Source organism: Paenibacillus sp. AD87 (assembly GCF_001659845.1).
In the GTDB taxonomy this organism is placed as follows: Bacteria; Bacillota; Bacilli; order Paenibacillales; family Paenibacillaceae; genus Paenibacillus; species Paenibacillus marchantiae.
In genome coordinates this window covers 115,344-173,014 of sequence record NZ_LXQN01000019.1, presented here as the reverse complement: position 1 = coordinate 173,014, position 57,671 = coordinate 115,344, and the positions used below count along the sequence as shown (strand labels likewise).

The 57,671-nt window shown below is 45.7% G+C and carries 52 protein-coding genes, 1 tRNA gene, 3 rRNA genes and 1 riboswitch; of the genes, 32 read left to right on the top strand and 24 right to left on the bottom strand.

Going from position 1 to position 57,671, the window contains the following annotated elements; translation table 11 throughout:
- Nucleotides 1-380: 380 nt before the first annotated feature.
- From gpAD87_RS24535 to rpsF, 4 genes are all read right to left on the bottom strand, one after another.
- Nucleotides 381-974, bottom strand: a complete 594-nt coding sequence (locus tag gpAD87_RS24535; protein ID WP_064641451.1) for a M15 family metallopeptidase — start codon at nucleotides 972-974, stop codon at nucleotides 381-383.
- A 218-nt stretch (nucleotides 975-1,192) separates the two neighbouring features.
- Nucleotides 1,193-1,465: a 30S ribosomal protein S18 gene (rpsR, locus tag gpAD87_RS24530; protein WP_017691433.1), complete on the bottom strand. Its 273-nt coding sequence runs from the start codon at nucleotides 1,463-1,465 to the stop codon at nucleotides 1,193-1,195.
- A gap of 56 nt (nucleotides 1,466-1,521) precedes the next feature.
- Entirely contained in the window at nucleotides 1,522-2,007 is a 486-nt protein-coding gene (ssb, locus tag gpAD87_RS24525; protein ID WP_064641449.1) for a single-stranded DNA-binding protein, read from the bottom strand.
- Nucleotides 2,008-2,055: 48 nt separating this feature from the next.
- Nucleotides 2,056-2,349: a 30S ribosomal protein S6 gene (gene rpsF, locus gpAD87_RS24520; protein ID WP_024629534.1), complete on the bottom strand. Its 294-nt coding sequence runs from the start codon at nucleotides 2,347-2,349 to the stop codon at nucleotides 2,056-2,058.
- 201 nt (nucleotides 2,350-2,550) lie between these two features.
- Here rpsF and gpAD87_RS24515 point away from each other — a divergent pair, with 201 nt between their 5' ends.
- Nucleotides 2,551-2,745: a YjzC family protein gene (locus gpAD87_RS24515; protein WP_053781958.1), complete on the top strand. Its 195-nt coding sequence runs from the start codon at nucleotides 2,551-2,553 to the stop codon at nucleotides 2,743-2,745.
- Nucleotides 2,746-3,163: 418 nt separating this feature from the next.
- Here gpAD87_RS24515 and gpAD87_RS24510 read toward each other — a convergent pair.
- The 4 genes from gpAD87_RS24510 to gpAD87_RS24495 all read right to left on the bottom strand — a co-directional run bounded on the left by gpAD87_RS24510 (nucleotide 3,164) and on the right by gpAD87_RS24495 (nucleotide 4,785).
- A tRNA-Ser gene (locus tag gpAD87_RS24510) sits at nucleotides 3,164-3,254 on the bottom strand.
- A 112-nt stretch (nucleotides 3,255-3,366) separates the two neighbouring features.
- A complete protein-coding gene (locus tag gpAD87_RS24505; protein ID WP_063567381.1) occupies nucleotides 3,367-3,576 on the bottom strand; it encodes a DUF951 domain-containing protein in 210 nt (69 codons plus the stop codon).
- A complete protein-coding gene (locus tag gpAD87_RS24500; protein WP_064641447.1) occupies nucleotides 3,566-4,507 on the bottom strand; it encodes a mechanosensitive ion channel family protein in 942 nt (313 codons plus the stop codon). The genes gpAD87_RS24505 and gpAD87_RS24500 overlap by 11 nt, the downstream gene beginning before the upstream one ends.
- A gap of 14 nt (nucleotides 4,508-4,521) precedes the next feature.
- Nucleotides 4,522-4,785: a DUF3343 domain-containing protein gene (locus gpAD87_RS24495; protein WP_029880815.1), complete on the bottom strand. Its 264-nt coding sequence runs from the start codon at nucleotides 4,783-4,785 to the stop codon at nucleotides 4,522-4,524.
- A gap of 116 nt (nucleotides 4,786-4,901) precedes the next feature.
- Between gpAD87_RS24495 and yyaC the strand changes: the two genes are divergently transcribed.
- A complete protein-coding gene (gene yyaC, locus gpAD87_RS24490; RefSeq protein WP_024629529.1) occupies nucleotides 4,902-5,507 on the top strand; it encodes a spore protease YyaC in 606 nt (201 codons plus the stop codon).
- Here yyaC and gpAD87_RS24485 read toward each other — a convergent pair.
- The 12 genes from gpAD87_RS24485 to rpmH all read right to left on the bottom strand — a co-directional run bounded on the left by gpAD87_RS24485 (nucleotide 5,482) and on the right by rpmH (nucleotide 17,732).
- On the bottom strand, nucleotides 5,482-5,982 hold the full coding sequence (locus gpAD87_RS24485) for a DUF4446 family protein (protein ID WP_064641445.1): 501 nt from the start codon (nucleotides 5,980-5,982) through the stop codon (nucleotides 5,482-5,484). The two genes, yyaC and gpAD87_RS24485, sit on opposite strands and share 26 nt — an antisense overlap.
- A 236-nt stretch (nucleotides 5,983-6,218) precedes the next feature.
- Nucleotides 6,219-7,379, bottom strand: coding sequence for an aminotransferase class V-fold PLP-dependent enzyme (locus gpAD87_RS24480; protein ID WP_064641443.1), 1,161 nt, complete (start codon nucleotides 7,377-7,379; stop codon nucleotides 6,219-6,221).
- Nucleotides 7,380-7,531: 152 nt separating this feature from the next.
- Complete coding sequence (locus gpAD87_RS24475) at nucleotides 7,532-8,380, bottom strand: ParB/RepB/Spo0J family partition protein (protein WP_064641441.1); 849 nt, start codon at nucleotides 8,378-8,380, stop codon at nucleotides 7,532-7,534.
- Nucleotides 8,373-9,134 (bottom strand): ParA family protein, encoded by a 762-nt coding sequence (locus tag gpAD87_RS24470; protein WP_024629525.1) that lies wholly within the window; start codon nucleotides 9,132-9,134, stop codon nucleotides 8,373-8,375. Before gpAD87_RS24470 ends, gpAD87_RS24475 begins: the two co-directional genes overlap by 8 nt.
- Nucleotides 9,135-9,319: 185 nt before the next feature.
- Nucleotides 9,320-10,138, bottom strand: coding sequence for a nucleoid occlusion protein (gene noc / locus gpAD87_RS24465; RefSeq protein WP_064641439.1), 819 nt, complete (start codon nucleotides 10,136-10,138; stop codon nucleotides 9,320-9,322).
- A 750-nt stretch (nucleotides 10,139-10,888) separates the two neighbouring features.
- Nucleotides 10,889-11,611: a 16S rRNA (guanine(527)-N(7))-methyltransferase RsmG gene (gene rsmG / locus gpAD87_RS24460; RefSeq protein ID WP_063567385.1), complete on the bottom strand. Its 723-nt coding sequence runs from the start codon at nucleotides 11,609-11,611 to the stop codon at nucleotides 10,889-10,891.
- Complete coding sequence (gene mnmG / locus gpAD87_RS24455) at nucleotides 11,611-13,500, bottom strand: tRNA uridine-5-carboxymethylaminomethyl(34) synthesis enzyme MnmG (protein WP_064641437.1); 1,890 nt, start codon at nucleotides 13,498-13,500, stop codon at nucleotides 11,611-11,613. Before mnmG ends, rsmG begins: the two co-directional genes overlap by 1 nt.
- Before the next feature lie 224 nt (nucleotides 13,501-13,724).
- Nucleotides 13,725-15,101 (bottom strand): tRNA uridine-5-carboxymethylaminomethyl(34) synthesis GTPase MnmE, encoded by a 1,377-nt coding sequence (gene mnmE / locus gpAD87_RS24450; protein WP_063567387.1) that lies wholly within the window; start codon nucleotides 15,099-15,101, stop codon nucleotides 13,725-13,727.
- A gap of 223 nt (nucleotides 15,102-15,324) precedes the next feature.
- The gene (jag, locus tag gpAD87_RS24445) at nucleotides 15,325-16,026 is read right to left on the bottom strand and encodes an RNA-binding cell elongation regulator Jag/EloR (RefSeq protein WP_063567388.1); all 702 of its coding nucleotides are present in this window, start codon (nucleotides 16,024-16,026) and stop codon (nucleotides 15,325-15,327) included.
- Entirely contained in the window at nucleotides 16,023-16,904 is an 882-nt protein-coding gene (locus tag gpAD87_RS24440) for a YidC/Oxa1 family membrane protein insertase (RefSeq protein WP_063567389.1), read from the bottom strand. The genes jag and gpAD87_RS24440 overlap by 4 nt, the downstream gene beginning before the upstream one ends.
- 74 nt (nucleotides 16,905-16,978) lie before the next feature.
- Entirely contained in the window at nucleotides 16,979-17,329 is a 351-nt protein-coding gene (gene rnpA, locus gpAD87_RS24435; RefSeq protein WP_024629518.1) for a ribonuclease P protein component, read from the bottom strand.
- A gap of 268 nt (nucleotides 17,330-17,597) precedes the next feature.
- Nucleotides 17,598-17,732, bottom strand: a complete 135-nt coding sequence (gene rpmH, locus gpAD87_RS24430) for a 50S ribosomal protein L34 (protein ID WP_024629517.1) — start codon at nucleotides 17,730-17,732, stop codon at nucleotides 17,598-17,600.
- Nucleotides 17,733-18,516: 784 nt separating this feature from the next.
- Here rpmH and gpAD87_RS24425 point away from each other — a divergent pair.
- The 3 genes from gpAD87_RS24425 (at nucleotide 18,517) to gntK (ending at nucleotide 22,441) form a co-directional block, all read left to right on the top strand.
- Nucleotides 18,517-19,191, top strand: coding sequence for a GntR family transcriptional regulator (locus gpAD87_RS24425; RefSeq protein WP_063567390.1), 675 nt, complete (start codon nucleotides 18,517-18,519; stop codon nucleotides 19,189-19,191).
- Between the two features lie 253 nt (nucleotides 19,192-19,444).
- Nucleotides 19,445-20,806: a GntP family permease gene (locus gpAD87_RS24420; protein ID WP_064641435.1), complete on the top strand. Its 1,362-nt coding sequence runs from the start codon at nucleotides 19,445-19,447 to the stop codon at nucleotides 20,804-20,806.
- Nucleotides 20,807-20,905: 99 nt separating this feature from the next.
- Nucleotides 20,906-22,441 (top strand): gluconokinase, encoded by a 1,536-nt coding sequence (gene gntK / locus gpAD87_RS24415; RefSeq protein ID WP_064641981.1) that lies wholly within the window; start codon nucleotides 20,906-20,908, stop codon nucleotides 22,439-22,441.
- Here the strand turns inward: gntK and gpAD87_RS24410 are convergent.
- Entirely contained in the window at nucleotides 22,429-22,626 is a 198-nt protein-coding gene (locus tag gpAD87_RS24410) for a hypothetical protein (RefSeq protein ID WP_064641433.1), read from the bottom strand. The two genes, gntK and gpAD87_RS24410, sit on opposite strands and share 13 nt — an antisense overlap.
- A 590-nt stretch (nucleotides 22,627-23,216) precedes the next feature.
- On the opposite strand from gpAD87_RS24410, the gene dnaA reads away from it, so the two are divergent.
- The 6 genes from dnaA (at nucleotide 23,217) to gyrB (ending at nucleotide 29,648) form a co-directional block, all read left to right on the top strand.
- Complete coding sequence (dnaA, locus tag gpAD87_RS24405; RefSeq protein WP_024629513.1) at nucleotides 23,217-24,563, top strand: chromosomal replication initiator protein DnaA; 1,347 nt, start codon at nucleotides 23,217-23,219, stop codon at nucleotides 24,561-24,563.
- 221 nt (nucleotides 24,564-24,784) lie between these two features.
- Nucleotides 24,785-25,927: a DNA polymerase III subunit beta gene (dnaN, locus tag gpAD87_RS24400; RefSeq protein WP_063567393.1), complete on the top strand. Its 1,143-nt coding sequence runs from the start codon at nucleotides 24,785-24,787 to the stop codon at nucleotides 25,925-25,927.
- Nucleotides 25,928-25,943: 16 nt separating this feature from the next.
- Entirely contained in the window at nucleotides 25,944-26,159 is a 216-nt protein-coding gene (gene yaaA, locus gpAD87_RS24395) for a S4 domain-containing protein YaaA (RefSeq protein ID WP_024629511.1), read from the top strand.
- A 57-nt stretch (nucleotides 26,160-26,216) separates the two neighbouring features.
- Nucleotides 26,217-27,329 (top strand): DNA replication/repair protein RecF, encoded by a 1,113-nt coding sequence (gene recF, locus gpAD87_RS24390; RefSeq protein WP_064641431.1) that lies wholly within the window; start codon nucleotides 26,217-26,219, stop codon nucleotides 27,327-27,329.
- Nucleotides 27,330-27,342: 13 nt separating this feature from the next.
- A complete protein-coding gene (remB, locus tag gpAD87_RS24385) occupies nucleotides 27,343-27,591 on the top strand; it encodes an extracellular matrix regulator RemB (RefSeq protein WP_017691405.1) in 249 nt (82 codons plus the stop codon).
- A gap of 146 nt (nucleotides 27,592-27,737) precedes the next feature.
- Nucleotides 27,738-29,648 (top strand): DNA topoisomerase (ATP-hydrolyzing) subunit B, encoded by a 1,911-nt coding sequence (gene gyrB, locus gpAD87_RS24380; protein WP_063567395.1) that lies wholly within the window; start codon nucleotides 27,738-27,740, stop codon nucleotides 29,646-29,648.
- Between the two features lie 88 nt (nucleotides 29,649-29,736).
- Here gyrB and gpAD87_RS24375 read toward each other — a convergent pair whose 3' ends face one another.
- On the bottom strand, nucleotides 29,737-30,663 hold the full coding sequence (locus tag gpAD87_RS24375; protein WP_064641429.1) for a YheC/YheD family protein: 927 nt from the start codon (nucleotides 30,661-30,663) through the stop codon (nucleotides 29,737-29,739).
- 426 nt (nucleotides 30,664-31,089) lie between these two features.
- On the opposite strand from gpAD87_RS24375, the gene gyrA reads away from it, so the two are divergent.
- The 6 genes from gyrA (at nucleotide 31,090) to gpAD87_RS24340 (ending at nucleotide 41,073) form a co-directional block, all read left to right on the top strand.
- Nucleotides 31,090-33,645 carry a DNA gyrase subunit A gene (gene gyrA, locus gpAD87_RS24370; RefSeq protein WP_063567397.1) on the top strand — a complete coding sequence of 852 codons (2,556 nt, stop codon included), beginning with the start codon at nucleotides 31,090-31,092 and terminating at the stop codon, nucleotides 33,643-33,645.
- Between the two features lie 217 nt (nucleotides 33,646-33,862).
- Complete coding sequence (locus tag gpAD87_RS24365) at nucleotides 33,863-34,981, top strand: HD-GYP domain-containing protein (protein ID WP_064641427.1); 1,119 nt, start codon at nucleotides 33,863-33,865, stop codon at nucleotides 34,979-34,981.
- 444 nt (nucleotides 34,982-35,425) lie between these two features.
- A 16S ribosomal RNA gene (locus gpAD87_RS24355) occupies nucleotides 35,426-36,977 on the top strand.
- A gap of 243 nt (nucleotides 36,978-37,220) precedes the next feature.
- Nucleotides 37,221-40,147 (top strand): 23S ribosomal RNA (locus tag gpAD87_RS24350).
- An 80-nt stretch (nucleotides 40,148-40,227) separates the two neighbouring features.
- A 5S ribosomal RNA gene (gene rrf / locus gpAD87_RS24345) occupies nucleotides 40,228-40,344 on the top strand.
- The 16S, 23S and 5S rRNA genes sit together here, the layout of an rRNA operon.
- Before the next feature lie 291 nt (nucleotides 40,345-40,635).
- On the top strand, nucleotides 40,636-41,073 hold the full coding sequence (locus gpAD87_RS24340) for a hypothetical protein (RefSeq protein ID WP_079697642.1): 438 nt from the start codon (nucleotides 40,636-40,638) through the stop codon (nucleotides 41,071-41,073).
- A gap of 653 nt (nucleotides 41,074-41,726) precedes the next feature.
- Here gpAD87_RS24340 and gpAD87_RS24335 read toward each other — a convergent pair.
- On the bottom strand, nucleotides 41,727-42,251 hold the full coding sequence (locus gpAD87_RS24335) for a hypothetical protein (protein ID WP_063568461.1): 525 nt from the start codon (nucleotides 42,249-42,251) through the stop codon (nucleotides 41,727-41,729).
- Nucleotides 42,252-42,847: 596 nt separating this feature from the next.
- Here gpAD87_RS24335 and gpAD87_RS24330 point away from each other — a divergent pair.
- The 12 genes from gpAD87_RS24330 to rsmI all read left to right on the top strand — a co-directional run bounded on the left by gpAD87_RS24330 (nucleotide 42,848) and on the right by rsmI (nucleotide 52,409).
- Nucleotides 42,848-43,033, top strand: coding sequence for a sigma factor G inhibitor Gin (locus gpAD87_RS24330; RefSeq protein WP_024633689.1), 186 nt, complete (start codon nucleotides 42,848-42,850; stop codon nucleotides 43,031-43,033).
- 339 nt (nucleotides 43,034-43,372) lie between these two features.
- Nucleotides 43,373-45,208 (top strand): aminotransferase class I/II-fold pyridoxal phosphate-dependent enzyme, encoded by a 1,836-nt coding sequence (locus tag gpAD87_RS24325; RefSeq protein WP_064641424.1) that lies wholly within the window; start codon nucleotides 43,373-43,375, stop codon nucleotides 45,206-45,208.
- A gap of 94 nt (nucleotides 45,209-45,302) precedes the next feature.
- Nucleotides 45,303-45,731, top strand: a complete 429-nt coding sequence (locus tag gpAD87_RS24320; protein WP_079697640.1) for a CidA/LrgA family protein — start codon at nucleotides 45,303-45,305, stop codon at nucleotides 45,729-45,731.
- Nucleotides 45,701-46,393, top strand: coding sequence for an LrgB family protein (locus tag gpAD87_RS24315; protein WP_064641422.1), 693 nt, complete (start codon nucleotides 45,701-45,703; stop codon nucleotides 46,391-46,393). Before gpAD87_RS24320 ends, gpAD87_RS24315 begins: the two co-directional genes overlap by 31 nt.
- A gap of 229 nt (nucleotides 46,394-46,622) precedes the next feature.
- Nucleotides 46,623-47,270: a dTMP kinase gene (tmk, locus tag gpAD87_RS24310; protein WP_064641420.1), complete on the top strand. Its 648-nt coding sequence runs from the start codon at nucleotides 46,623-46,625 to the stop codon at nucleotides 47,268-47,270.
- A gap of 62 nt (nucleotides 47,271-47,332) precedes the next feature.
- The gene (locus tag gpAD87_RS24305; protein WP_017691391.1) at nucleotides 47,333-47,662 is read left to right on the top strand and encodes a cyclic-di-AMP receptor; all 330 of its coding nucleotides are present in this window, start codon (nucleotides 47,333-47,335) and stop codon (nucleotides 47,660-47,662) included.
- A gap of 260 nt (nucleotides 47,663-47,922) precedes the next feature.
- On the top strand, nucleotides 47,923-48,366 hold the full coding sequence (locus gpAD87_RS24300; RefSeq protein WP_024633694.1) for a YaaR family protein: 444 nt from the start codon (nucleotides 47,923-47,925) through the stop codon (nucleotides 48,364-48,366).
- Between the two features lie 9 nt (nucleotides 48,367-48,375).
- Nucleotides 48,376-49,347 (top strand): DNA polymerase III subunit delta', encoded by a 972-nt coding sequence (gene holB, locus gpAD87_RS24295; protein WP_063567539.1) that lies wholly within the window; start codon nucleotides 48,376-48,378, stop codon nucleotides 49,345-49,347.
- A 117-nt stretch (nucleotides 49,348-49,464) separates the two neighbouring features.
- Nucleotides 49,465-50,265: a PSP1 domain-containing protein gene (locus tag gpAD87_RS24290; protein WP_024633696.1), complete on the top strand. Its 801-nt coding sequence runs from the start codon at nucleotides 49,465-49,467 to the stop codon at nucleotides 50,263-50,265.
- Nucleotides 50,266-50,293: 28 nt separating this feature from the next.
- Nucleotides 50,294-50,662, top strand: coding sequence for a DNA replication initiation control protein YabA (gene yabA / locus gpAD87_RS24285; RefSeq protein ID WP_024633697.1), 369 nt, complete (start codon nucleotides 50,294-50,296; stop codon nucleotides 50,660-50,662).
- Between the two features lie 85 nt (nucleotides 50,663-50,747).
- Nucleotides 50,748-51,527 carry a tRNA1(Val) (adenine(37)-N6)-methyltransferase gene (locus tag gpAD87_RS24280; RefSeq protein WP_064641418.1) on the top strand — a complete coding sequence of 260 codons (780 nt, stop codon included), beginning with the start codon at nucleotides 50,748-50,750 and terminating at the stop codon, nucleotides 51,525-51,527.
- Nucleotides 51,528-52,409: a 16S rRNA (cytidine(1402)-2'-O)-methyltransferase gene (rsmI, locus tag gpAD87_RS24275; protein ID WP_064641416.1), complete on the top strand. Its 882-nt coding sequence runs from the start codon at nucleotides 51,528-51,530 to the stop codon at nucleotides 52,407-52,409. It abuts the gene before it with no gap.
- 291 nt (nucleotides 52,410-52,700) lie between these two features.
- On the opposite strand, the gene gpAD87_RS24270 is transcribed toward rsmI, so the two are convergent.
- Nucleotides 52,701-52,955, bottom strand: a complete 255-nt coding sequence (locus tag gpAD87_RS24270; protein ID WP_024633700.1) for an AbrB/MazE/SpoVT family DNA-binding domain-containing protein — start codon at nucleotides 52,953-52,955, stop codon at nucleotides 52,701-52,703.
- A gap of 316 nt (nucleotides 52,956-53,271) precedes the next feature.
- Here gpAD87_RS24270 and gpAD87_RS24265 point away from each other — a divergent pair, with 316 nt between their 5' ends.
- From gpAD87_RS24265 to gpAD87_RS24255, 3 genes are all read left to right on the top strand, one after another.
- On the top strand, nucleotides 53,272-54,552 hold the full coding sequence (locus gpAD87_RS24265) for an HD domain-containing protein (protein WP_063567542.1): 1,281 nt from the start codon (nucleotides 53,272-53,274) through the stop codon (nucleotides 54,550-54,552).
- A 328-nt stretch (nucleotides 54,553-54,880) separates the two neighbouring features.
- Entirely contained in the window at nucleotides 54,881-55,651 is a 771-nt protein-coding gene (locus tag gpAD87_RS24260) for a TatD family hydrolase (protein WP_197521513.1), read from the top strand.
- Nucleotides 55,652-55,892: 241 nt separating this feature from the next.
- Nucleotides 55,893-56,146, top strand: a riboswitch (cyclic di-AMP (ydaO/yuaA leader).
- 273 nt (nucleotides 56,147-56,419) lie between these two features.
- A complete protein-coding gene (locus gpAD87_RS24255; RefSeq protein WP_064641414.1) occupies nucleotides 56,420-57,604 on the top strand; it encodes a 3D domain-containing protein in 1,185 nt (394 codons plus the stop codon).
- The last annotated feature ends 67 nt before the right edge of the window (nucleotides 57,605-57,671 follow it).

Here is a 57,671-nt window from a genome sequence, read left to right as displayed (position 1 = left end):
TCAATGGTAGAGTTTGAATCTTAAATATACCAATTATCTAAATACATGACATTAGCATTACACAGTATGTGTAGTTAAATGTTATAAATATAGATATAACAAACTATTATGTTAGGTATGAGGGAATTGTAGAGGAAATATTTTGTTTGGAAGTGAAATTGGTTTCTAGCCAAATTTTGTGCTTTTAGAGGTGTGATTTAGATATTACTAAAGGATTGAAGTTAAATTTCTAGTTATTATAGTATAGTTTCATTTAATCGCTTATGTAAAGAACAAATTGTCATCTTTTATCATTTATTTTACAAAAGCAAGCAAAAAGCCCTGCAAAATGCAAGGCTTTTCTAATATTTATACATATAGATGTATATATAATATTGTAATTACTGCGTATCCGGAGGTCTTTTACCACGCTTCAAATCGTTGATGCTTAATCCAAAGTCCATCTGCAAGTGAGGATAATCCGGAAAGTTAGCCCAATCTCCTCCCCACGTAAACCCTAGTTCTTTGGCAAGTTCCACAACTTCCAGCCAATCTGCCTTTCCATTGCCGTTATCATCACGTTCCATATCCCAAACCACATCTCCTTCAGGAGTCCGCAACGCAAAATCAATGGCTAAACCATAGTTGTGATAGGACTCTCCCCCTTTGGCGTTGGTAACGATATTTCCGGCAATGGAGCGTCCTTGATTATAAAGAGCATCTTGTTCATCAATGCTGCGAAAATCATGTGTAATAACGACTTCAATTCCTCGTCTAGCTGCCTTTCGAACCAATATCTTCTCACTTTCCGCGACTACCGGGTGAAGTCCTGTGATCGGCACTGCTTCTTGTACATTGGTTCGTGGCCATATATCATAGGTATCTCCTTTTTGCTGTAACCACACATATATAATGGAAAGCAACAATGTAGCTACGATCCAAAATCGCAGACTACTCTTGCGTCTCTGTTTTACTTTACGTTTGGATGTATTCATGCTCTCTCCTGATGGTGGAATCTTTATTCGTTTATACTCACGCTATCTGATATCAGCAATATAATAGACTCTATTATAAATCATTTACGCTTTAATTGCTTCTATCGCCGCAGCTCTTTGCGAAATCCAATTACCAGGAGAGAACCAACCTTAATTATTTTTAGATGCAAAAAAGCAGTCGACTATAGCCGACTGCTTTGTATCCATACTGAGTAAGACTACTCAGTTGTGTATGGCAGTAATGCGATTTGACGGGAGCGTTTGATGGCAATCGTCAGCATGCGTTGATATTTAGCGCTAGTACCTGTTACACGGCGTGGCAAAATTTTTCCGCGCTCGCTGATAAATTTACGAAGCAAGTCCGTATCTTTATAATCGATGTGAGTAATTTTGTTAGCTGTGAAGAAGCACACTTTACGACGTTTATTACGGCCGCCACGACGTGCCGGTCTTTTATCGTTGTCTCCGCCTTCTCTTTGCTTGAAGCCCATGCTTTTCAGTCCTTTCCTATCATGTAACCCATATCTCATTAGAGTATCGGCTCACGTTAAAATGGCAAATCATCATCCGATATATCAATCGGTTTTCCGTCATCGGAAAAAGGATCCTGATTGTTGCTACGCGAATTATTGTTATTGTTCGCGCGCCCGCCGCCTCCGTAAGAAGGCTCTTCACGCATCGGTTGACCACCGCCGCCACCGTTATTATCACGGTTAGCTGACTCCAAGAAACGGACGTTATCGGCAATGACTTCGGTCACGTATACACGTTTTCCTTCGTTATTCTCGTAATTCCGTACTTGAATGCGTCCTTCGACTGCAGCTAGGCGTCCTTTGCGCAAATAGTTTGCACAAGTCTCAGCAAGCTGTCTCCAGGTTACGACCGGAATGAAATCCGCTTCCTTTTCTCCACCTTGGCTTGTAAACGGTCTGTCCACTGCCAAAGTAAATTGCGTAACTGCTACTCCAGCTGGAGTATAACGCAACTCAGGATCCCGGGTTAACCGGCCGATCAGAATGACACGGTTCAACAATGTAATCCCCTCCTTCAGAGCGTATTGGTGCATTGATCACGAGTTGTCTTAAGCAGACTTAACGTCGTTTGTAATGAGATAACGAATAACTTCGTCAGAAATCTTCATGAGACGCTCAAGTTCAGTAACTACTGCTGGTTCAGCAGTGAAGTGTACCAAAACATAAACACCATCACGGAATTTCTTGATCTCATACGCAAGACGGCGTTTACCCATAACGTCGTGAGCTGTAACTTCACCACCGCCGTTGGAGATGATGCCTTGGAATTTATCGACTGTAGCTTGAACAACTTCTTGCTCAACATCAGGACGAATAATGTACATCACTTCATATTTGCGCATAATTTTCACCTCCTTATGGACTCTGGCCCTCAATCTATGTTGAGAGCAAGGAACGAGCACAAACTCGAACTATATTAATATAACAAATATGATGTCTCAATGCAAGCAAACGTTCCCTCTTCTTAAAACACATGATCATAACTCCAATGGAGCACACTACAGAAGCAACATTGGAATCCATTACGCCGAGGAGGTTTTATCATGGGTGAAAGAACCGAGTTTGAACCAGGAGACAAAGCTCCAAACGATGGTGAGTACACCGAGGTTGGTGAGAAGAGCTTTCATACGGAGATTAATAATCCGAAACGGGTAACCCTCCAAAAGGGAGAAGCTTTCCCTGAAACAAGCAATCAGAATCGCAAGTGGAAAAAGCTTACCAAAGCCCGCGTCCATTAAGCGTAAAGATTTTTTCAGACTGCTGTATATAAAACGTACTAATGCACATAATACAATCAGGCGATGCACGAGAGAGGTGTGGTTCCGTTGGACAACGAAGCCGAACATTCACTGTTGGAGATTCATCACGTAATTTAAGAAGCAAGATGGTTGTGTGTAAGGCCTTTGTCTGAAGCACGAGTATTGCTACTTGCAGTACACCAAGTTTCTGATCGTTACGACCGATTGTTTCCTAACAAACCGAATGCATCGCCGAATGAAGAGCCCTTAGGGGCTCTTTGTTTTTTCAATTAAGGAGAGTTATTAGACAACAAAAAAAATAAGAAGACCTTCCAGCTGGAAGGTCTTCTTGCATGTATAGAACTCAACACACGTTGAGTAAGTTGTTCAATTACAATTACAAAGCAATATCTATTAGTGGCGGAAAGGGTGGGATTCGAACCCACGCACGCTGTGACACGCCTAACTGATTTCGAGTCAGCCCCCTTGGGCCTCTTGGGTACCTTTCCGCAGCAATAATGATTATAGCATGATCATTTACAGAACGCAATACTTAAGCTATGCCTACATGTAAACGTTATTATGGAGTGCGAAAAGAGTAAACATTAACCGATTTTTTCATTAGGATTCAGACGAATCCTCTGTCGAACGAAGTACCTTTTTCATGTTTTTCTCGAATTTCGCTCTGGGAATTAATACGCTGTGTTTACATCCTACACACTTGATGCGAATATCCATGCCCATCCGGATAATCTCCATCTCATTGCTGCCACATGGATGCTGCTTCTTCATCTGCACAATGTCCCCAAGCTGGAAACTTTTACGCTCCACCAATGCCATCCCCCTCATCCTTCTCCTGAGCTGCTGCTTGCTCTAATGCTGCTTGATTGCTCATCTCATGATACTCCAGTGTTTTCTTCACATCACTCTGGATTTGGCGCTCTACAGATGCCCTGGAGTTTGGCAGGCACTCAGCAACAATGCGAACCACATATTCCGAGGTAGACATCGACTGGATACCAAGCACGTCAGGTACTTTAACGATGTTTAGATCTCGATCCTCAATCCCAGTCAAAGCTCGTTTTACCAAGTGCACTGACTCGTCCAGGGTCTGTTCACCCTTCATGGGAATGTCCACAACTGCAAGGGAATTAGACATCGAGTAATTAGTTACACTTGCAATCGTACCATTTGGGATGATGTGCACCTCACCCTGCCAGCTAACCAGCTTGGTCGTTCTCAGTCCAATGACCTCAACCGTTCCTTTATAGGTACCTGTTTGAATAACATCGCCTACTGCGAATTGATCCTCCAATATAATGAAGAAACCCGTAATAACATCCTTCACCAATCCTTGGGCACCAAAACCGATAGCCAGTCCAAGTACTCCCGCACTCGCTAACAATGGTCCAACTTTCACGTTGATCTCAGATAACAGTAACAGAATCATAATGAAATTACATGTTATGGAGGTCGCATTTTTCATCAATTCTCCCACCGTTATAAATCTCCGTGGATTGACGCGAATCTTACCTTCCTGCTTGCGTGCCATCGTGCGATCTATAATACGTGATACAATCTTAATCACAATACGCGTAATAATGAAAATAATAACTATGCGGATTGAGCTAAACAGAATGTTAAACCACATGTCCGCGTCGGCGACTTTATCCCATAATTGGTCTGTCCAGCTTATAGCACTTTTTACAACGTCCTTGGGAGACTCATTGTCTGTCGTCGTAGCAAACTTAAATGGCAACATAGATCAAACCTCCTCTACATGGGTATGTTATCATAGCTGTCAGCGGTTTTGAAATAGAGGCCACGGATCTCCACAAATTCGTTACGAATGATTTGTTTCACTCTCTCCAGATCTTCTTTTGGAAACTGAATACATAGAGCACAGCCCGCTGTGATCTCTTTTGGGGTAGGAAATAAGTCGATCTCAATCTCGGCAAACTCCAGCAGCATTTCTGCCCGCAGCGCCTGCTGGGTGGAATCAAAAGCAATCAGCATCCAATCATCTATCCACTCGTCCATGTCCGGCTCCTTTCGCGATACATTCATCCCTTTGAAAAAGCTTGTCCCCACGAAGTATAAAACGTTCTATCCTTCCATATACTGTTACTACTATTCCAAGGGAAAGGATAGATCCTATGAATCCCATTTCGCATTCCTTCTCATCTCAAGACATGGCCAGCCTAAAAATCCCACATACAGATCCAGGCATTCACTCAGCCATCATTCATCGTTTAATGTTTCATCTCTATAAAGCCCATTCTTTGCAAAATGTAGTTGTCGTCTGTATCGGTACAGATCGCTCTACCGGGGACTGCCTTGGCCCGCTCGTCGGCTCGTCGCTTGCCAAGTGGGACAGCCCTCTATTCCATCTCTATGGCACATTAGATGAACCCGTACATGCAATGAACCTACAGGACACCCTTCACAAAATACACACCACACATCACAACCCTTATGTGATCGGTATTGATGCCTGTCTCGGACAGTCCTCGAGTGTTGGATGTATCCAGGTCGTGAATGGACCGCTCAAACCAGGAGCGGGTGTAAATAAAGAATTACCGCCGGTCGGCGATATCCATCTTACAGGTATCGTTAACGTCGGCGGCTTTATGGAATACTTTGTTTTGCAGAACACACGTCTCAGTCTCGTCATGCGCATGTCCGAGATTATATCCAGCAGTCTCTACTCCGCCATTCGCGAATGGCATACCCGTTCTACTCTGCTTGCTGTGCCAGAGTAATGGCTTCCTTTTCCTCAGGGGAAAGAGTATACGTGGACTCTCCCCCTTTAAGAGGTTTAGCATATACATAGGACCCGTCTCGATTATAGATACCAGTGAGTACCATACCATCCTGGCTATCGTTAACCATCGCCATGGAGAAACTCAGATCACTGCCAAGCTCCCCATAAGCGTTGTACCGTTTCACGCCTACTTTACCCTGGATGCGGGTCAGCTTCTGCATGATAGTCTTTAACTGATCCGTTTGCAGTGTATGCTCATCCTCAATGCTGTCCATCTGAATTTTCAGATTGATTAACAGCGACTCCAGATCTTCGACTCCACTGCCAGCCATCATGGCCTCATATTTCCGTTTAAACTTCCGTAGCTTTGCGCCTTGAGCAATACTTATGATAAGCAAAATCACCAAAAGTAATGCCATGCCGCCAATAATCCATATCAGCTGTTCCAGAATCAGCTCATTTAATTCAGCCATGTAGTGCAACTACCCCTCTGTTGGTTTGTTCAGGTTAACGTTTGTAGCTTCAAACGTACTCCACATCATCGATCCATTCAGCCAAGTAAAGCCATCCAACGCACTAATTTAACCCTCAAGCTTACCCTTATTTATTCACCAGATAACCCCTACGGTTAATCACTCGTTTTGGCTTCTTGCCTCTTTTGCTTTTTGCTTATTCAAGCGATTCAAATTCACATTTCATTAGGGTTGCTTCATACAGATTTGGATGCTGTTAATTCGATAACTGCTTCGATCAACGCATCGACATCTTCTCTTGATGTACTATATCCCACGCTCGCTCTGACAGCCCCACTTGCCGTTGTGCCAGCCGACTCATGAGCAAGTGGTGTGCAATGAAAACCTGAACGCACAGCAATGCCATAATTCCGGTCTAATTGAAAAGCGAGTTGAGCCGAATCATATCCTTCAACAGTAAAGGATAACAATCCGGTGCGCGGCTGTCCAATTTCAGGACCTAGCATTCGAATCCCCTGTACTGATGATAACCCATCCATCATATGCTGAGTCAAATCCCACTCCTGTTTATATATGAATTCAGGCGTCAGTTCAAGCACATGCTGCACTCCGGCTGCTAGACCTGCTATACCCACGGTATTCGGCGTACCTGCCTCATAGCGATCAGGACGAACAAGTGGCTGCTCAATCGCCTCGGATTGGCTTCCTGTCCCTCCGTGAAGCAATGGTTGCACATCCAGCTCAGGAGCGATGTACAGCCCACCCGTTCCCTGCGGTCCCAACAGTCCTTTATGCCCGGGAAAGGCAAGCATATCGATGCCAAGCTGCTTCACATCCACAGGGATAATTCCAGCACTTTGAGCAGCGTCAACAAGCAAAGCCACCTGGTGTTTTTGACACATCAGTGCAATTTCACCAATGGGCAGAATACTCCCCAGCAGGTTCGAACTATGCGTGCAGACAACCAATCTTGTATTGGAACGAAACAAGCGTGCGAATTCGACCAGATCGATCTCCCCGGCTGCATTAACAGGCACATAATCAACCTCTACATTACGAGATCTGCGCATGTACTCCAAGGGCCGTCTTACTGAATTATGTTCAGCCATCGTAGCAATGGCGTGATCGCCTTCTCTTAACCACCCTTGAATAGCTAGATTCAAAGCTTCTGTGGTATTAGAACCCAGTGCAATATCATTGGCATTACGAACACCCAAAAGAGTGGATAACGCTTTTCTGGCACCAAATACAACTCTGCTCGCCTGTACAGCCATCCGATGACTTCCTCTGCCTGGGTTGGCCCCTGCCACATCCAGAGCCTGCATCATGGCTTCCCCGACAGCAGGTGGCTTAGGCCAAGATGTCGCTGCATGATCCAGATAGATAACTCCCTCCACCTCATGACCACCCCTGTCCCTAATTGATCGTTCTGTTTGGATGAAAAATCCCCTATAAACAAACAATGACATATCGTTTCTCCATGGTACAGAGGCGATATGTCATCACATGAAAAAGCCCCGCATGTTGTTCATCGATCATGGAGTCATGACTATTGTTGCAACAGTTCCAACAGTCGCTCCAGATCTTGTTTGCTGTAGTAGTTGAGCTCAATTTTGCCTTTATCTTTGTTATGCTTAATTTTCACCGTTGTTTTGAACCGTTCACGTAAAGACTCTTCCAATGTATCAATAAATGGATCTTTTTTCTTTAACTTGGATTTGGCTTTCGCTTCACCCGTTTTGGAACGATCCAATTGTTGAACAGCTTCTTCCAGTTCACGTACACTCCACTGCTGATCAATAGTTTGTTTTGCCAGCTGCTTCACAAGGCTTTCATCCTTAACACCGACGATAGCACGTGCATGCCCCATTGACAATGTTCCACGTGAAACATGATCCTTCACTTCTTCCGGCAATGATAACAAACGTAGGAAGTTAGCGATGTGAGAACGTGACTTACCCACTTTTACGGAGAGCTCTTCTTGGGTTAATCCAAACTGGTCCATCAACCCCTGATAAGCAACTGCAACTTCCATCGCATTCAGATTTTCCCGCTGCAGGTTCTCGATTAAAGCAATCTCCATAACCTGCTGATCACTGAAATTACGAACTACGGCAGGCACAGTGGCATTACCGCAATATTGGGAAGCTCTGAAACGACGTTCACCAGCAATGATCTCATAACCTCTCAAAACAGGTCGTACAATAATAGGTTGTATAACACCATGTTGACGGATTGATTCAGCGAGTTCATGTATCGCATCCTCATCAAATACTTTACGAGGTTGGTAAGGGTTTGCCCGCAGTTGACTAATCGGGATTTCTACGACTTTATCATCGTCATTAATTGAAAGCGAAGGAATGAGGGCATCAAGACCTTTTCCAAGCCGCTTACTCATAAGAAATCACTTCCTTTGCGAGCTCTAAATAAACTTCAGCCCCTCGGGATCGAGGATCATACGTAATGATAGACTGACCATGAGAAGGTGCCTCACTAAGCCGCACATTGCGCGGAATAATGGTCTGATACACCTTTTGTTGAAAATACTTCTTCACTTCTTCAATCACTTGAATACCCAGATTCGTACGAGCATCAAACATCGTAAGCAATACCCCTTCAATTTGCAGGGATGTATTCAGATGTTTCTGCACCAAACGAACCGTGTTGAGCAATTGGCTCAACCCTTCGAGCGCATAATACTCACACTGAATCGGAATGATCACCGAATCGGAAGCTGTCAACGAATTGATCGTTAACATGCCGAGGGAGGGTGGACAATCGATCAGTATGTAATCATAGTTTTTTTTCACCATGGCGAGTGATTTTTTCAGGCGAACTTCCCGTGATATCGTGGATACCAGTTCAATCTCGGCTCCGGCAAGCTGAATCGTTGCAGGTATGATATGAAGGCCTTCAATCTGAGTTTCCACAATCGCTTCCTGAGGGGGAACTTCATTAATGATGACATCATATATACAATTGGCCACATCTGCTTTGTTGATTCCGACTCCACTGGTTGTATTCCCCTGGGGGTCAATATCGACAAGCAATACCCTTTTCCCGAGCGAAGCCAGTCCTGCACCCAAGTTAACAGATGTCGTCGTTTTCCCCACACCGCCCTTTTGATTTGCTACGGCCATAATCTTAGACAATTACTTCACCTCAAATAAAATAGGAGTCTTTTCTTGTAGGTTGTGAGCTACAGTTAACAAATAGCAGGTGGCTATCATCCACACAAACATCAACTACCGTTTCTTCATGGTGCTATTCTACGTTGTTCATGCCACTCTCAACTTTATAGACAGAAAAAGCGGCCCATTGCCGCCTTAAGCTTCAATTATTTGCGTTTCGGGATATGGATAACGATCTCGTAATGGTCCTCATGGTCCGCTTCCTTGGTTTTGATGTCTAGACCGGAGCCCGATACCATATCAATGGATTGACGAATCGTATTAAGTGCAAGTCTAACGTCCTTAGTGAATGAGACACGTTTGGATTTTTTGATCTTCGAGGATTCCTTGTAAAAGGCAACCCGCGCTTCCGTTTGTTTTACATTCAACTCTTTATCAATAATTTCGCCGAGCAATTTCATTTGCAACTCTTCCGTATCCAATGAAAGCAAAGCTCTGGCATGACGCTCCGAAATCTTACGTTCCATCAGCGCTGTCTTAATGCCATCTGGAAGCTGTAACAACCGGATTTTGTTGGCGATTGTCGACTGGCTTTTGCCTAATCGCTGCGCAAGACTTTCCTGTGTAAGTTGGTGCAGATCAATCAATTTCTGATAAGCAACAGCCTCTTCAATGGAAGTGAGTCCCTCACGCTGCAAGTTCTCGATCAATGCGATGGACGCTGCCTGAGAGTCGTTGAATTCACGTACAATGGCCGGGATATGATCCAAACCAAGTTTTCGAACTGCACGCCAGCGACGTTCCCCGGCGATAATCTCATATGATCCATTTCGTACGCGGACGACAATCGGTTGTATAACTCCATGTGTCTTGATCGTCTGCAACAACTCATCAATTTTATCATCATCAAAAATAGTACGGGGTTGATATGGGCTGCTCACAATTTCATTGACCGGAATTTGTTTAATCTCATCTCCGTTATTGCGCTCCGCCAAACCAAACAACTTCGAAAATTGTTCTTTCATTCCGTATATTACCACCTAGTTTCGTAATAGCTCCCGCAAGGTGCAGGTGCTTCTTATTCAATATGCGACCTGTTCAAATGCTGTCGTTCTTCGAATAAGTTTTGCCTTCCATGACGCTTTCTGTAACCTATACATTAATGCTCAAAAAATCTATCTATACACATAATCTATGATCTCTGTAATCCAGGACCGGATACTTCTATTCTATCATCTTTTCTTCCATAATCCTATGTTTACCTATTCTTTAAACTCTCCTAATTTTCCTGCTTTTTCTTCATGAACATTAGCTATATGACTGCTTGTACACAATAAGATATAGAGAATCTCTGTTGACAGGACCTGCTCATAGTAGCTACATAATGTACTTTTTTGATACCATGTGAGAATGGTTTTTCACAAGACTAACTCGGTGGCAGGAAAACCTCTTTCTTACGTATCTCCCTATTCTATAGCTACTACTATTACCTATGCTCTACCTCTATCCATAGGTCAATGACCTTCATTCAAGAATAGCTGTAACAAGAAAAATGGTTATTCATAAAAAAACTTCTATGCCTAAATTAATATTATCGATTTCACTTTTCTCTTCTCAATGTAATCGGAGCTATCTGTACCTAGATAAAAAATCAAAAAAACAAAAAGAGGATGTTTCACGTGAAACATCCTCTTTACTCTTATTCTAAGTTCTCCATTAAATAAATGAAGAATGATCATCATACCTTTTTAATACATACGATGTTGCGCCAAGAACTATACCAAAGGTGTTTTTAATGGTGTCCCTGGTTTACGCGGATATTTAAAAGGTGTCTTATCAAACTTCTGAATCAGAATGATATGACGTGCCGATTCTTCAACAGGCAGCTGGAACGGATGAACTGCTTTTACCCGTCCTTTCAGCTGATTAAAGCTGAATTCAGCTTCCTTCATTTCTTCGCGCGGGTCTCCACCCTTCATTGCAGCGAATAATCCACTTTTGCGAACAAATGGCAGACAGAATTCGTTAAGCACAGCTAGCTTAGCAACTGCACGCGCAGTAACAAGGTCATAACTGTCACGATATCCTTCTTTGCGTCCAAGTTCCTCCGCACGACCATGAATCAATTCTACATCGGTCAAGCCGAGCGTATCTACAAGATGCTGCAGAAAGCCAATACGTTTATTTAGCGAGTCAATGATCGTCAGCTTAATATGCGGGAAACAAATTTTAAGAGGTAGTCCTGGGAAACCTGCCCCTGAACCAATATCTGCGAGTTTGTTTACCTTAGACATATCTGTATAAAACGCCAGCGATACCGAATCATAGAAATGCTTTGTATATACTTGTTCACGTTCGGTAATCCCGGTTAAATTCATCTTTTCATTCCAAGCTACCAGCTCCTGAAAATACAACTCGAATTGCTCCAATTGGCGTTCATCTAGCTCCAGTCCATGTTTCTTCAGGCGCCGTTGTAGCTGCTGTTGAATATCGTCCATTATTGTCCCCTTGCTGCGGTTACACGGTTATAATGCTCCAGGTAAACCAGCAGAATGGAGATATCCGCAGGAGTAACCCCGGCAATACGGGACGCCTGCCCTATCGAGATTGGACGAATCTTAGCGAGCTTCTGCTTTGCTTCCATAGCAAGGCCATGAATTTCGTCATATATAATCGTGTCCGGAATTTTTTTCTTCTCCATTTTTTGCAAACGTTCCACGTGGATCAATTGTTTATCAATATAACCTGCATATTTAATTTGAATTTCTACTTGCTCTTTCATGTCAGCAGTCAGTTCCACCTCAGAAGGTGAGATCTGCTCAATCCAGTCATACCCGATCTCTGGGCGGCGCATCAATGTAAGAAGTGTGCTGCCATCCTGAATCGGTGTGGAACCAATCTCTTCCAGCTTCGAATTTACTTCGACAGGGCGAACTTTAGCTGCCTTCAGACGAGCCACTTCCTGCTCAACTTTTGCCTTTTTGTCCAGGAATTTAGCGTAACGCTCATCAGGAATCAACCCAATATCGTGGCCAATTTCCGTCAAACGCATATCGGCATTATCATGACGAAGCAACAAACGGTATTCTGCACGGGAAGTCAGCAGACGATAAGGTTCATTCGTACCTTTTGTTACGAGATCATCAATCAGTACACCAATGTACCCTTGGGAGCGATCCAGTACGACAGGCTCTTTATCCTGTACTTTACGTGCAGCGTTGATACCGGCCATTACGCCTTGTCCTGCCGCTTCTTCGTACCCGGAGGTACCATTAATCTGCCCTGCTGTGAACAGACCTGGCAGACGTTTCGTTTCAAGTGAAGGCCACAGTTGTGTAGGCACCATCGCATCATATTCAATAGCGTAGCCGTTACGCATCATTTCTACTTTTTCCATGCCCGGAATTGAGCGAAGGACCGCCAATTGAACATCTTCTGGCAGACTGGTAGATAGACCTTGTACATAGTATTCCGATGTGTTTTTGCCTTCTGGCTCCAGGAAAATCTGATGCTTCGGCTTGTCGCTGAAACGCACAATTTTATCCTCAATCGAAGGGCAATAACGCGGTCCGGTACCTTCAATAACGCCTGAGAACATAGGTGCACGGTGGAGATTATCGTTAATAATCTGGTGTGTTTCCACAGACGTATACGTCAACCAGCAAGGCAGCTGCTCATTATCGGAAGATTCCGTTTCATAAGAAAAGAACTTCGGTTTATCATCACCTGGCTGAATTTCCGTTTTGCTAAAATCAATCGTATCCTTATGCACACGCGGTGGTGTACCTGTTTTAAAACGAACCAGGTCAAAACCAAGCTCACGCAGATGTTCGGATAACTTAAGGGAAGGCTGTTGATTATTCGGGCCACTCTCGTACATCAACTCACCCATGATTACTTTACCACGCAGATACGTACCTGTTGTCAATACAACGGCTTTGGCACGATACTCTGTACCCGTCTGAGTAACCACACCTACACACTGTCCGTCTTCAACGACCAGGCGATCAACCATGCCTTGGCGCATCGTCAGGTTGCGTTCATTCTCCATCGTTTCTTTCATCGTATGCTGATAAGAGAACTTATCGGCCTGAGCACGAAGCGCATGCACAGCAGGTCCTTTACCTGTGTTGAGCATTCGCATCTGAATAAAGGTCTTATCGATGTTCCGTCCCATCTCTCCACCAAGTGCATCAATCTCACGTACCACATGTCCTTTTGCCGGTCCCCCAATAGATGGGTTACAAGGCATGAAGGCCACCATATCCAGATTGATGGTAATCATCAGTGTTTTCGAACCCATACGGGCTGCAGCTAGTGCCGATTCCACACCAGCATGTCCTGCCCCTACGACGATTACATCATAACTTCCGCCATCAAAAGCCATTCCAGTTTACCTCCTTTTTGCCGCCGCACGCCTAAATTCATGCAAACGATCTATTTTCTGTAAAAATCATGATGAAACACGCTCCGCACTCTAAGGAATGCATTTCGATCTATATTAAGCCATCAAGTCTATAGGTACTTCAGACATATTCGCGGATTCTTTGACCACCCACAGATGGACTTTATTATCATACTACTTTTCAGAGCCGGTATGTTTGTCAGGTGTTATTTTCCGAGGCAGAATTGAGAGAAAATTTGATCAATCAACGCATCATGCGCTGTATCGCCCACGATCTCACCCAGTTGCTCCCATGCCAGACGAACATCAATCTGGATCATATCAATAGGAATCAGCTGCTCTGCTGCTTCATAGGCATCAATGAGCGACTGCTTCGCTTTTTTGAGCAAAGCAATATGACGCACATTGCTGACATAGGTCAGGTCGGCCGACTCCAGCTTGCCACTGAAGAACAACGTCGAGATGGCATCCTCCAATCGGTCCACGCCCAGATCATCTTTCACCGACATCGGAACAAGCCGTTCCTCAGGGATGTAACGAAGCAGCACTTCGCGGTCCGCCTGCGGCGCTAAGTCCATTTTATTCATAATAATAATTGATTGTCTACCGCGGATTTGTTCCAATAATTCAATCTCGTCCTGATGTAGTGGCTCGGCAGCATTGATAACCATTAATAACAGATCCGCCTCATTCACAGCAGAGCGAGAACGCTCCACCCCGATTCTTTCCACGACATCCATCGTTTCCCGAATACCTGCCGTATCGAGCAGTTTGAGCGGTATATTGTTAATCGTAACAAACTCCTCAATGACGTCACGCGTTGTACCTGGAATGTCCGTTACAATTGCCCGGTTGTCCTGTGCCAACGTATTGAGTAATGAAGATTTCCCTACGTTTGGCCGGCCTACGATAGCTGTTGTGATTCCTTCACGCAGTATCTTTCCTTGCTCTGCTGTTACCAGCAATTTATCGATTTCAGTCATCACCTGACTGGATTTTTCTTTAATAAATTCAGAGGTTAGTGACTCTACATCATGCTCAGGATAATCGATATTTACTTCGATGTGAGCAAGTGTCTCCACCAGCGTGTATCTTAGTTCGCGCAGCTTGGACGACAATTTGCCCTCTACTTGCTTGAGTGCAACGGAGAACGCCCGATCGGATTTGGAACGAATGAGATCCATAACCCCTTCCGCCTGGGATAGATCAATCCGTCCATTGAGAAAAGCACGCTTTGTGAACTCGCCGGGTTCAGCGAGACGAATATCGAGCTGCAACAACAGATCCATTACGCGCTTAACCGAAACCACTCCGCCATGAGCGCTAATCTCCACGACATCCTCTGTTGTGAAAGAACGTGGCGCACGCATCACCGTAACCAATACTTCCTCGATCTTCTCACCAGTCCCCGGATCTATAATATGACCGTAATGAACCGTGTGGGATGCTGCCTGTGTTAGTGGGGTTTTGCTGCGAAAAATCTTCTCCGTCTCCGACACCGCATCCGGGCCGCTCACCCGGATTACAGCGATACCCGCTTCTCCGACCGCTGTTGATATCGCTGTAATCGTATCACTAATCATCGTTATCTCTCCTTGCTCTATTTTAAAATTGCGCCCCTCGGGACGCTATATTAATTTCAATATATAGTTCAGTTGTTCAGTTGCAAAACGCTTCTTTTCACATTATTCATATCTTGATATGGCTCTAAATGAAATAGCTCTTCCGTTTTGGAAAAGTACTTCTGTACGAAAAAAGCAATGGCTTCTGCACCGGGCAGGAAGCCATTGCGTCTTCAATTTCGTGTTATTTCGTCGTAATGACTACGCGCCGATTGGGCTCCTCGCCCTTGCTGTATGTCTTAATCTGCGAGTGATTTTGCAATTTCGCATGAATGACTTTGCGTTCGAGTGGCGGCATTGGCTCCAGCACAACTTCCTTGCCAGTGCGAATGGCCTGTCCAGCCAGACGTTCAGCCAGATCCTCCAGCGTCTTGCGTCGACGTTGACGGAAATTCTCTGCATCGAGTACGATGCGAACGAAGCTTTCCGAATAACGATTTGCTACAATGTTCGTCAAATATTGAAGGGCATCCAGCGTCTGTCCACGTCTGCCAATAATCATGCCCAGGTCTTCACCGGCAATATTGAAGATATGTCCATCACGCTGTTTTTTGATATGCACTTCAACATCCAGTCCCATACCTGCTGCCACTTCTTTTAAGAAAGCAGCCGCTTCCTCATAGGGATTTTTAGCAGCCACACCCTCAAGTGTTGCTTCAACCTGAGGTATATGTGCGGCCGGCTTGATCGGTTGTAAAACAGGTTCAGGCACAGGCAGAAGTTTCACTTCCACTTTAGCGGCCTTAACCCCGATCAAACCCAGGAATCCTTTTGACGGCTGCTCTAACACTTGTATCTCGACCTTGTCCCGGCTCACGCCAAGCTCAGCCAATCCTTGGTTTACAGCATCTTCAACGGTTTTTCCTGACGCAATGACTTTGGTCATTTCGATTTTTTGGCCCCTTTCGAACCTTTTCCAGAGACAGTTGCCTTGCCACCGTTTTTGCGTTTAGCTCCATTTCCATTTTTGGAAGAGCTGCTCTGCTTCACGTTGACCTCAGCCACGACTTTATCATTATTCCGGTAAAGGAAATAGTTTTGCACGATCGTGTAGATGTTACTGTAGAACCAGTACAGTGGCAATGCAGCCGGGAACTGATACGACATGACGAAGATCAATATCGGGTACACCCACAGCATGAATTGCATCGGTCCAACCTGTTGTGCAGGGTTCATGCGCATCATCATCCACGTTTGAACGAATGTAGTGATGGCAGCCAGCACTGGCAAAATAAACAGGTGATCCGGCGCTCCGAGTTGAAGCCACAAGAAATCATGTGTTCTCAGACTCGAGTTTCCGTAAATTGAGTTATAAAGTGCGATGTAAATCGGCATCTGAATCAGAAGTGGTAGGCAACCCGCCATCGGATTAACTTTGTTCTCCTGAAACAACTTCATTGTTTCTTGCTGAACTTTCTCAGGTGTATCTTTATACTTGGCTTGAATTTCTTTCAACTGCGGCTGAATAGCTTGCATCGCCTTGGAGCTGCGAACCTGCTTCATTGTCAGCGGCAAGATTAACGTCCGTACAATTAACACCATCACAAGGACGGCCAGTCCATATTCACCGTTAAACCAGTTGGCAAATGTGTCGAGCGCCAGTGAGAACCAATAAATAACATTGCTTTGCCAGAATGATCCGTTTTTTAGATCTTCCGTAGTAACTCCGGCTCCTTGTGGAGTACATCCGGCGAGTACAGTGACCATTGCAATGACTGCAATGAGGAGAATCCACTTCCCCTTTGATGTCTTCAATCGCGACACTTCATAACCCCTCTCTTAACCATTCCATTCCACCGTAAATCATACCATAATTAGGAGGACAAATAAACCGAAGCTTACCGCTTGCCCGACTTCAAAAGAGAGCCCTTGCGCATCGCATGCAGCAGGCTTTTTTCCATATCCTTATAGGACATGTCCAATGCACCTTTTCTGACGATAAAAATCAGATCCATCTGCGTGACAATCTCTTTCTCATGATGACGTACAATTTCCTTAATCATGCGTCTCATCCGGTTGCGTACGACAGCGTTTCCGATTTTCTTGCTGCAGGATACACCTACTCGGAATTGTTCTGTATCTTTACGACGACAGCCATACACTACAAACTGATGATTGGCAAACGATTTCCCATACCGGTATACGCGGCTAAAGTCCGCCCGGTTTCGTAAACGCAGTCTTTTATACACGGCGCTTCTCCTTGCTGTTTTCCACCAACATTATTGACGAAGGCCTCATTACTGATTTAGTATAGGCTTTCTTGAATAACGATAAACCGTCTTGGCGGCAACTTCATTATATAAGGAACGTTTTCGAAAAAACGGACATCTCATTCATTGAACATAAATGTGTACTTATGCTTTTGCGCAGCCAATTCAGACCTGACCTTTACCAGCATCCAGTCTGAAATGACCTATTTAAGAAAAAAAAGACCACCTCGGTGGTCTTCACATGCATTTAAGCACTCAGGACTTTACGGCCTTTAAGGCGACGTGCAGCCAGAACTTTACGTCCGTTGCTCGTGCTCATTCTTTTCCGGAAACCATGAACTTTTTTACGTTTGCTAACGTTCGGTTTGAATGTAGGTCTCAATGTATTGCACCTCCTCACAAGGAAATACTTATGTGATGAATCACTTTCATCTTCACAGAAAACACCTTTATATATTTAACCATGAACACCTGGAAAAGTCAACTGCGTGCCTCTTGCCTCCTTTCTCCTTTTAATGCCTATTCCACCCTACCTAAACGGCCATGGATTCGTACTCGTGTTTACAACCTTTTTAAAGCATCATTTAGAAGCTCAAAAAAGTTATCCCCAGTTCCGATTCATTCATCAAAAATCAGTTTTTACGGTTATCCACACCCCTCAAACCCCTTAATTCCTTCTTTAATTACCATTTCAAGTTATTCACATGTGGATAAGGAATATTTATCGATGACAGACTGTTTCATTAGCTCTGCTTTTGGTTAATATTCCTACGTTTCTGAAGAACTTCAGTGAAGCAGCAATCCATTAGATAACCAATATTTTTTGGCTTTTAAAATGACATACTTTAAATTTAATGTATCCGCTTTATTCTATGGTTTACAAGTTTTCGAGAAAGGTGTAGGATAAAAAAAATCACATCTTGTATACAAGTATACTTATGGGAAGCACATTACCGATCCAAACTCATTTATAAGGAAGATAATTATTCCTCTAGCTCTTTGAAAAATCCATTTGAAGCAATATGACGTTCCTAAATTCAGCATACGCACAGAGCATACAGCCATTTATTCTCGTTATAAGGATTGGTGTAAAACGCTCAATCAGCAAAATAGTTGTGCTATGATCAGTATTGAACTGATTACTTATAATAGGAGCGTTAGCCATTATGCTGTTTCCTTCATCCTGGCTTCAGGGAGCTTCCCGCGGGGAAGCCATTGCCTGCGAATTAAGACTACGGATCATTAGCGGAACCCTTCGTCCTGGCGAAATTTTGTCAGAAAATCGGATCGCCGCTGATTTTGACAGCAGTCGATCACCTGTACGTGAAGCGTTAAGAACACTGTCGAATGAAGGGCTCATTCGGTTGGAGCGTATGGGCGTGGTTGTCATTGGATTGAAAATTAAAGATGTCGAGGAATTATATGACGTGCGTTTCCTGATTGAAAGTTTTGTGCAGCAGCGACTTGCAGGGGATGTACCAGAACAATTGATTACCCAGTTAAGTAATGTGATAGACAAAATGGACTTGGCTGGACGTCACCAAGATGCGGTTGAATTTGCGTATCAGGATCTTACCTTTCACGAGACTATTATCGAAGCCGCCCAGCATTCGCGTATTTTACATCTATGGAAAAGCATTCGTTATGTTGTCATGACGGTTATGCTGCTCACCACCCGCAGGGTTTTTATTCAGGGCGAGCAGAAAGTAAGCGCTGTAATTGGTAAACATCGTTTGCTTATTGAAGCACTTGAATCGGGTGATAAAACACGTATTCAATCTGGAGTCCGCACGTATTTCCAGGATTCAGGCAAGACGTTGCACGAAAGCTTTGATTCCTAATGACATGTAATGGAGAATTTCATTCATTCATCACTTCATGGAATATCTGTGCAGGGGTTCGCAATCATATCCGTTGTGAATGATTGCCCTCCAACTTGTCGACAAGTATACAAAATGCGATTTGTTTCAATTTTTTGGGGCATATTAAGAGGGATTAAGCCGCCCGCGCTACATGAATTCTAAACTGTCTTCCCTCCTCCTGATCATGGATCAGTTGTAAGCGTTATATATCAGAAAAAAAGGAGCATACCTCATGAGCACTCTTTTTGGGCTATCCCATAATGCAACGTTATTGGTCTGGACATTAATTGCGATTGTATTCCTGATCGTGTTGATCTCCAAATATAAATGGAATCCTTTCATTACCCTTTTAATATCTGCATTAATGCTTGGTTTACTTACAGGCATGAAACCCGCGGACGTAATTACTTCCATTACGGGAGGACTTGGCGGCACACTCGGAACGATTGCCATCGTCATCGGCCTTGGTACCATGCTTGGTAAGATGATGGCTGAATCCGGCGGAGCCGAGCGTATTGCTACCACACTGGTAGATCGTTTCGGTGTGAAACGTGTGCACTGGGCGATGATGATTGTTGGATTTATTGTCGGTATTCCAGTTTTCTTCGAAGTCGGCGTTATTCTACTGATTCCGATCATTTTCACCGTTGCACGTAAAACCAATATGTCGCTGCTGCAGATCGGTATTCCGATTTTGGCAGGTCTCTCTACTGTACATGGTCTGGTTCCACCTCACCCGGCTCCCATGATTGCCATCGAAGCGTACAGCGCCGATTTGGGTAAGACGATCTTGTACTCCCTTATTGTAGGTATTCCGACTGCTATTATCGCTGGACCTCTGTTTGGTAAATTTATCGGTAAAAGAATACATACCGAACCACCTGCAGAGCTGGCTGAACAATTCGCTACGAAAAAAAGTAACAACTTGCCCGGTTTCGGCATAACCTTGTTTACCATTTTGCTGCCGGTCATTTTGATGCTCATTGGCTCCATCGCCAATATCGTAGATCCTGACGCCACAAGCGGATTTACCGTATTCTGTGAATTTATCGGCCATGAAATTATAGCCCTGCTGATCTCCGTCGTGTTCGCCCTCTTTTCACTCGGATTCTCACGCGGGTTCAACAAACATGACATCTCCCGCTTCACCAGTGAATGTCTTGCGCCTACGGCGACCATCATTCTCATCATTGGCGGTGGCGGTGCGTTCAAACAGGTGTTGATTAATAGTGGTGTAGGTAATGCCATTGCTGAGGTCGCCACACATGCCAATATTAATGTGATCCTGTTCGCCTGGCTTGTAGCCGCACTCATTCGGGTTGCTACCGGTTCAGCAACTGTGGCAATGACGACAGCCGCTGGTATTGTAGCTCCGGTCCTTGCACTAACGCCTGGTGCCAATATAGAGCTGGTCGTACTCGCTACCGGTGCAGGTTCACTTGTACTTTCTCATGTGAACGACGCAGGCTTCTGGATGATCAAAGAATTTTTCAATATGAGTGTCTCTCAGACGCTGAAGACGTGGACCGTTATGGAAACACTATTATCTGTTGTTGGACTGATCTTTATTTTGCTGCTGAGTACAGTCGTATAAATTGACTACCTATATAGAAGAAGAAAATAAATCCACACCATTAGAGTTTTAATTTTATGGGTTCAAAAGAAAGAAGGTTTATGTAAAGTGAACAACTATATGATTGGTATGGATATCGGTACAACCAGTACCAAATCCGTACTCTTTACGGAACAGGGTGAAGTTGTAAGCACGTCGACTCAGGAATATCCTTTATACACCCCAGCTCCGGATGTCGCTGAGCAGGATCCAGAACAAATTGTTCAAGCTGCCCTTCGCTCCGTACGTGGCGTGATGGAGCAAAGTGGCGTAGCTGCGGAACAAATTATGTTCGTGTCCTGCAGCTCTGCCATGCACAGTGTTATTGCGATGGGACAAGATGGTATGCCCCTCACTCGCTGCATCACTTGGGCTGACAACCGGAGCGCCGCCTGGGCCGCCAAACTGCAAGAGAACGGAATCGGGCATCGTATCTATTTGCGAACAGGTACACCGATCCACCCCATGTCGCCACTGACCAAATTAATGTGGCTGCGCCATGATGAACCTGAACTTTTTCAACGTACCGCCAAATTTATCTCTATCAAAGAATATTTGTTCTTGCGTCTGTTCGGTCAATATGTCGTGGATCACTCCATCGCATCCTGTACCGGTCTGCTCAATCTGGAACAACTGGATTGGGATGCCGAAGCACTTGAGGTTGCAGGCATTACACCTGACCATCTATCGCAGCTCGTACCGACCACACATACTATAGAGGGAATGGATCGTACATGGGCTGAAAAAATGGCTCTCTCCCCCTCTACTCCCTTCGTCATCGGTGCAAGTGACGGGGTATTATCCAATCTCGGTGTGAACGCCATTGAGCCTGGCGTTGTTGCAGCAACGATCGGCACCAGCGGCGCGATTCGCACCGTCGTTGACCGTCCTGTTACCGATCCAAAAGGTAGAACGTTCTGTTATGCCCTCACCGAGAATCTTTGGGTTATCGGCGGACCTGTGAATAACGGTGGCATGCTTTTCCGCTGGGTAAGGGACGAATTCGCTGCCTCAGAAGTGGAAACAGCCAAACGGCTCGGCATCAATTCCTATGATGTTCTCACCAAGATTGCTGAACGCGTCAGCCCCGGTTCGGAAGGGCTTCTATTCCATCCGTACCTTTCAGGGGAACGCGCCCCTTTATGGAATCCGGACGCCCGAGGTTCCTTCTTTGGTTTGACCCTTCACCACCAGAAAGAGCATATGATCCGTTCCGTTTTGGAAGGGGTTATTTTCAATCTATATACGGTACTGCTGGCCATGGAAGAACAGATCGGACAACCTACCTCCATTCAGGCAACGGGTGGTTTCGCTCGTTCCCCGCTCTGGCGTCAGATGATGTCCGATATATTCAACCAGGAAGTCATTGTGCCCGAGAGCTTCGAAAGTTCCTGTCTGGGGGCCGTCGTGCTCGGTCTTTATGCTACAGGGCGAATTCAGTCGCTTCATGCTGTTTCATCTATGGTAGGTACAACGCACAAGCATACCCCTATCAAAGAACATGCATCGATCTACCAGGAGCTGCTCCCCATCTTTATTCGCATTTCGCGAAAATTGGAAGAAGAATATGCAGATATCGCGGAATTCCAACGTAAATTTTCTGCTCATAACGAATAAATCATCCCTTTATAACCACCAACCAAAAAGAGGTTGTTCTCTTTGACCACCATTCCGGTCTTAAAGAACAACCTCTTTTTGGCATAAAACAAATCTGCTGCAATGAAATCACATCCATCTCCAAGGTTTGCGCGCATATCCATCCTACCTCTTTTAGGAATAAATGCTACGTTCAGTTCATACAAATCAGTAAACGCTCCTTCCGTTCAACAGGCCCTCTTCTTGATCTCCTCTGCCTTTAATTTTGTCGTTTCCTCAATTCCTCTCTTCGAAAAAGGAAAACGGGCATGAAGAGTCACTCTCCTGAAAATCCCCAAAACGGTCATTTTCACTTTACGGTTATCCACAGAGAGGTTATTCACAAACAGAGAATACTTTTACACACAATTCAGCATCATTTGACGAATAACCTGTGTATAAAATAATTTGGGTTTTTGGGTCATCTTGTCGAAAGTTAAACAATTTATAAACAATATATTGTGTTGTGATTAAAAATTATACACAAGTTATTGAATTTGTGGATAAAATCACGTGATACATTGAAATGCCGGGCTTCTTTTGCTATGATTGTATTACTTTTGGATGTGAATATGTGATCTGACCCATAATATTATCAACAGCCTGTGGATAAAGTTGTGAACAATTTTCCGTTGTTCATTCTTTTTTTGTTTTCGACCTGCGGGGGTTTGGGGATAAATTCAACAATATATCTCGTATTTCGACACTGCATCATGGCTTAAGCCACACTTGGAACATGTAAAAGGAGTGACAGTCTGTGGACAGCCATACTTCTGATTTATGGCAGCAAATTTTATCAATCATACAAAACAAGCTCAGCAAACCCAGCTTTGACACTTGGTTCAAAGCAACCAAAGCTACCAAGCTGAATGATCGTTCGATCGTCATATCCGCACCAACCACGTTTGCCGTCGAATGGCTGGAGAGCCGTTACACCAAACTGGTCGGATCGACGGTATATGAGCTGCTTGGCAAACAGGTCGATGTGAAATTTGTCATCGAGGAGAACAAGCCTGCTGAACCGGACCCTCAACTGCCAGCGCCAACGCCTACAGTTGTTCAGGAAGAAGCGGTACTCAGCATGCTCAATCCGAAATATACATTCGATACATTTGTCATTGGGCCGGGCAACCGTTTTGCCCACGCCGCATCGCTGGCGGTCGCTGAAGCGCCCGCCAAAGCATACAATCCTCTGTTTCTTTATGGAGGGGTAGGTCTCGGCAAAACTCACTTGATGCATGCGATCGGACATTACGTCCTGGAGCATGATCCGGGCAGCAAAGTTGTTTATTTGTCATCTGAGAAATTCACGAACGAATTCATTAACTCGATCCGTGACAACCGCGGGGAGAGCTTCCGTAACAAATACCGTAGTGTCGATATTCTGCTCATTGATGATATTCAGTTCTTGGCTGGAAAAGAATCGACGCAAGAGGAATTTTTCCATACGTTTAATGCGCTGCATGAGGAACGGAAACAGATCATCATCTCCAGCGACAGACCGCCGAAGGAAATTCCGACCCTAGAAGAACGGCTTCGTTCCCGTTTTGAATGGGGGTTAATTACGGATATCCAGCCTCCTGATCTGGAGACACGGATTGCTATTTTGCGTAAAAAAGCTCGTGCGGAAAACCTCGATATTCCGAATGAGGCGATGATGTACATCGCCAACCAGATTGATACCAATATTCGTGAACTGGAAGGGGCCCTGATTCGGGTTGTTGCCTATTCTTCGCTGACTAATCAAGATGTAACCACTCATCTAGCAGCTGAAGCACTGAAGGATATTATTCCTTCCAGTCGTCCGAAAATGATCACTATTCACGACATCCAACAAAAGGTCGGCGAGTATTACAGCCTTAAGCTTGAAGATTTCAAAGCACGGAAACGGACCAAGGCCGTTGCGTTCCCAAGACAGATTGCTATGTATCTCTCTCGTGAACTTACAGACTTTTCTCTGCCCAAAATCGGTGAAGCATTTGGAGGGCGAGATCATACCACCGTCATCCATGCGCACGAAAAGATCTCCCAGGCGATTAAAGTCGATCAGGATCTCTATAAAGTTATCAACAACTTAACCGAAAAAATTAAGAATCCAACCTGAATAAGTCCCAAGCCTGTGCACAACGTATACACATGTGGATAGGCTTGGGCTTATGGGTTTATACCCACTTATCCACATATTCAGTGCCCCTATTACTATTATTACTATAAAGATCTAAAAGATATCATCTCCAAATAAGCAATTTCGAAGCTCAGCCTTCGGCCTTTTGAAAAACACATTTCAACACCTCTACACCCAAAAAACCCGCTAGGAGTGAAACCATGAAAATCAGCATAATGAAAAGCTACTTGAACGAATCCATCCAGCAAGTATCCAAAGCCATCTCAAGCCGTACGACGATCCCAATTCTGAGCGGTATCAAATTCGACGTTAATCATCAAGGTGTGACGTTGACAGCAAGCGACACCGATATTTCAATTCAATCCTTCATCCCGCTTGAAGATGGTGATAAAAGTGTTGTTCAGGTGGAACAACCTGGTAGTGTTGTACTGCCAGCCAAGTTTTTTGTCGAGATCATCAAAAAGCTGCCTTCCCAAGAAGTGCACATGGAGGTAAAAGAGAACTTCAACACCTTTATCTCCGCAGGAGCTACCGAAATTCAACTGGTTGGTCTTGATCCAGAAGAATTCCCAGTATTGCCAAGCATCGAAGAGAACCAAACCGTCTCCATTCCAGGAGATTTGCTCAAAAATATGATTAAACAAACCGTATTCTCCATTTCCACACATGAAACTACGCCGATTTTGACAGGTGTACTCTGGAGTTTGGGTGACAATGAACTGAAATTTGTGGCAACTGACCGTCACCGTCTTGCTACTCGTTCAGCAATGCTGGATAATGCAGAAGGTGTGAGATTCAACAATGTGGTGATCTCGGGTAAAACGCTGAACGAACTCAGCAAAATCGTGCCGGATCAAAATACACTTGTGGATATCGTTGTCGCTGACAACCAGGTTTTGTTCAAAATCGACCGTGTTCTGTTCTATTCGCGTATTTTGGACGGAACTTATCCGGATACTTCTAGAATTATTCCGACTTCGTACAAAACAGAACTCGTTTTGGATACAAAAAAATTAAGTGAATCTATCGACCGGGCTTATTTGCTGTCGCGTGAAGAAAAAACAAACATTGTGCGGATGCAAACGATGGAATCCGGATCAATCGAAATTTCTTCAAGTTCTTCCGAGCTGGGAAAAGTAAGAGAAGAGATCGAACCTGCCGACTTTAACGGCGAACCACTGAAAATCTCGTTCAACTCCAAATATATGCTGGATGTGCTGAAAGTGGTGGAGAGTGAGCAGCTGATGATCGCTTTCACTGGTGTCATGAGCCCTATCATCCTGAAACCGCTGGACGACAGTCACAGCTTGTACGTCATATTGCCTTACCGGACGACCAACTAACGAGAGGAAGATCATAGTGAACCAAGTAGCGATTCGTACGGAATATATTAAGCTTGATCAATTTTTGAAACTGGCCGACTGCATCCCAACCGGAGGTATGGCCAAAGCATTGCTTCAGGATGGGCTTGTACGTGTGAATAAAGAGCCTGAGGAACGCCGGGGACGCAAGTTATACCCTGGGGATATCGTTGAGGTGGACGGAGAAGGTTCGTTCGAAGTTGTCGCACAATAAGAAGACCAGTTAGATCCTGCTGCCTCCTGACGGACGGGATAAAAGGGAGGATACCGCGTGTTTGTAAACAGCATAGATCTGCAGCAATTCCGCAATTATGAACATCTGAGACTAGATTCTTTTGGTCCTGTGAATCTTTTGATCGGGCAAAATGCCCAAGGCAAGACCAATATTGCAGAAGCCATTTTTGTGCTTGCACTCACTAAGAGCCACCGTACATCCCGCGACAAGGAACTGATTCGTTTCGGTGAAGAACGTGCCAGGCTTGCAGCAGAGGTCGACAAAAAGTACGGATCGGTCAAGCTCGAGCTATCTTTGTCGCAACAAGGCAAAAAAGCAAAGATCAACGGACTGGAACAGCGAAAGCTGAGTGATTTTGTCGGAGCGCTTAATGTGGTGATGTTTGCACCGGAAGATCTTGAGATTGTCAAAGGCACACCGGGGGTCCGCCGCCGGTTTCTTGACATGGAGATTGGACAGGTGGCTCCAGGCTACCTGTATCATCTGCAGCAATATCAAAAAGTGCTCGTCCAGCGTAACAATTTGCTCAAGCAATTATGGGGGCAGAGCGCTTCAGCCCAGACCATGCTTGAGGTGTGGAATGAACAACTGGTGGAGCATGGTGTTAAAATCGTCAAAAAAAGGAAACAATTCATAAAGAAACTGCAAAAGTGGGCTGAAACAATTCATCAGGGCATCACCGGAGGCGGAGAAGTCCTGCGTCTGGCCTATCTTCCTTCCTTCAGCGAAGCCGCTGAGGAAGATGAAGCTGTCTTAATGGACCAATTTATGATAAAATTATCACAAATGAAAGAGCAGGAGATTCGCCGAGGCACAACGCTTAGTGGGCCGCATCGGGATGACCTGTCCTTTTTCATTAACGATCGGGAAGTACAAACGTATGGCTCGCAGGGGCAGCAGCGCACAACGGCGTTGTCCCTTAAACTTGCGGAAATTGAACTGATTCATGAAGAAATCGGAGAATATCCGGTCCTGCTGCTGGACGATGTACTGTCTGAACTGGATCCTTTTCGTCAGACGCAGCTGATCGAAACGTTCCAGAGCAAGGTGCAAACCTTTATTACGGCTACCGGAATCGAGAGCTTAAACGTTGACAAGCTCAAAGATGCCAGTATTTATCACGTTCATGCCGGACAGGTTGAACGCTAAGGAGTGAGGGCTTATGTACATTCATCTGGGCGGTGAGAAGATTATCCGATCTTCCGAATTGGTCGCTATTTTTGATATATCGATTGAAAAATCCTCAAAAATTTCCAAGCAGTATGTCACGCATGCCGAGCAGGAAAAAACAGTGGAGCATATTGGTGAAGAGGAAGCCAAGTCCATTGTCGTGACCAAAAACATTGTTTACTACTCGCCTATTTCCTCAGCTACGCTCAAGAAGCGAGCTCACATTTTTCCTGATCTCTAGCCTATCGGCGGTACGAGTTATTGTACCTTTTGCTGCTTGTCTTTATTTAGATTGCTTACTGGAATTAAGGGAATATGTTCATTTCAGCATGCATTCTTAGTTAACGCATATTTACGATATTGAATCTATAGAAGTAGGTGAAAGGCATGTCTATGAATCAACCGTCATATGGTGCAGATGAAATTCAGGTACTTGAAGGGCTGGAAGCCGTACGTAAACGTCCGGGGATGTATATTGGTTCCACCAGTGCCAAAGGTCTGCATCATCTCGTTTGGGAAGTAGTGGACAATAGTATTGACGAAGCACTCGCAGGTTATTGTGATCATATCGAAGTTACTATTCATGAAGATAACAGCGTCACTGTAGTCGATAACGGGCGGGGGATTCCTGTCGGCGAACATGCCAAAATGAAACGTCCTGCACTTGAGGTTGTAATGACTGTTCTGCATGCAGGCGGTAAATTTGGCGGTGGCGGGTACAAAGTATCCGGAGGTCTTCATGGTGTAGGTGTATCTGTCGTCAATGCTCTATCAGAGAAAGTTGTTGTTACAGTTAAGGTTGACGGCCATGTGTATCAACAGGAATACCGTCGGGGTGTTCCGCAGTATGATCTGAAAACGATCGGTACAACGGAGGAAACGGGAACAACGGTTACGTTCCATCCGGATCCGGAGATTTTCACGGAAACAAGAGTTTATGACTATGAAACTTTGCTGACTCGTATTCGTGAGCTCGCGTTCCTGAACAAGGGAATTGGTATGACTTTAACCGATGAACGTACAGGTGTAACCAACTCTTTTCTGTATGAGGGCGGTATTATCGAGTATGTCTCCTTCCTGAACCAGAAGCGTGAAGCACTGCATGAAAACCCGATTTATGTAGAAGGATCAAGAGACAACATTCAGGTTGAAGTTGCATTGCAATACAATGACAGCTACACCGAGAATATCTACTCGTTTGCCAACAACATCAACACACATGAGGGCGGAACGCACGAATCCGGATTCAAGAGTGCCCTTACCCGGATTATCAATGATTATGCGCGTAAAGCGGGCGTAATCAAAGACAGCACAGGTAATCTGTCCGGGGATGATGTACGTGAAGGTCTGACAGCGATCATCTCGGTCAAGATCCCTGAACCGCAATTTGAGGGACAGACCAAGACGAAGCTGGGTAACAGTGAAGTGCGCGGAATTGTCGAATCCCTGTTTGCTGAGAAGCTGCAGGAGTTCCTGGAAGAGAATCCTTCCGTATCCCGTCGCATTTTGGAAAAAGGACTGCAAGCTGCCCGTGCACGTGAAGCAGCTCGTAAAGCACGTGAACTGACGCGTCGTAAAGGTGCACTCGAAGTCAGCTCTTTGCCAGGTAAATTGGCCGACTGTTCATCCAAGGATGCTTCAATCAGCGAATTGTACATCGTCGAAGGTGACTCCGCCGGTGGATCAGCGAAGCAAGGACGAGATCGTCATTTCCAAGCGATTTTGCCACTGCGTGGTAAGATTCTGAACGTGGAAAAAGCACGTCTTGACCGGATTTTGGGTAATGCGGAGATCAGAGCGATCATTACCGCAATGGGTACAGGAATTGGTGATGATTTCGATATTGCCAAAGCACGTTATCACAAAATCATTTTGATGACGGATGCCGACGTCGATGGCGCTCACATTCGGACATTGCTTCTGACATTCCTTTATCGCTATATGCGCAAAATCATTGAGGCTGGTTATGTATACATTGCCCAACCGCCATTGTTCAAGATTGAGCGCAATAAAGTGATTCGTTATGCTGGTTCCGAGAAGGAACGCGATGAAATTATCGCAACTCTCGGTGAAAATGCGAAATTCAATGTCCAGCGTTATAAAGGTCTCGGTGAGATGAATGCCGGACAATTATGGGAAACGACGATGGACCCTGAGAGCCGGACCATGCTTCAAGTATCGATCGGCGATGCAATGCTGGCCGATGCCATGTTCGACACCCTGATGGGGGATAATGTTGAACCTCGTCGTGACTTTATTCAGGAAAATGCAAAATACGTGAAAAACCTCGACATCTAACGATATTCGAAGAGGCGCCTGCGAGGGCGCCTCTTTTACATTATGGGATTATAGCATAGAGATTTTAGGTTGGACTCTGGAGTGCCTGTTACCGATGTGTGCGGCTTTTGGTAGAGGAGGCCTGGGCTTTGGGAGAGGTACGAGATGTTTTCCCTTTTTTGGAGGGTAATCTGCCGTATGCTCTCGCATAACGCTTGATCTTTCGGTACGTTTCCTTATCAGGCAATAGGCCAAAAGCATAGATACCCGGCAATGTGTTGACTTCAATAATCCATGGCCGTCCATCTTCGTCCAGTGCGATATCGATACCAATCTCTTTGAGTCTTGGAAATGACTTCTGTAGCTGTACCGCTGTATGAATGCCTAAACGATATAGCTCACTGCGTAGTTGCTGGAACCGCTCCTGGTCAAAATGAGGGCGTACCAACTCATTAAAGGTGGCCAATCTTCCGCCGCCATGAATGTTGGTAATGATCTTGCCCGGTGCAGCAACTCTCCCCAGGATACCTGTCGTTTCCCAATTGCGTTGTAGATTTTTCTGCGTCAGTACCCGCAGGTCAAAAGGCAACCCATCATGTTTCATCAGCGGAATGCCTTGCTGAATGATGTAGTCGCGCTTCTGGATACGTTCAGTGAGCGCCAGATCCAGCTCATCGAGGGAATGGAAGTGTCTCTCCTCCGTCCCATATCGAAGTTCATACGTTGTCAGGGGGACTTCAGCAGAGGTCTCGGCACCGATTTCAGCTGTGGAAGGGAAGAGTGGATCAGCAGAGATTTCTGATGTGTTAGCATCGGTAATCGGGTGTGGATTCATACGGATGGTTTTTACCCGCATGACGCCATTGCCGTAGGTTCCCCGATCCGGTTTGATATAGTTTGACTCGAATAATTCAGTCATCCGTTCCAGGGTCTGGCGATTATATTGTCGTGTTACCGGTATATATCCATTCACATTACGGCTGCGTTGTAACACAGCTGTCTTGGTCCATTTGCTGGAGACACGCTGGATGCCCAAGAGCCATCAGTCCTTTCGTGTTTTAATGGGGTTTATAAGAGTGGCAGACGCGGAGAAATCAAAGGACAAGAGATGATTTCAGTGGTATAATAGAGAAATATGGCGTTTTGTGCGGTTTTGTTGCACAGATGTAGTTTGATCGTAGAACGGGAACGGTCTAAGCCTGAATATACACAGTACAATTGCCGCTTTTTCTAGCATTGTATGTGTAAATGGGGAGGAAGGCAGGGCGAACCCCCAGACTCTCTAAAGTTCCCGGAAGAAAGGCTATTGCCCAGCGGACGTTTAATTGTTTACCTTTTGTGAAAGTAATATAATAAAGAGTAGCGTCCTTGTGCGGTTTTAGCCTTGTTAGGCTCTTCACATATAATTAATTTTTGAATGATTGAATGGAATGTTTGTTGAAGGACAAGAAGGAGGTCCAGCATGGCGGAAGAAATGAACTCGCAGGTTAAAGATCGGGATATTGGCGTCGAGATGCGTGAATCGTTTATGGATTATGCGATGAGCATTATTGTGAGCCGTGCCTTACCTGACGTGCGTGACGGATTGAAGCCGGTTCACCGGCGTATTCTGTACGCAATGTCCGAGCTAGGCATGACACCCGATAAACCACATAAAAAATCAGCCAGAATCGTCGGCGAAGTTATCGGTAAGTATCACCCACACGGTGACTCTGCCGTATATGAAACGATGGTACGGATGGCACAGGACTTCTCCCTGCGCTACATGCACGTAGATGGACATGGTAACTTTGGATCGGTGGATGGCGATATGGCAGCAGCCATGCGTTATACGGAAGCCCGGTTGTCCAAGATTGCGATGGAAATGCTCAGAGACATCAACAAGGATACGATTGACTTCCAGCCGAACTATGACGGTGAAGAAAGTGAACCTGTCGTTCTGCCAGCTCGTTTCCCTAACTTGCTTGTCAATGGTGTCGGCGGGATTGCGGTAGGTATGGCGACCAACATTCCTCCTCATAACCTGGGAGAGGTAATCGACGGCGTACAGGCCATGATCAAAAATCCGGATATCACTTCCATGGAATTGATGGATTATATTCAAGGGCCAGACTTTCCAACTTCCGGTTATATTTTGGGACGTTCCGGAATTCGCCAGGCGTATCAAACCGGACGTGGTTCAGTAACGATGCGGGCCAAAACCAACATCGAAGAAAACAACAACAAAGCACGGATTATTGTTACGGAACTTCCTTATCAGGTGAACAAGGCCAGACTCGTTGAGAAAATTGCTGAGTTGGTACGTGATAAAAAGATTGATGGTATTACGGATCTCCGTGATGAGTCTGACCGTAACGGTATGCGGATTGTGATTGAGCTTCGCAGAGACGTGAACCCGGGTGTAGTGCTGAACAACCTGTACAAGCATACAGCGATGCAGTCCACCTTTGGGATTAACATGCTCGCGATTGTAAATAAAGAACCTAAGATTCTGAATCTGCGTGAAGTGTTGTATCACTACTTGCAGCATCAGATTGAGGTTATACGTAGACGTACACAATTCGAACTAAAAAAAGCGGAAGCACGCGCGCACATTCTGGAAGGCTTGCGTATCGCGCTGGATCATATCGACGAAATTATTGCGTTGATCCGTTCATCCAGCAATACAGATGCAGCCAGAGAAGGTCTGATCGAGCGTTTCTCACTCAGTCATGATCAGGCTCAAGCTATCCTCGATATGCGTCTGCAACGCCTGACAGGTCTGGAACGTGAGCGCATCGAAAATGAGTATAACGAACTGATGGTCAAAATTAAGGAATATCGTGAAATTTTGGCCAACGAGCACCTGGTGCTCGAAATTATCAGCACGGAGCTGCAAGAAATCCGTGATCGCTTCAGCGATGATCGTCGTACCGAAATCACTGTAGGTGAAGAGAGCATTCTGGACGAGGATCTGATTCCGCGTGAAGAGGTTATCATCACTATTACCCATACAGGCTATGTGAAACGTCTGCCGGTATCCACATACCGCAGTCAGAAGCGTGGCGGACGTGGGGTTGTGGGAATGGACACCAAAGATACCGACTTTGTTGAGCATCTGTTTGTGACCAACTCTCACAATTACCTCATGTTCTTTACCGACAAAGGTAAAGTGTACCGTCTCAAAGCTTATGAGATTCCAGAGCTTGGACGTACAGCACGGGGAACGCCGATTATCAATCTGATTCAGATCGAGCAGGGTGAATCGGTTAATGCCGTGATTCCAGTTCAGGAATTCGAAAGTGACAAGTATCTGTTCTTTGCTACCCGTCAAGGGGTTGTGAAGAAGACACCACTTGAGGATTACACCAATATTCGTAAAGGCGGTCTGATCGGGATCTCCCTGCGTGATGATGATGCCCTTATTGATGTTAAGCTGACAGACGGACTTCAAGAGATCATTATGGGTACAGCTCACGGGATGTCCATCCGATTCTCGGAAGGAAATGTTCGTTCCATGGGACGGAGTGCAACCGGGGTTAAAGGGATTACACTGGATGAGCAGGATGTCGTAATCGGTATGGACGTTGTTGACCAGGAACTGGATGTTCTGATTGTTACAGCCAAAGGTTACGGTAAACGTACGCCTGTCAGCGATTATCGGATGCAGACTCGTGGCGGTAAAGGGATTAAAACCATTAACGTCACAGATAAGAACGGTGCGGTAGTCAGCCTGAAAATGGTTAAGACAGAAGAAGATCTGATGATCATCACTTCCAGCGGTACGTTAATTCGGATGAGTATGGAAGGCATATCCACTATGGGTCGATACACGCAAGGCGTGAAGCTGATTCATATTCGCGATGAAGATGCCGTAGCTACAGTCAGCCGAATTGACAAGAATGAGGAAGAACCAGATGACGAAGAATTGATTGAAGGTGCAGAAGCTGCTGATTCTGAAGGTTTAGAGTCAACTCTTGATGAGGGCGCGGTTTCCGATGCTGAAGTTGAGGGCGATGATTCAGGTTCTGAAGCATAGAATCAATTTTCTATAACGAAAATCATTTCATGATTACAATGAAATTGGAGGGCTCCCATATGGGGGCCCTTTGTTATTTTCACAGCTACAGGACCATTCTCCTCGAAATCTGGGATGTACAGCCTGATTTTTGAGTAATATAATGGGAATTAACGTGAAAAACCGGGACTATGGTCTTGATATCATTATAGAAGAACGATGAGTGAGGGGAATAAACATGGGATTAATCACCCTGTCTGAAGTCAAACCAGGACTTAAACTGGGAAATGACGTGCAAACGCTTCGTGGCAATGTTCTGTTTCAGAAGGGCAAAGTCATTCTGCCCAAAGATGTGGAAGTACTCAGAGCCTTTATGATTCATCAAGTGGACATCGAGCAAGAAAGAACAGGGACAAGCACTTCAGGTTCTAAGGCTTCGTCGGCCTCTTCAGTCCATGCAGCTAATGAAAAGAACGGAGAGCGGGCAGGGAAAGGCAGCAGCGCAGTCTCAGCACCCGTCTTACCGTCTCTGCATGAAGAGTATGAAAAGATGGTAGGACTGACCAAAAATGCTTTTCTATCCTCCCTGGCGGCTGAATTACCTGTATATGAGTTGCGTACACAGCTGGAAGCATTGTTTGTTCATCTTAAACAGTATAATGTGCTTACCTTCAGTCCACGAGTGATGCAAGAACATGATTATGTGTATCATCATGCCGTCTTGAGTGCCATTACATCTTATCAGTTGGCCCAGTGGATGGATCTTCCATCCAAAGACTGGATGCAGGTAGCTTTTGCAGGATTGTTCCATGATATTGGTAATAACAAAGTGGACCCACAGATCCTCCATAAACCCTCTACGTTAACTGCGTCAGAGCAGGCAGAGATCCGACAGCATACGAAATATGGCTATCAGGTACTGAAACAGGCGAAGGCCATCAATGAGGGAGCTAGACTTGCAGCATTGCAGCATCATGAAAAAGTGGATGGGTCGGGTTACCCGCTGCAGCTCAGCGGCACGCAGATTCATATCTATGCCAAGATTGTAGCTATCGCTGATATCTTCCACGCTATGACTCTGGAGAAGATCTATCGTAAGGCACAGTCACCGTACCTGGTACTTGAACAAATTCAGAGCGAGGCTTTTGGCAAATTGGATCCTGCCATCGTGAATGTATTCGTTCAGCGTTCCACACAGATCCATAACGGTATCCGAGTGAAGCTTAGCAATAATCAAATTGGTGAGATCATATTCTCTGATCGGGATCATCCTACACGGCCGATGGTATCGGTAGAAGGAACAATCATCAATCTGATGCAGCAAAGGCAGCTACATATTCAGGAAGTCATTGGCTAGTTCAATCTTCACTTCATATAGAAGAACAGGGCCTTTCCAATATGGAGAGGCTCTTTTTTATAGAACTTAAAGTAAAAGATAACTTTATTGAAAATAAAGCTTGCGTTCCGAATCTGTACATGGTATATTCTAATTCCGGCCAAGAAAACACAAGAAACACGGTGCGGCAAGCAAATGAAATAAGCTTCGAAAGAAACTTAAAAAAAAAGAGCTTGCAAAGTTGGTTCGGATGTGATAAGATATAAAAGTTGCTGAGGTGAACAACACACGGCAATGAAACAAGTTTGATCTTTGAAAACTGAACAACGAGTGAGTAACGATCTTGCTTGCAAGATCGACGCTGAGAAATCGGTACAAGTCTTCGGACTGTATGATTTCAAAGCAAAACAATGAGATTTTTAATCTCGTCAGTTTCAAAATGAGCTTATCGCTCTTTTCAATACTTTATTGGAGAGTTTGATCCTGGCTCAGGACGAACGCTGGCGGCATGCCTAATACATGCAAGTCGAGCGGACTTGAAGAGAAGCTTGCTTCTCGGATAGTTAGCGGCGGACGGGTGAGTAACACGTAGGCAACCTGCCCTCAAGTTTGGGACAACTACCGGAAACGGTAGCTAATACCGAATAGTTGTTTTCTTCTCCTGAAGAGAACTGGAAAGACGGAGCAATCTGTCACTTGGGGATGGGCCTGCGGCGCATTAGCTAGTTGGTGGGGTAACGGCTCACCAAGGCGACGATGCGTAGCCGACCTGAGAGGGTGATCGGCCACACTGGGACTGAGACACGGCCCAGACTCCTACGGGAGGCAGCAGTAGGGAATCTTCCGCAATGGGCGAAAGCCTGACGGAGCAATGCCGCGTGAGTGATGAAGGTTTTCGGATCGTAAAGCTCTGTTGCCAGGGAAGAACGCTTGGGAGAGTAACTGCTCTCAAGGTGACGGTACCTGAGAAGAAAGCCCCGGCTAACTACGTGCCAGCAGCCGCGGTAATACGTAGGGGGCAAGCGTTGTCCGGAATTATTGGGCGTAAAGCGCGCGCAGGCGGTCATTTAAGTCTGGTGTTTAATCCCGGGGCTCAACCCCGGATCGCACTGGAAACTGGGTGACTTGAGTGCAGAAGAGGAGAGTGGAATTCCACGTGTAGCGGTGAAATGCGTAGATATGTGGAGGAACACCAGTGGCGAAGGCGACTCTCTGGGCTGTAACTGACGCTGAGGCGCGAAAGCGTGGGGAGCAAACAGGATTAGATACCCTGGTAGTCCACGCCGTAAACGATGAGTGCTAGGTGTTAGGGGTTTCGATACCCTTGGTGCCGAAGTTAACACATTAAGCACTCCGCCTGGGGAGTACGGTCGCAAGACTGAAACTCAAAGGAATTGACGGGGACCCGCACAAGCAGTGGAGTATGTGGTTTAATTCGAAGCAACGCGAAGAACCTTACCAGGTCTTGACATCTGAATGACCGGTGCAGAGATGTACCTTTTCTTCGGAACATTCAAGACAGGTGGTGCATGGTTGTCGTCAGCTCGTGTCGTGAGATGTTGGGTTAAGTCCCGCAACGAGCGCAACCCTTGATCTTAGTTGCCAGCACTTCGGGTGGGCACTCTAAGGTGACTGCCGGTGACAAACCGGAGGAAGGTGGGGATGACGTCAAATCATCATGCCCCTTATGACCTGGGCTACACACGTACTACAATGGCCGGTACAACGGGCTGTGAAGCCGCGAGGTGGAACGAATCCTAAAAAGCCGGTCTCAGTTCGGATTGCAGGCTGCAACTCGCCTGCATGAAGTCGGAATTGCTAGTAATCGCGGATCAGCATGCCGCGGTGAATACGTTCCCGGGTCTTGTACACACCGCCCGTCACACCACGAGAGTTTATAACACCCGAAGTCGGTGGGGTAACCGCAAGGAGCCAGCCGCCGAAGGTGGGATAGATGATTGGGGTGAAGTCGTAACAAGGTAGCCGTATCGGAAGGTGCGGCTGGATCACCTCCTTTCTATGGAGAATCGTTTCCCGAGTGGAAACATTCAAATACGCAGCTTAGCTGCAAATACTACTCACTCGTTGCTCAGTTTTGAGAGCTCAAACTCTCAAACAGCTTGCTTTTGCATGGAGCTTGTTCTTTGAAAACTAGATATCGAAACGAAATTTTGCGAATTAGAACATTCCTTTTTAAGCTGAACTTGTGTAAACAAGTTTCAATAAAAACGGTAGATTGCATTTGCTCATTAGAGCAATTGGTTAAGCTACTAAGAGCACACGGAGGATGCCTAGGCGCTAGGAGCCGATGAAGGACGTGGCGAACAACGAAACTGCCTCGGGGAGCTGTAAGCAAGCTTTGATCCGGGGGTGTCCGAATGGGGAAACCCAGCTGGGGTAATTTCCAGTTACTCATAACTGAATACATAGGTTATGTAGAGGCATACCAGGGGAACTGAAACATCTAAGTACCTTGAGGAAGAGAAAACAATAGTGATTCCGTCAGTAGCGGCGAGCGAACGCGGAGAAGCCCAAACCAGAGAGCTTGCTCTTTGGGGTTGTGGGACATCTCACATGGAGTTACAAAGGAACCGGTTAAGCGAAGAGGTCTGGAAAGGCCCGCCAAAGAAGGTAAAAGCCCTGTACTTGAAAGTCTGTTCCCTCCGAGATGTATCCCGAGTAGTGCGGGGCACGTGAAACCCCGTATGAATCCGGCAGGACCATCTGCCAAGGCTAAATACTTCCTAGCGACCGATAGTGAAGCAGTACCGTGAGGGAAAGGTGAAAAGCACCCCGGAAGGGGAGTGAAATAGAACCTGAAACCGTGTGCTTACAAAAAGTCAGAGCCCGTTTTAGGGGTGATGGCGTGCCTTTTGTAGAATGAACCGGCGAGTTACGTTCCCGTGCAAGGTTAAGGTGAAGAGCCGGAGCCGCAGCGAAAGCGAGTCTGAATAGGGCGACTTAGTACGTGGACGTAGACCCGAAACCGGGTGATCTACCCCTGTCCAGGGTGAAGGTGCGGTAACACGCACTGGAGGCCCGAACCCACGCATGTTGAAAAATGCGGGGATGAGGTGGGGGTAGCGGAGAAATTCCAATCGAACTCGGAGATAGCTGGTTCTCCCCGAAATAGCTTTAGGGCTAGCCTCGGAAAACAGAGTCGTGGAGGTAGAGCACTGATTGGGTGCGGGGCCCGCAAGGGTTACCAAGCTCAGTCAAACTCCGAATGCCATAGACTTACTTCCGGGAGTCAGACAGTGAGTGCTAAGATCCATTGTCAAAAGGGAAACAGCCCAGACCATCAGCTAAGGTCCCCAAGTGTGTGTTAAGTGGGAAAGGATGTGGAGTTGCACAGACAACCAGGATGTTGGCTTAGAAGCAGCCACCATTGAAAGAGTGCGTAATAGCTCACTGGTCGAGTGACTCTGCGCCGAAAATGTAACGGGGCTAAACACACCACCGAAGCTATGGCTTGATGCTTTGCATCAGGGGTAGGGGAGCGTTGTATAAGGGTTGAAGGTGTACCGTAAGGAGCGCTGGACATTATACAAGTGAGAATGCCGGTATGAGTAACGAAAAGATCAGTGAGAATCTGATCCGCCGAAAGCCTAAGGGTTCCTGAGGAAGGCTCGTCCGCTCAGGGTAAGTCGGGACCTAAGGCGAGGCCGAAAGGCGTAGTCGAAGGACAACAGGTCGAAATTCCTGTACCACCGTAAGCCGTTATGAGCAATGGGGGGACGCAGCAGGGTAGTGACGCGGACTGATGGATGTCCGTCTAAGCAGTGAGGCTGATGTGTAGGCAAATCCGCACATCGTTAAGGCTGGGCTGTGATGGGGAGCGAAAATTATAGTAGCGAAGGTCATGATCTCACACTGCCAAGAAAAGCCTCTAGCCAGGTGATGGTGCCCGTACCGCAAACCGACACAGGTAGGCGAGAAGAGAATTCTAAGGCGCGCGGAAGAACTCTCGTTAAGGAACTCGGCAAAATGACCCCGTAACTTCGGGAGAAGGGGTGCCCCGGTAGTGTGAATAGCACGAGGGGGCCGCAGTGAAAAGGCCCAAGCGACTGTTTAGCAAAAACACAGGTCTGTGCGAAGCCGTAAGGCGAAGTATACGGGCTGACGCCTGCCCGGTGCTGGAAGGTTAAGGGGAGCGGTTAGGAGCAATCCGAAGCTGTGAACCGAAGCCCCAGTAAACGGCGGCCGTAACTATAACGGTCCTAAGGTAGCGAAATTCCTTGTCAGGTAAATTCTGACCCGCACGAATGGCGTAACGACTTGGGCGCTGTCTCAACGAGAGATCCGGTGAAATTTTAATACCTGTGAAGATGCAGGTTACCCGCGACAAGACGGAAAGACCCCATGGAGCTTTACTGCAGCTTGATATTGAATTTGGGTACGATCTGTACAGGATAGGTGGGAGCCTTTGAAACGTGAGCGCCAGCTTGCGTGGAGGCACCGTTGGGATACCACCCTGATCGTATCTAGGTTCTAACCTGGTACCGTAATCCGGTGCGGGGACAGTGTCAGGTGGGCAGTTTGACTGGGGCGGTCGCCTCCTAAAGAGTAACGGAGGCGCCCAAAGGTTCCCTCAGAATGGTTGGAAATCATTCGAAGAGTGCAAAGGCATAAGGGAGCTTGACTGCGAGACCTACAAGTCGAGCAGGGACGAAAGTCGGGCTTAGTGATCCGGTGGTACCGCATGGAAGGGCCATCGCTCAACGGATAAAAGCTACCCTGGGGATAACAGGCTTATCTCCCCCAAGAGTCCACATCGACGGGGAGGTTTGGCACCTCGATGTCGGCTCATCGCATCCTGGGGCTGAAGTAGGTCCCAAGGGTTGGGCTGTTCGCCCATTAAAGCGGTACGCGAGCTGGGTTCAGAACGTCGTGAGACAGTTCGGTCCCTATCTGTCGTGGGCGTAGGAAATTTGAGAGGAGCTGTCCTTAGTACGAGAGGACCGGGATGGACGTACCGCTGGTGTACCAGTTGTTCCGCCAGGAGCACCGCTGGGTAGCTATGTACGGAAGGGATAAGCGCTGAAAGCATCTAAGCGTGAAGCCCCCCTCAAGATGAGATTTCCCAGTATGTAAGACCCCTTGAAGACGACGAGGTAGATAGGCTGGGGGTGGAAGTGCAGCAATGCATGGAGCTGACCAGTACTAATCGGTCGAGGGCTTATCCAAATATGCAAGTTGTAAATCGCACATTTCGTTTCGGATCTAGTTTTCAGAGAATAAACTCTGAATGTAAGCTATGCTATGCGTTTGGTGGCGATGGCGGAGGGGTTCCACACGTACCCATCCCGAACACGACCGTTAAGCCCTCTAGCGCCGATGGTACTTGGACCGCAGGGTCCTGGGAGAGTAGGACGCCGCCAAGCAAAGAACCACTGCCGATGTTATTCGGTGGTGGTTTTTATTTGTTTATAAGCAAAAATACAGGAATAGCTAGTGTTGGATGGACTGAATTCTGGCTTTGGAAGCTGATATAAATAGAGGGTGGATTGACTTTCAAAAGAGGGTAAATGGAATGCCCTAGAAAGTCTTGAAATGAAGGTAACATTTTTGTTACGGAAAACGCATTCGAAACCAGTATAATAGGACTATGTTAAATATGCTAAAAGTACCTGACCACAGAGCTGGAATGTGCAGCTGTGAAAAGGAGGGTGTGTGTGATAAGTTGGCGAAGACTAGTTCTTCATTCGTTTCTCTTGCTCGGCCTAATAGGCGTGCTTGTAGGATGCGGTGAAGCAGGATCTGCATGGACTTCTTATGAAGGAGCGGTAAACGAGAAGGGTTTCCCGGTTCCTAAAGTGGCGAATAAATCTGACCAGTCTGAAAACAATTCGGATATGGATTATGTTCGATATACGCTATCTGGTATTAGTGAGAGCACTAGTATTCCTGAGGTGTATCTAGACGAGATTAAGAGCTGGGGATGGACAGAAAAGCAAGCCAAGAGTACTTCCAATGACTCAAGTTCCCTACGTGTATTTGCTAAAGAAGGGCATACTGTACATCTAGCTGTACATGATGGTTTCTTCACGGTGATGGTTCCGAAAAGTGAAGCTGCCCAGACGACAGTAAAATCACTTGATGATGATGACTGAATGAGTTGTGTTTTGATGTAATGGTTCGACAATTAACGGTGTAATGGTCCGTATGATAGTAAAGCTCCCGATCTCTGATCGGGAGCTTTTTGTATTTATTTTTTGTCTGTCATGAATCATATTAGATGAGCAATGAATCGTTCGGAGGTTTTCTTTTGGCGGTGACTTAACCAGGAGCTGTAGAGAGGCAGGCTTACAGCACTCACACAGGAGACATGAGGCATAGATAGCAAAGATAGTAGGTGCCTGTAGAGGCTGGTATCAGTCGTCTATAGAGCAAGTAAACATAGAAGAGGGGGGAAAGATACCGAAAGGAGGTCGATTATGAGCCTCCTACGTACTCAATATCAGAAAAGGTATTCAACAAACTAGGGAGTGGCGGAACGGAAATGAATGTACTGTGTTGGGGATAACCAGTTTAGCTATACCCATGCTGTGGATAAGGGGGGAAGGGAGGCAGAATAAATAAAGGTTATCCACTGTGGATAACCTTTAAGGTTTGGAAGCATGACGCAGTAATCAAGGAAGATTGTCATAGGAGTGGTTGCGTCAGTTTGAATAGAAGGTATGGATGAGCTTTAGCGTTTTATGTATTACTGGTTTCAACTATACTTTGCGTTAGGCAAGGTTATAGGTAAAGGATAGAAGAATAATTATTGCAGGTAGTAGGAGACATCTTGTTCATTTAATTTGATAAGCCCGTCCTTTCGTTCGCGTGAAAGAACAAGTACAACATATAGACGTGGTACAAGCAGCCACAGATGCCAGAAAATCAACGATAGGGTGAAGGACAAGGGTGACCATATTAAACAGACGGTAATGATACATAGCCCAATCCAGCTCATATTGAGGTGGACCCGGACGAACATGCGGTAGCTGAAATGTTGGTCTGGAATATAGCCGAACCAAGGCATTTTGAGGTTCCAGCGCCAACGACGTGCATAGGAGGTACGGACCAGCAGTAATATGGTTCTGGCAATGACATAATGAATCCATAGTGTGATCGGTCCTGCCAGGATAAAGTAGAAGAGGCCGGTCCAGGAGAATGCTAACAGATTAAACAAAAGCATAATGACAGGCAAAGACAGATAGCTAAAGATTACGCTGCGGGCAATGGCCTTTTTTTTCAGAAGCCGGTATTGATAAAAGGTTGCTTTATTCTCCGGTTCGGCGATCATACGATTACAAATCCTCCTTCTGGGATCACGTTCATTTGTAATAGGTATTCGTTTTCATAAATAAGGAAATGGATGACGCAGAGTTACATATATGAACCTTGTATGGACTCCAGATTGATGTACAAGATATGGAAGTAGATTAATCATATACAAGTATACCTTTGAACGACCTGGCTGTCAGGTTCTGAATGGTGATGTATTATATATCGGCTGAAAATCCAAGTTTTTTTAAGATTATAGAATATAAGTTTTTCATAGCTGTAGGAGGAGGAGGTAATCACATTAGAAATACAATGAAGTACGGTGATGTTTCTTGTAATGACTGTCCATGCATGGTTTTTCATATAATAGAACAAATTATAGGTCTGTGAGGTTTTAGATACGTTATAAGGTAAGGAGAATGACTAACAAATGCAGGCTGTCTCGCTGAAGTATAGAACGAATGGCATTTTTCTTCTGTTTGTTTTCGGTACAGACACCCATGGAGGGTTAGGCGAATATATATATTTTATAGAAAGAAAGCACTATGAAAAGGTTTAAAATAATAGAAACTGTGCAATACTGATAGTAATACGTAAAACAAGGTGGGATGGTTGATGGAAGGACACGCCGAACACACATGCATTATCTGCGAACAGACCAAAAGAGAAGGCATTTTTATTGTATCTGAATTTATATGTGACGCTTGCGAAGCAGAAATGGTTCATACGGATGCACAGGATGCCAAGTACAATTATTTTATTCATCAGATGAAGCAGATTTGGGTGCAAAAGAACGCATAAAGAACGTTAAAACATATTAGTGAAACATCACATTGACTTGTATCGATGTGCATAGAGGCCCTAGGGGCCTTTTTCTGTTTCTATCAGGTAAATAGGAAGGGGAAAATGGACATGATAAGCACCCATGGGGTGACAGAATATGTTGCTACTGCATCGTTGGAAACGGCGGTTTGCACGGGGACTGGACAATTGCTGATATAATAAAAGGAGGAGTGATTTACCCACACGTTTTGATACAGCAGATCTTAGAAGAGAAACAAGTGTGGAGAGGTCTCGGTAGTTAGAGAGAGTATTGGTACGACCGTATCAAAATTTATGAATGTACAGGATGATTATTCAATGGAACATAAATCAAATACCGCACCTTTATATGAGGCGTTGCTTGCTTATCGTGATTCAGGGCAGCGTTCTTTTCATGTACCTGGGCACAAGAATGGACAAGTCTATCGAGGGTTACTGGAGCAAACGGACCAGCAGCAGTTAGAGGGGGCAGCGGGTGAAATTCACCGTAATGAGGGTGAGGCGAAGGGAAAACAAAGTTGGGGACGGTCAGTAACTGATGGGGAAGAGCGCTTCAGGCAAGCTGAGGGACAAGGGCATAATAATGAGATTCTCGGACTGACGAATAATGGTGGGGATGTAAATGATGGATCTGCAGCAGATGTAGATGTAGTACCGGTGAGTGCGTTTCTGGAGATGATGCGGCTGGATGTAACGGAAATCTCGGGGACGGACGACTTGCATCATCCAGAAGGGGTTATATTGGAGGCGCAGCAGCTGGCAGCTGATTGTTTTGGAGCAGAGGAGAGCTTCTTCCTTGTCGGAGGCAGTACGGCGGGTAATTTGTCTTTGCTGCTTACCATATGTAATGAACCTAATAGTCTTGTACTGGTACAACGTAATGTGCACAAGTCTGTCATTCACGGATTGATGCTGGCAGGCGCAAGGGCTGTATTCCTGGAGCCGTGGGTTGACCCTGCGAGTGGACTTGCGGTGATGCCGTCGCTTGAGACGGTGCAGGCCGCTGTCCAGGCCTATCCTGAGGCAAAGGCAGTACTTGTGACTTTGCCCAATTATTACGGTATGGGCGCTGATCTGAAGCCCATAGCGGAGATGTGCCATGAGGCAGGCATACCGCTGCTCGTGGATGAAGCGCATGGCGCGCATTATGGGCAGCATCCGGAGCTGCCAGCCTCGGCACTGTCTTGCGGAGCAGACGGTGTGGTGCAGTCGACCCACAAGATGCTGTCTGCTTTCACCATGGGAGCCATGCTGCACGTTCAGGGACCAAGGTTAAACCGGTCCCTGCTGCGTCAGCGTTTGGCCATGGTGCAGAGTTCAAGCCCATCATACCCGGTGATGGCTTCGCTTGATCTGGCGCGCCGCCTGCTGCATACGCAGGGCGCGAATGCCTTCACGGCGGGGCTTGCCGCCGTGGACGCCTTTAAGCGCGGCCTTGCGGAGCTGCCGCGCTTTCAGTTGCTGCAGCCGGGGCAGCTGCTGCAGCAAGAGCCGCCAGCCGGGGCGAAGCCGGCCACTGGCGGTAAGTCCGAGGCCGCCGGTGCACCGGGGCGGCCTGAAGCTCTGCCCGCGACGGCGTTGCCTTCAGCCGCGGGATACACCGCTCAGGACCCGTTCAAGGCCGTCATTTATGACGGCACAGGGGTGCTGAGCGGTTATGGGCTGCAGCAGCAGCTGGAAGCATGCGGCTGTGTGCCCGAAATGAGCGACGAAAGATACGTCGTCCTGCTCTTTAGCCTGGGCTCGACGCTGCGCGATGCCGAGCTTTTGTTACAGGCTTTACGCCAAATCGGCCTTGAGCAGGAGCAGGGCCAATCTCTTGGTGAGCAATCACAGCGTTTTACAAAAGATTCTGCAAATTATATTTCCACGTGGAACAATTTTCAAGAAGGAACTCCTTTTTCGGAGCCTATCCCGTTTACGTTGCAGCCGATTATGGAAGAGGATACAACAGAAGTATCCATTGATAAATGTGTAGGTCTTCGCTCTGCGGAGATGGTCATTCCATATCCGCCCGGCATACCTCTTGTGTACGCTGGTGAGCGAATAAGTGCGGCCATGATATCACGTATTAAGCTACTGAGAGATGAAGGAGCCAGGTTCCATGGTGTATCTGATACTTCGCTGCAATCATTGAAAATCATCAGGGAATAATTGAGTTTAGAAGACACGCTTTGGATTTATGCAAAATGCTCAAACAAGTTAAGACATCATTGTTGTCTGGACATAAGAAAGAAGGGAACAAACTTTGGATATTCCGCTAAAAAAATATACGGGAATAGTCCTGCAAGTCATACTGATGTACGGGTTCTATTGGATAGGAAACCTGATTCAGGCTGTATTGCATCTGCCGTTAACAGGAAGTATTGTCGGGATGCTGCTTCTATTCATCGTCATTCAACTGGGATGGATCAGAATAAGTTGGGGCGAAGAAGGATCATCCTGGCTTCAATCGAATTTGCAATTATTGTTTATCCCTCCCACGGTGGGCATTATCAATCATTTTGATTTTTTTAGAGCCAATACGCTGCTGCTTGTTCTGGGGTTAATCATTAGTACATTAATTACTTGTCTGTTGTCTGCGAAAATCAGTGAATGGCTCATGGCGTGGAGATCGACGCATCAAGGCAAGAAGGAGGCGATCTCATGCTCGCATTCATCCTCGGAATCGGAATGATTGCCTTGACCGTGGCTATATATATTCCGGCGACTCATTTATATAGAAGGTTGAAGTGGCCGATCCTTATGCCCGTCTTGACGGCAACGACTGTAATTGTACTGATTCTGATCATTTCTGGTATTAAGCTCGATACGTACATGCTTGGTGGCAAATGGATACAGGAGTTATTGGGGCCGGCTGTAGTTTCCCTGGCATTCCCTTTGGCGAAACACCTTGATGTACTGAAACGGAATATTATCCCGATATTAGGGGGGACCTTGGGTGGAAGCATCGTTGGTATGTCCACAGGGGCCGCCATATCGCTGCTGCTCGGTTATCCGCAAGATATCGTTATCGCATTATTGCCCAAATCCATTACGACACCCGTTGCCATTCAACTGGCTGATCAGGTGGGGGGAAATTCATCCTTCACTTCGTTATTTGTGATGATAGCCGGATTTTCGGGGATATTATTGGGACCCATGATTTTAAAACGGGCCAGAGTAAACAGCAAAAATGCGTATGGGATCGGACTCGGCTCGGCTTCCCACGCATTGGGTATGGCAAGATCCTTTGAGTATGGAGAAAATGCGGTAGCGCTGAGTTCCGTATCGATGATTGTCAGTGCTATTGCCGGCTCTGTCATGCTCCCTCTATGGGTATGGTTGATTTACGGCTGATCAGGCTATGTGCCTTATCGGAAATATTGGAGAATAGCTGACCGTTAACGCGGGATCATGTATAGTATTATAATAAGAAGCTTGTACCAAACTCGAAACAATCTACGGATTGATCATGAACATACACCTCTGGGCGGGCTCATTCATAGTCTGGAGTATGAGAGGATCGAGATTGTAGTTATCGCAGCACAATTAGGAGCAATTATCGATATAGAAAGCAGGGAAGCATATGCAGGGCAGAGGTAAATTCATTACGTTGGAAGGGGGAGAAGGGTCCGGCAAAACAACGATGATCAGTAAGCTAGGTTCTTACTTTGAAGAACAGGGTATACCATATGTAGTTACTCGGGAACCTGGCGGGATTGAAATTGCGGAGAAAATACGTGCCATCATTCTCAATCCTCTTCATACGGCAATGGATGCAAGAACCGAAGCGCTGCTCTATGCAGCTGCACGAAGTCAGCATCTGGCAGAGAAGGTGGAGCCTGCATTGAAGGCAGGGAAGACCGTTATCTGTGACCGATTTGTCGACAGCAGTCTGGCCTATCAAGGATACGCTCGTGGTCTTGGCATAGAGAATGTATGGGCCATCAATCGGTTTGCAATAGGTGAACTGATGCCGGATGTCACACTCTATCTGGACATTGAGCCTGAAGCAGGACTCGCCCGCATTGATGCCCACGATGGACGTGAAGTTAACCGCCTGGATCTCGAAAGTCTGGAGTTCCACCGCAAAGTGCGTGAAGGCTATTTTCTACTGAAGGAACAGTTTCCTGACAGGATCAAAGTCATCGATGCTTCTCAAAAGCAAGATGAGGTCTTAGCAGCAATGATTTTGTCGCTTAAGACAGGGATTTTGAAGGATTTTGACGAGTAATTGTCTAATATATAGACAGGGCATTTCACAAGGTGCTTATTATCTGAAGGAGGTTATGCAGGATGAAACTGATTGTTGCGATTATACAGGATAAAGACAGCAACCGATTATCCAGCGCATTGGTCAAAGCAAATTTTCGGGCTACGAAATTGGCCAGTACCGGTGGATTTTTGAAGGCAGGCAACACGACGTTTATGATCGGTGTCGATGATGGTCAGGTCGAGTCCGTAATGAACGTCATTCGCAGCAGCTGTAAGGTTCGTGAACAGCTCGTGACTCCAGTCACTCCGATGAGCGGAACAACCGACTCTTACCTGCCGCTACCTGTCGAAGTTCAAGTAGGTGGAGCTACCGTGTTTGTTCTTCCGGTAGATCGATTCGAACACTTTTAATGATGTCACTATAAATCCAATTGAGCGTCCTTCTTGTAATCAAGAATCGCGTTCTCTGTCCGGATAAACTTTTCGATCAGGGAAGATTTTATTTCGGACAGAGGTTGACTAACCAACAAATAGATCCATGTGGTGATATTTAACTACTATTATATATAGAGTATGATCTAGCACATAAATAAGGTCTCCTCCACGCACAGGCGCAACGCGCACTGTGCTGATGGGCGATTGGCCTACTAAGGTAGAAAGCAGGCGTTTCCATGAAAATCAATCCTGGATTCCGACCGATGCAGAGTGGACTCAGTTCTTCCGATTCCGGCTCCAAACCGGTTCAATCCAAAAATTTCTCTGATATGATGAATCACCAGGGTGAACGGGCATCACAGGCTGAACTTACCCGCCGATTAAGTGAGATCCAGATGCAGGGTGACCGTTTGTCTCGTTCCATGACCATTCGTGAATTGAAAGCATACAAGCAGCTTGTAAAAAGATTTCTGGAGGAAACGGTCCGTCGTGGTGTGTCTATGAAAGAGACTCGAGGATGGGATCGTCGGGGAAGAGGGAAACGTTACAAGTTAATTGATGAGATTGACTCTGCCTTATTATCTATGGCTGATGAGCTTTTGGAAACAGAGGAAGGCAAGATTACGTTATTACAGCAAGTAGGAGAAATTCGGGGAATGCTTATTAATTTAAGCTTCTGAGGAGGAAGTATGTCCTTTCAACAAATTATGGGTCAGCAGGCAGCCAAGCAGATGTTACAGAGCAGTTTGAGACGTCATGCCATAAGTCATGCCTATTTGTTTAGCGGACCATCTGGCAGTGGACAATTGCAGACGGCGATCACATTTGCCAAAGCAATATTCTGTACAGAGCTTGAAGATGATGCCTGCGGACAGTGTCTTGAATGTCGTAAGGTGGAACATGGAAATCATCCGGATCTAACCATGCTTGCACCGGATGGGAATAACATTAAAATTGATCAAATTCGGGATCTGCAACGTATCTTTTCGTACCGATCAGAGGCGGGACATCCCAAGGTATATATTATTGAGCAGGCCGAGAAAATGACTGTTCAAGCGGCTAACAGCTTGCTTAAGTTTCTGGAAGAACCTCAGGTGCCCGCGGTAGGCATTTTGATTACGGATAATGGACAGGCGATGCTGCCCACCATTCGTTCACGCTCTCAATTGGTTCCTTTCAGTGCTCTGAATCCGGAAGAGATGCTGCAATCGCTGATTGCGGAAGGGCACCCTGCCAATCTGGCTCGCTCTGCCGTCCATTTAGCGTCAGGACTGGAAGCATGTAGAGAAATTCTCCAGCAGAATTGGTTTGCAGAAATTAGAAACGTAATGTTACAATTAGGGAAGGAGTCCCTGGGTAGAGGAAGTACATCATTGATCTCTGCACAGCAGAAGCTTTTTAAAACCGGACTCTCAGAACACCTGGATACGATGCTTAGCCTGTTCCATTTATGGTTCAGGGATATGCTGTATGTCCAGTATGGTAGGCATGAACATATCGTTTTTATAGATCAGTTGGACATGCTGTCTCAGTTGGCCCATACCCGCAGCACCGAGCAGTGGGTTTCCTACATGGATATGGCCGCAGCATGCAGAAAAAAATTGCGTTTCAATGTCAATGGCCAGCTTTGTCTGGAGCAATTTTTGATCGGTTTGGCATAAGACTGGGAGAGGACAGATTTTGTTCCAATCATATGCAAACGGTTATAACTTCGGCGGGTTCCCTAAGAAGACAGGGCTTCAGACGAAGTGGGATTGGCTTACGAGGGGGTTAATTTTTTGTACAGTGTAGTGGGTGTCCGTTTCAAAAAAGCGGGCAAAATTTATTACTTCGATCCCCTGGACCTTCCCATTGAAAAAGAAAACTGCGTTATCGTGGAGACAGCGCGGGGGGTAGAGTACGGTAAGGTTGTCGTTGGCAAGAAAGAAGTAGGCGAGTCTGATGTGGTGTTGCCGCTCAAAAAGGTCATCCGGGTAGCGGGCGAGACAGATGCCCGTGTCGTAGATGAGAACAAGCGTGCAGCAAAAGAAGCATTCGGTACTTGTTTAAATAAAATCAAAGACCACGGCCTCAAAATGAAGCTGGTCGATGTGGAATTTACGTTTGATCGCAATAAAATTATTTTTTATTTTACAGCTGAAGGAAGAGTAGATTTCCGGGAGTTGGTCAAGGATCTGGCAAGCATTTTCCGGACACGGATCGAACTGAGACAGATCGGTGTACGTGATGAAGCAAAGATGCTTGGAGGGATCGGACCTTGCGGCCGAGTATTATGTTGTTCTTCCTGGCTGGGAGACTTTGAGCCGGTATCAATCAAGATGGCTAAAGATCAGAGCCTGTCACTGAATCCGACGAAAATTTCCGGGTTGTGCGGAAGACTCATGTGTTGTCTGAAATTTGAGCATGATAACTATGAAAGTGTGAGAGAAGAATTGCCGGCTGTAGGCAAGTTGGTCGTCACCTCTTTGGGTGAAGGAAAAGTTGTCGGCATCAATGCCGGTAATCGCACAGTCCATGTTCAATTGTTCGACATCAGTAAAGTCAAAGAACTTCCGCTGGATGACGTCGTTATCAAGTAAACCATAAAGGTTGCTTCGGGGTGGAAACTTGGAAAAGAAAAATCTGTTTACGCACATTCATGAAATGGAAACCCAATTGGGTCAGTTGCACAGTGATTTAGGAGAGTTAAAAATGATTGTTAAAGAGCTGCTTGAAGATAATCAACGGCTTACCATCGAGAATGAGCAGTTACGCAAACTGCTGAAGCGTGAGGCCCCGGCAGATTTGCCCATCGCATCGGCGCTCGCACCAGTAGCAAGGCCTGCGGGTCCAGCTACTGGTGAAGATGTTGTAGGTGAAGGGTATGATAATCTGGCTCGGTTGTATCACGAAGGATTCCATATCTGCAATGTCTATTATGGACATTTGCGGACGGAAGGCGATTGTCTGTTCTGTCTGTCTTTTTTGAATAAATGAAGTGGCCGTAGGGATCCCCTACGGTTTTTTTTCAAGGTTAAGAACCTTGTCTGAGACATAGAGTACCGGAGGATGAGAGTATCATATGACAGAAATTTCAGTAAAACTGCAAGATTCGGAGCGAATCGACGATTTGCTCTCTCATGATTTGAAGATTATTCAAAGTGATGAAGTGTTTAGTTTTTCGATGGATGCCGTATTGTTGGCCCGATTTGCTTCAGTACCGAAACGTGGTCGTGTGCTTGATCTGTGTACAGGCAATGGGGTTGTTCCCATTCTGTTGACCACACGAACACAGGCGAGTCTGGAAGGCATTGAAATTCAGCCGCGATTGGCAGATATGGCACGTCGCAGCGTTCAACTGAATGCATTGGAAGAATCCATTACGATCCATGAAGGTGATTTGCGTGAACTCGTGAAAGAAACGGGCCATGCTGTATACGATGCTATAACGGTTAACCCTCCGTATATGCCCTTGAATGGAAGTGACCTCAAGATGAACACTCATCAGGCAATGGCACGCCATGAAATCGGTTGTACGCTGGAGGAAGTCATCCAGGCCTGCAATCGACTGGTGCGCAATGGCGGTAAAGTATCCATGGTTCATCGCCCACAGCGTCTAGGAGAGATCATCTCTCTGATGCGTGAGTACAAACTTGAACCGAAGCGGATTCGGATGGTACATCCCCGTGCTCATTTGGAAGCCAATATGGTGTTGATTGAAGCGCTCAAGGATGGGAAACCGGAGGTACGCATGCTTCCACCACTGATTGTCTACAATGAAGAGGGGAAATACTGCGAAGAAATCATGGACATATATTACGGTGCACAGCATGCAGAATGTACAACGGAAGGAGGACTATAGATGACATTGCATATTCAGAAGAGCTACGCGGAGCAGTCGGGTGATGCCGGTAAACTATATTTGGTAGGAACACCAATCGGTAATCTGGACGATATGACCTTTCGAGCAATTAAAACACTGCAGAGCTGTGACATCATTGCAGCGGAGGATACTCGTCAGACCCGAAAGCTGCTTACCCATTTTGAAATTACACCATCGATGTTGTTCAGTTACCATGAGCATAACAAGGGAGCTAGTGGGCCTGAACTAATACGCTATATAATAGAAGGAAAAAATTTGGCACTCGTCAGTGATGCCGGTCTGCCGGCCATTTCGGACCCTGGTTCCGATCTTGTAAAACTTGCGCTTGAAGCTGGAATTACGGTCATTCCCATCCCTGGAGCCAATGCCGCGTTATCAGCTCTGATCGTATCTGGTTTACCGACGGAGCGTTTCACATTCGGCGGCTTTTTGCCGCGGGAGAAAAAAGACATGCGAAAAGTGATGGAAGCTTTTAATGAGTCCAACGGTACGTTGCTATTTTATGAGTCCCCTCACCGTATTCGCAAAAGTTTGGCTTATCTCGAAGAGATTCTGGGTGATCGGTCGATCGTACTGGCGCGTGAGCTAACGAAACGTCATGAGGAGTTCGCAAGAGGCAGTATCCAAGAGTGCATAGAATGGCTTGAGGAACACCCGCCACTTGGGGAATATTGTTTGCTTGTAGAAGGTATCAGGGAAGAAGAGCGTAAGGCGGAGCGGGAAGCCTGGTGGCAACTGCTGTCCTTGGAGGATCATGTGAGCCACTATGAGAATGAAGGACTTAGTCGTAAAGATGCGATGAAGAAAACTGCAACGGATCGAGGTCTGACGAAACGAGATGTATATAACGCGTTAATCTAATAACGAATCAACAAATACATGCTGGAATAGGGAACATAAACTTAAAGGAACCTTAGATCCAACCTTAATGGAATATGAAAACGAGCAGAGCGGAGAAAAAAATATATTACGAATGTCACCGCTCTTCTTTTTGGGGTTGGACAGACTCTTAGCTCGATTTTTTAGGTAATGAAAACCAATAACAAAGCAAAAAAATACCTTCCAGCGGTGGGGTTCACACCGGGAAGGCGATCAAGGAATATAAAAAGGTTAGAAATAACAATTTAATAAGACCATTATACCTGATATTTCTTATTTTGTCACAGGTGCAGGGATTTCGGAAATACATTCGTTACAAACAATTTTACCTTTGAAATAAGTAACGTTCTCTGCATTGCCACAGAAGATACAAGCTGGTTCGTATTTTTTCAACATGATGCGCTCGCCGTCAACATAGATCTCAAGAGCATCTTTTTCACCAATACCGAGCGTACGGCGCAATTCGATTGGAATAACTACCCGTCCCAGTTCATCCACTTTTCTTACAATACCTGTTGATTTCATCATTATAATCAGTGCTCCTCTCAGCTAACGATCATTGTCATTATTCGACATTATTTTATGTTTTATGATACTCATCATACCAACGATTCCCAAAACAGTCAACCTTAAAATTAGCTTAAAATAAAGGCTGTTTTTGATAAGATTACGAGTGGTAAGGGATTGGAAGCCATTTTTCGTATTTAAACATCAATGTCAGCTTTGTCGATTTGGAAAACGACAAAACTACCTTATTCGACAAGATTCGTCAAAGCGTGTCGAATTCTTGGTGGTATATACTGAAAAGCGACAAATACAAACGATATTTAAAGGAGTGATAGACATGGAACAGCGTTTAACGGAAGAAAAGGTGTTTAAAGATCCGGTACATAATTATATCCATGTGCAAGATCCGATTATATGGCAGTTGATCAACACGCCTGAGTTTCAACGTTTACGCCGAATCCGTCAATTGGGAACATCGTTTCTTACTTTCCATGGTGCAGAGCACAGCCGCTTCTCACATTCCTTGGGTGTCTACGAAATTACACGTAAGATTATTTCCCAATTCGAAAGAAGTCACTATTCAGATTGGCCAAAGGAGGAAAAAACGGTAGCCCTTTGTGCAGCATTGCTCCATGATCTTGGACATGGGCCATTCTCTCACTCTATAGAAGAAGCTTTCGATATGAATCATGAGGATTGGACTTGTCGGATCATTACAGGTGATACCGAAGTAGGGGCGATCTTAAGACGGTATGCTCCTGATTTTCCCGAGAAAGTGGCTTCTGTTATTCAAAAAACGTATGAGCAACCTATTGTTGTTAATTTGGTTACCAGTCCGCTAGATGCGGACCGCATGGATTACTTGCTTCGGGATGCCTACTTTACAGGTGTAAACTATGGGACGATTGACCTTGACCGTATCTTGCGTATGCTGCGTCCATATCACGGACGAATTGTGGTCAAGGAGTCGGGCATGCACGCCGTGGAGGATTACTTGATGTCCAGGTACCAGATGTACTGGCAAATTTACTTTCATCCAGTTACCCGAAGTTCGGAAATTATATTGCGGCAAATATTTAAGCGGGCAAAAAGTCTCATACAGCAAGGTTTCAAATTCCGCTTCATGATTGATCCACTACCCCAGTTATTCGCTGGAGATCTATCGGTGGATGAATATTTACAACTGGACGAAGCTTTGATTCAGACGGCATTTATGCAGTGGCGCAAAGAGGACGATACTGTTCTAAGTGAGTTATGCGAACGATTTATAGATCGCAAATTATATAAGTATGTAGAGATTGAACAGATCGACGTAAACATGATTGAAGAGATTCGGGAAGCCTTCACTGTAGCCGGTCTCAATCCCGAGTATGATCTAGAAATTGATTTTCCAACGGATAATCCGTATGATGTGTTTCGTCCGGATGAATCCACGGACAAGCAGATTTTGCTGCTTGATCGGCAAGACAAGTTACATGAGTTGTCAGAGGTGTCCGACATTGTCCGTTCAATCAGTGGTCTTCATCGCGGAAAACATCATTTGTATTATCCGCAGAATAAGGTGGATGCGATTGTTCATGAATTACCGTCCCATATACGCCCCTATTTCTCCCATTAAATGATGCGCAATGCTGTTCAAGAATCATGATGTAAAAAAGCTTTCGAAAAGAGCTATTTTTCATGATACAGTAATCTGCTTTAATGGAGAGTACATGTAGATCGACATAATTTTGTAATCAAAGTAATTAGAATACAACCCGATTGCCTAAAAATGAGCACATATAGATATGAAGGAACTTGTTCGTTCTACATGTTGTGCTCAACAAACAATGAAAGAAATATAAAAAAAACATGATCCAATTTAGTAATAGTTATGTTCTGGTTAAGACTGCAGGATGGATTAAAAAGAGATAGTCGTTTATTCGACATGAAGGGAGAAATACAGCATGATGTTGTTCGACACACATACACACCTGGATGCACCACAATTCGACGAGGACCGCGAGGAAATGATTCAGCGTGCTGTGGATGCAGGCGTTGGTCGCATGATTAATGTGGGCTTTAACCGGGAGACCATTCCAACCACGATGAAGCTGGCTGAAACCTATGATTTTATATATGCTGCCGTAGGCTGGCACCCAGTGGATGCAATCACAATGCAAGAGGGTGATCTGGAATGGATTGCATCTTTATGCAAGCATGAAAAAGTGGTAGCCATCGGTGAAATTGGTCTAGACTATTACTGGGACACTTCACCGAAAGAGGTTCAACATCGCGTATTACGACAACAGATTGGTCTTGCCCGTGAGTTGAATATGCCGATTGTCATTCACAACCGGGATGCGCATGAAGATATTGTAAAGATTCTGCGTGAAGAGAAAGCTGGAGAAGTAGGCGGTGTCATGCATTCCTTCTCTGGCAGCTGGGAAACGGCGAAAATGTGTCTGGATTTAGGCTTTCATCTTTCCTTCGGAGGGCCAATCACGTTCAAAAATGCAAAGCAACCCAAAGAGGTACTTGAGAAGGTTCCTATGGACCGATTTTTCATCGAAACGGACGCTCCTTATTTAACACCGCACCCTTATCGTGGAAAACGAAATGAGACAGCGCATGTACGTCTGGTTGCAGAAGCAGCTGCGGAAATTAAAGGCATTTCGATAGAGGAAATTGCAGCAATAACGACCAAAAATGCCATGGAACGATTTGGGATTCGTTAAAAGATCGAGCAAAACGGGTGAAAAAGTGAGTTAGGCGGAGTTAATTTGCTTTTTGATCCAAATAAATCAAGAATATTACAATATTTTAACCAAATATTTAGAAAAACGTACTTGAACAACGCTTTACAACATGCATAGAAACAGGATATCATCTTTTCAGTGAATTGTTGTGCGGAAAATTGGACAGATGTTCGGGGGATGAACAAAGGGACACTTTCCGATGAAACAACATTACTTTCATGAATCAGTCTCGCTGAGTCTCCGTTAACGGAGAGCGGGGGAACCAATAGGGCTTAAACATCGGTGATTGCAGCCGATGCGCAACATGCGCTGACCCAAAAGCAGCGTATGAATCTGCGAAGCCGTATTTGATTTCTTCTTTGGGTCTCGGGGTGAATTCAAGGGCGTCCGCCATGAGCGGATGACCGGAGATAGGGCGGCTCTCTTTCGCCCGAACCCGACAGCTAACCTCGCAAGCGGAAAAAGAGAGGCAACCTCGTGCATGAATTTCCGATATTCAGAATCATTCGGAAGCCACGAAAGAGTTCCTCTTAAACTCTTTCTTTGGCTTTTTTGTTTTTGAATAAAAGAAATACTGTCATCATACGGTAAGTATTCAGGAGGATGACATCATGTTGCGAAGATTGATTCATGGTGCAGAACCGGATTATGTTGGTCCGATCTGTGTTCTGTAGAAAATTTGGTATAGTCGCGTCAAAGACATCATGCATTACTTTAGACGGCGAGGCTATGAAGGAGGACGGAGAAGTGGGCACATTCCAACCAGAAGAGACCCATGAGTCACGATCATCCAGTAAGTCTTTCGCGTTGCGGTGGAAGCATGAGAACTTGCGTCAAATGGCATTGATCGCGATTTTCTCAATTGCGCTTACAATCATGATCTTGTTAGTCGTTTACGGTCAGGCCGGGAAACAAATTTCACTGGTTATTGATGGCAAAGCTCAAGCGGTAGAGACTCGTACAGGAATGCTTCAGGAAATGCTGGAGGAGCAGTCAATCACAGTCAGCCCTCACGATCAGGTATCCATGCCCTTGAATGGGGCGATCACAGATGGAGACCGCATCGTTATTGAGCGGGCCGTTCCAGTTAATATTACGGCAGACGGGGACACCAAGACTCTGTATACAACCGATTCATCGGTAAAAGATGCGATTAAAAAATCAGGTATTCAAATTGCAAATGAAGACAAAGTATATCCGGCGCTTGGAACCACTATTGAAGCGGATATGAAAATCCGTGTAGTGCGGGTAACAAAGCGTACGGTGGAAGTGGAACATCCGATTGCTTATAAAGTGATCAAAACGGCTGACCCTAGCTTGTACAAAGGCGACAATCGTGTCGTTGTGAGCGGTAAAGAAGGCACACTTGTACAGCATATTGAAAAAGTGTTTCAGGATGGAGAATTGGTCTCCAAAAAAATGGTGGGTAAATCGGTCGCAACGAATCGCGTCGATAAAGTGATTGCCATTGGTACCAAAGCCAAACCTGTTGTGAAAGAGCCAGTGATTCAGACGGTATCGGCGCAGACTTCCACGACAAAAACAGCAACAACCACGAACTCGAAGAAAACCGCTGCCTCGGGCAGCAAAGTAATTACCGTCTCAGGCAGTTCTTTTAAATATTCAAAAGTCTTGAAAAATGTATCCATGACGGCATACTCTTCTGAAGAGCCTGGTATCGGCACAAAAACAGCTTCAGGTACTCGGGTAACTGAGGGACGTACCATTGCGGTTGATCCCAAAATCATTCCGATTGGCTGGTGGGTGTATATCGAGGGCCTTGGCTTCCGTCGCGCGGAAGACACAGGTGGTGCCATTAAAGGCAACAAAATTGATGTGTATTATGATAGTGTGAAGCATGCCCTGAACTTCGGACGGAAGAAAGGCAAGACGGTATATGTGATTGGTCCGGTGAAGCCGGAAGCGAACTAAAATCGTTTTACTTTGAAATGGGAATGCTATAAAATATAAGCATGAATGATTCATGCGGAATATGCGG

Coding starts and splice junctions, on each gene's coding strand:
- gpAD87_RS24270 (WP_024633700.1), bottom strand. CDS start 52,955: ATGATGAAATCAACAGGTATTGTAAGAAAAGTGGATGAACTGGGACGG.
- mnmE (WP_063567387.1), bottom strand. CDS start 15,101: ATGATTAGTGATACGATTACAGCGATATCAACAGCGGTCGGAGAAGCG.
- gyrA (WP_063567397.1), top strand. CDS start 31,090: ATGGCGGAAGAAATGAACTCGCAGGTTAAAGATCGGGATATTGGCGTC.
- noc (WP_064641439.1), bottom strand. CDS start 10,138: ATGAAAGAACAATTTTCGAAGTTGTTTGGTTTGGCGGAGCGCAATAAC.
- jag (WP_063567388.1), bottom strand. CDS start 16,026: ATGACCAAAGTCATTGCGTCAGGAAAAACCGTTGAAGATGCTGTAAAC.
- gpAD87_RS24485 (WP_064641445.1), bottom strand. CDS start 5,982: ATGGCTGAATTAAATGAGCTGATTCTGGAACAGCTGATATGGATTATT.
- rpsR (WP_017691433.1), bottom strand. CDS start 1,465: ATGGGCTTCAAGCAAAGAGAAGGCGGAGACAACGATAAAAGACCGGCA.
- yyaC (WP_024629529.1), top strand. CDS start 4,902: ATGAATCCCATTTCGCATTCCTTCTCATCTCAAGACATGGCCAGCCTA.
- remB (WP_017691405.1), top strand. CDS start 27,343: ATGTACATTCATCTGGGCGGTGAGAAGATTATCCGATCTTCCGAATTG.
- rpsF (WP_024629534.1), bottom strand. CDS start 2,349: ATGCGCAAATATGAAGTGATGTACATTATTCGTCCTGATGTTGAGCAA.
- rsmI (WP_064641416.1), top strand. CDS start 51,528: ATGACATTGCATATTCAGAAGAGCTACGCGGAGCAGTCGGGTGATGCC.
- gpAD87_RS24330 (WP_024633689.1), top strand. CDS start 42,848: ATGGAAGGACACGCCGAACACACATGCATTATCTGCGAACAGACCAAA.
- mnmG (WP_064641437.1), bottom strand. CDS start 13,500: ATGGCTTTTGATGGCGGAAGTTATGATGTAATCGTCGTAGGGGCAGGA.
- gpAD87_RS24305 (WP_017691391.1), top strand. CDS start 47,333: ATGAAACTGATTGTTGCGATTATACAGGATAAAGACAGCAACCGATTA.
- gpAD87_RS24315 (WP_064641422.1), top strand. CDS start 45,701: ATGCTCGCATTCATCCTCGGAATCGGAATGATTGCCTTGACCGTGGCT.
- gpAD87_RS24495 (WP_029880815.1), bottom strand. CDS start 4,785: ATGGACGAGTGGATAGATGATTGGATGCTGATTGCTTTTGATTCCACC.
- gpAD87_RS24265 (WP_063567542.1), top strand. CDS start 53,272: ATGGAACAGCGTTTAACGGAAGAAAAGGTGTTTAAAGATCCGGTACAT.
- gpAD87_RS24260 (WP_197521513.1), top strand. CDS start 54,881: ATGATGTTGTTCGACACACATACACACCTGGATGCACCACAATTCGAC.
- gpAD87_RS24425 (WP_063567390.1), top strand. CDS start 18,517: ATGCTGTTTCCTTCATCCTGGCTTCAGGGAGCTTCCCGCGGGGAAGCC.
- gpAD87_RS24300 (WP_024633694.1), top strand. CDS start 47,923: ATGAAAATCAATCCTGGATTCCGACCGATGCAGAGTGGACTCAGTTCT.
- gpAD87_RS24535 (WP_064641451.1), bottom strand. CDS start 974: ATGAATACATCCAAACGTAAAGTAAAACAGAGACGCAAGAGTAGTCTG.
- gpAD87_RS24280 (WP_064641418.1), top strand. CDS start 50,748: ATGACAGAAATTTCAGTAAAACTGCAAGATTCGGAGCGAATCGACGAT.
- gpAD87_RS24335 (WP_063568461.1), bottom strand. CDS start 42,251: ATGATCGCCGAACCGGAGAATAAAGCAACCTTTTATCAATACCGGCTT.
- gpAD87_RS24475 (WP_064641441.1), bottom strand. CDS start 8,380: ATGAGTAAGCGGCTTGGAAAAGGTCTTGATGCCCTCATTCCTTCGCTT.
- holB (WP_063567539.1), top strand. CDS start 48,376: ATGTCCTTTCAACAAATTATGGGTCAGCAGGCAGCCAAGCAGATGTTA.
- gntK (WP_064641981.1), top strand. CDS start 20,906: ATGATTGGTATGGATATCGGTACAACCAGTACCAAATCCGTACTCTTT.
- gpAD87_RS24500 (WP_064641447.1), bottom strand. CDS start 4,507: ATGTTGCCATTTAAGTTTGCTACGACGACAGACAATGAGTCTCCCAAG.
- dnaN (WP_063567393.1), top strand. CDS start 24,785: ATGAAAATCAGCATAATGAAAAGCTACTTGAACGAATCCATCCAGCAA.
- gpAD87_RS24515 (WP_053781958.1), top strand. CDS start 2,551: ATGGGTGAAAGAACCGAGTTTGAACCAGGAGACAAAGCTCCAAACGAT.
- tmk (WP_064641420.1), top strand. CDS start 46,623: ATGCAGGGCAGAGGTAAATTCATTACGTTGGAAGGGGGAGAAGGGTCC.
- gpAD87_RS24420 (WP_064641435.1), top strand. CDS start 19,445: ATGAGCACTCTTTTTGGGCTATCCCATAATGCAACGTTATTGGTCTGG.
- gyrB (WP_063567395.1), top strand. CDS start 27,738: ATGTCTATGAATCAACCGTCATATGGTGCAGATGAAATTCAGGTACTT.
- gpAD87_RS24365 (WP_064641427.1), top strand. CDS start 33,863: ATGGGATTAATCACCCTGTCTGAAGTCAAACCAGGACTTAAACTGGGA.
- gpAD87_RS24325 (WP_064641424.1), top strand. CDS start 43,373: ATGGAACATAAATCAAATACCGCACCTTTATATGAGGCGTTGCTTGCT.
- rsmG (WP_063567385.1), bottom strand. CDS start 11,611: ATGGACGATATTCAACAGCAGCTACAACGGCGCCTGAAGAAACATGGA.